This window comes from Microtetraspora niveoalba (assembly GCF_001570405.1).
GTDB classification, from domain to species: domain Bacteria; phylum Actinomycetota; class Actinomycetes; order Streptosporangiales; family Streptosporangiaceae; genus Microtetraspora; species Microtetraspora niveoalba.
The window spans coordinates 55,060-111,037 of record NZ_BBYM01000030.1 but is presented as its reverse complement, the minus strand read 5'-3'; the positions used below and the strand labels follow the sequence as shown (position 1 = coordinate 111,037).

General features: G+C 71.2%; 51 protein-coding genes, 1 tRNA gene and 3 pseudogenes (1 of these 55 cut by a window edge). 29 read left to right on the top strand and 26 right to left on the bottom strand.

The window, feature by feature from the left end:
* Positions 1-79, top strand: partial view of an RNA polymerase sigma factor gene (locus AWQ70_RS27470; protein ID WP_067181900.1) — the end only. The gene continues 1,175 nt to the left of window position 1, outside the view; only the last 79 of its 1,254 coding nucleotides appear in the window; its start codon lies beyond the left edge, outside the window; its stop codon occupies positions 77-79.
* Positions 80-152: 73 nt separating this feature from the next.
* Here AWQ70_RS27470 and AWQ70_RS27465 read toward each other — a convergent pair whose 3' ends face one another.
* Positions 153-722: a dihydrofolate reductase family protein gene (locus tag AWQ70_RS27465; RefSeq protein ID WP_067181896.1), complete on the bottom strand. Its 570-nt coding sequence runs from the start codon at positions 720-722 to the stop codon at positions 153-155.
* A 149-nt stretch (positions 723-871) separates the two neighbouring features.
* Positions 872-1,384: a hypothetical protein gene (locus tag AWQ70_RS27460; RefSeq protein ID WP_157530472.1), complete on the bottom strand. Its 513-nt coding sequence runs from the start codon at positions 1,382-1,384 to the stop codon at positions 872-874.
* 165 nt (positions 1,385-1,549) lie between these two features.
* Here AWQ70_RS27460 and AWQ70_RS27455 point away from each other — a divergent pair, with 165 nt between their 5' ends.
* Genes AWQ70_RS27455 through AWQ70_RS27445 form a run of 3 tightly spaced genes read left to right on the top strand, consistent with a single transcriptional unit; the run spans position 1,550 to position 3,902 of the window.
* Positions 1,550-3,277 carry an MDR family MFS transporter gene (locus AWQ70_RS27455; RefSeq protein ID WP_157530470.1) on the top strand — a complete coding sequence of 576 codons (1,728 nt, stop codon included), beginning with the start codon at positions 1,550-1,552 and terminating at the stop codon, positions 3,275-3,277.
* The gene (locus AWQ70_RS27450) at positions 3,274-3,666 is read left to right on the top strand and encodes a hypothetical protein (RefSeq protein ID WP_067181887.1); all 393 of its coding nucleotides are present in this window, start codon (positions 3,274-3,276) and stop codon (positions 3,664-3,666) included. Before AWQ70_RS27455 ends, AWQ70_RS27450 begins: the two co-directional genes overlap by 4 nt.
* Positions 3,663-3,902, top strand: coding sequence for an SPW repeat domain-containing protein (locus AWQ70_RS27445; RefSeq protein ID WP_067181884.1), 240 nt, complete (start codon positions 3,663-3,665; stop codon positions 3,900-3,902). Before AWQ70_RS27450 ends, AWQ70_RS27445 begins: the two co-directional genes overlap by 4 nt.
* Positions 3,903-4,046: 144 nt before the next feature.
* On the opposite strand, the gene AWQ70_RS27440 is transcribed toward AWQ70_RS27445, so the two are convergent.
* Entirely contained in the window at positions 4,047-6,614 is a 2,568-nt protein-coding gene (locus AWQ70_RS27440; protein WP_084517868.1) for a glycosyl hydrolase family 18 protein, read from the bottom strand.
* A gap of 170 nt (positions 6,615-6,784) precedes the next feature.
* Here AWQ70_RS27440 and AWQ70_RS27435 point away from each other — a divergent pair, with 170 nt between their 5' ends.
* The 4 genes from AWQ70_RS27435 (at position 6,785) to AWQ70_RS27420 (ending at position 9,928) form a co-directional block, all read left to right on the top strand.
* Complete coding sequence (locus AWQ70_RS27435; protein ID WP_067181881.1) at positions 6,785-7,684, top strand: SPFH domain-containing protein; 900 nt, start codon at positions 6,785-6,787, stop codon at positions 7,682-7,684.
* A 12-nt stretch (positions 7,685-7,696) separates the two neighbouring features.
* The gene (locus AWQ70_RS27430) at positions 7,697-7,924 is read left to right on the top strand and encodes a type II toxin-antitoxin system antitoxin (RefSeq protein ID WP_067181878.1); all 228 of its coding nucleotides are present in this window, start codon (positions 7,697-7,699) and stop codon (positions 7,922-7,924) included.
* 66 nt (positions 7,925-7,990) lie between these two features.
* Entirely contained in the window at positions 7,991-8,734 is a 744-nt protein-coding gene (locus tag AWQ70_RS27425; RefSeq protein WP_245647172.1) for an HAD family hydrolase, read from the top strand.
* A gap of 150 nt (positions 8,735-8,884) precedes the next feature.
* Positions 8,885-9,928 (top strand): D-2-hydroxyacid dehydrogenase, encoded by a 1,044-nt coding sequence (locus tag AWQ70_RS27420; protein WP_084517867.1) that lies wholly within the window; start codon positions 8,885-8,887, stop codon positions 9,926-9,928.
* Between the two features lie 115 nt (positions 9,929-10,043).
* Here AWQ70_RS27420 and AWQ70_RS27415 read toward each other — a convergent pair whose 3' ends face one another.
* Both AWQ70_RS27415 and AWQ70_RS27410 read right to left on the bottom strand, forming a co-directional pair.
* Positions 10,044-11,405 carry a sensor histidine kinase gene (locus AWQ70_RS27415; RefSeq protein ID WP_084517866.1) on the bottom strand — a complete coding sequence of 454 codons (1,362 nt, stop codon included), beginning with the start codon at positions 11,403-11,405 and terminating at the stop codon, positions 10,044-10,046.
* A gap of 196 nt (positions 11,406-11,601) precedes the next feature.
* The gene (locus AWQ70_RS27410) at positions 11,602-12,162 is read right to left on the bottom strand and encodes a flagellar basal body-associated FliL family protein (protein WP_067181871.1); all 561 of its coding nucleotides are present in this window, start codon (positions 12,160-12,162) and stop codon (positions 11,602-11,604) included.
* A 225-nt stretch (positions 12,163-12,387) separates the two neighbouring features.
* Here AWQ70_RS27410 and AWQ70_RS27405 point away from each other — a divergent pair, with 225 nt between their 5' ends.
* A complete protein-coding gene (locus AWQ70_RS27405) occupies positions 12,388-13,563 on the top strand; it encodes a cytochrome P450 (RefSeq protein ID WP_067181868.1) in 1,176 nt (391 codons plus the stop codon).
* Positions 13,564-13,597: 34 nt separating this feature from the next.
* Here AWQ70_RS27405 and AWQ70_RS27400 read toward each other — a convergent pair whose 3' ends face one another.
* Positions 13,598-14,089, bottom strand: coding sequence for a hypothetical protein (locus AWQ70_RS27400; protein ID WP_157530468.1), 492 nt, complete (start codon positions 14,087-14,089; stop codon positions 13,598-13,600).
* Positions 14,090-14,350: 261 nt separating this feature from the next.
* On the opposite strand from AWQ70_RS27400, the gene AWQ70_RS27395 reads away from it, so the two are divergent.
* The 3 genes from AWQ70_RS27395 to AWQ70_RS27385 all read left to right on the top strand — a co-directional run bounded on the left by AWQ70_RS27395 (position 14,351) and on the right by AWQ70_RS27385 (position 17,567).
* Positions 14,351-16,027 (top strand): purple acid phosphatase family protein, encoded by a 1,677-nt coding sequence (locus tag AWQ70_RS27395; RefSeq protein WP_067181862.1) that lies wholly within the window; start codon positions 14,351-14,353, stop codon positions 16,025-16,027.
* Positions 16,028-16,116: 89 nt separating this feature from the next.
* The gene (locus AWQ70_RS27390) at positions 16,117-16,788 is read left to right on the top strand and encodes a hypothetical protein (RefSeq protein ID WP_067181859.1); all 672 of its coding nucleotides are present in this window, start codon (positions 16,117-16,119) and stop codon (positions 16,786-16,788) included.
* On the top strand, positions 16,785-17,567 hold the full coding sequence (locus AWQ70_RS27385) for a nickel/cobalt transporter (protein WP_067181856.1): 783 nt from the start codon (positions 16,785-16,787) through the stop codon (positions 17,565-17,567). Before AWQ70_RS27390 ends, AWQ70_RS27385 begins: the two co-directional genes overlap by 4 nt.
* 122 nt (positions 17,568-17,689) lie before the next feature.
* On the opposite strand, the gene AWQ70_RS27380 is transcribed toward AWQ70_RS27385, so the two are convergent.
* From AWQ70_RS27380 to AWQ70_RS27355, 6 genes are all read right to left on the bottom strand, one after another.
* On the bottom strand, positions 17,690-19,381 hold the full coding sequence (locus AWQ70_RS27380) for a fibronectin type III domain-containing protein (RefSeq protein WP_067181853.1): 1,692 nt from the start codon (positions 19,379-19,381) through the stop codon (positions 17,690-17,692).
* A 29-nt stretch (positions 19,382-19,410) separates the two neighbouring features.
* Positions 19,411-21,240 carry a cellulose binding domain-containing protein gene (locus AWQ70_RS39315; RefSeq protein WP_157530466.1) on the bottom strand — a complete coding sequence of 610 codons (1,830 nt, stop codon included), beginning with the start codon at positions 21,238-21,240 and terminating at the stop codon, positions 19,411-19,413.
* Positions 21,241-21,536: 296 nt separating this feature from the next.
* On the bottom strand, positions 21,537-22,217 hold the full coding sequence (locus tag AWQ70_RS27370) for a nitroreductase family protein (RefSeq protein WP_067181850.1): 681 nt from the start codon (positions 22,215-22,217) through the stop codon (positions 21,537-21,539).
* A 294-nt stretch (positions 22,218-22,511) separates the two neighbouring features.
* Positions 22,512-24,788, bottom strand: coding sequence for a hypothetical protein (locus AWQ70_RS27365; protein ID WP_067181847.1), 2,277 nt, complete (start codon positions 24,786-24,788; stop codon positions 22,512-22,514).
* The gene (locus AWQ70_RS27360) at positions 24,785-25,807 is read right to left on the bottom strand and encodes a hypothetical protein (protein ID WP_067181845.1); all 1,023 of its coding nucleotides are present in this window, start codon (positions 25,805-25,807) and stop codon (positions 24,785-24,787) included. The genes AWQ70_RS27365 and AWQ70_RS27360 overlap by 4 nt, the downstream gene beginning before the upstream one ends.
* Before the next feature lie 8 nt (positions 25,808-25,815).
* Positions 25,816-27,249 carry a hypothetical protein gene (locus AWQ70_RS27355; RefSeq protein WP_067181843.1) on the bottom strand — a complete coding sequence of 478 codons (1,434 nt, stop codon included), beginning with the start codon at positions 27,247-27,249 and terminating at the stop codon, positions 25,816-25,818.
* A gap of 235 nt (positions 27,250-27,484) precedes the next feature.
* On the opposite strand from AWQ70_RS27355, the gene AWQ70_RS27350 reads away from it, so the two are divergent.
* Positions 27,485-28,900, top strand: a complete 1,416-nt coding sequence (locus AWQ70_RS27350; RefSeq protein WP_067181840.1) for a DUF4407 domain-containing protein — start codon at positions 27,485-27,487, stop codon at positions 28,898-28,900.
* Positions 28,901-28,910: 10 nt separating this feature from the next.
* On the top strand, positions 28,911-30,506 hold the full coding sequence (locus tag AWQ70_RS42115) for a serine/threonine-protein kinase (protein WP_067181839.1): 1,596 nt from the start codon (positions 28,911-28,913) through the stop codon (positions 30,504-30,506).
* Positions 30,507-30,569: 63 nt separating this feature from the next.
* Here the strand turns inward: AWQ70_RS42115 and AWQ70_RS42465 are convergent.
* Positions 30,570-30,821, bottom strand: a pseudogene (locus tag AWQ70_RS42465) (GNAT family N-acetyltransferase); the annotation flags it as partial.
* A 270-nt stretch (positions 30,822-31,091) separates the two neighbouring features.
* On the opposite strand from AWQ70_RS42465, the gene AWQ70_RS27340 reads away from it, so the two are divergent.
* The 3 genes from AWQ70_RS27340 (at position 31,092) to AWQ70_RS27330 (ending at position 33,507) form a co-directional block, all read left to right on the top strand.
* A complete protein-coding gene (locus AWQ70_RS27340; protein WP_218004680.1) occupies positions 31,092-32,051 on the top strand; it encodes a small ribosomal subunit Rsm22 family protein in 960 nt (319 codons plus the stop codon).
* Between the two features lie 153 nt (positions 32,052-32,204).
* Complete coding sequence (locus AWQ70_RS27335) at positions 32,205-32,699, top strand: histone-like nucleoid-structuring protein Lsr2 (protein ID WP_067181836.1); 495 nt, start codon at positions 32,205-32,207, stop codon at positions 32,697-32,699.
* A 79-nt stretch (positions 32,700-32,778) separates the two neighbouring features.
* A complete protein-coding gene (locus AWQ70_RS27330; RefSeq protein WP_067181835.1) occupies positions 32,779-33,507 on the top strand; it encodes a class I SAM-dependent methyltransferase in 729 nt (242 codons plus the stop codon).
* Here the strand turns inward: AWQ70_RS27330 and AWQ70_RS42460 are convergent.
* Positions 33,429-33,641: a histidine kinase gene (locus AWQ70_RS42460; RefSeq protein WP_067181832.1), complete on the bottom strand. Its 213-nt coding sequence runs from the start codon at positions 33,639-33,641 to the stop codon at positions 33,429-33,431. The genes AWQ70_RS27330 and AWQ70_RS42460 overlap by 79 nt on opposite strands.
* 316 nt (positions 33,642-33,957) lie before the next feature.
* On the opposite strand from AWQ70_RS42460, the gene AWQ70_RS27320 reads away from it, so the two are divergent.
* On the top strand, positions 33,958-34,491 hold the full coding sequence (locus AWQ70_RS27320) for a cytochrome b family protein (protein ID WP_157530464.1): 534 nt from the start codon (positions 33,958-33,960) through the stop codon (positions 34,489-34,491).
* Between the two features lie 53 nt (positions 34,492-34,544).
* Complete coding sequence (locus AWQ70_RS27315; RefSeq protein WP_067181826.1) at positions 34,545-35,396, top strand: hypothetical protein; 852 nt, start codon at positions 34,545-34,547, stop codon at positions 35,394-35,396.
* A gap of 99 nt (positions 35,397-35,495) precedes the next feature.
* Here AWQ70_RS27315 and AWQ70_RS27310 read toward each other — a convergent pair whose 3' ends face one another.
* The 4 genes from AWQ70_RS27310 to AWQ70_RS27295 all read right to left on the bottom strand — a co-directional run bounded on the left by AWQ70_RS27310 (position 35,496) and on the right by AWQ70_RS27295 (position 41,386).
* Complete coding sequence (locus tag AWQ70_RS27310; protein WP_245647171.1) at positions 35,496-37,772, bottom strand: HAD-IC family P-type ATPase; 2,277 nt, start codon at positions 37,770-37,772, stop codon at positions 35,496-35,498.
* A 285-nt stretch (positions 37,773-38,057) separates the two neighbouring features.
* Complete coding sequence (locus AWQ70_RS27305) at positions 38,058-39,878, bottom strand: hypothetical protein (RefSeq protein ID WP_067181820.1); 1,821 nt, start codon at positions 39,876-39,878, stop codon at positions 38,058-38,060.
* A 195-nt stretch (positions 39,879-40,073) separates the two neighbouring features.
* A complete protein-coding gene (locus tag AWQ70_RS27300) occupies positions 40,074-40,619 on the bottom strand; it encodes a dihydrofolate reductase family protein (RefSeq protein ID WP_067181818.1) in 546 nt (181 codons plus the stop codon).
* A 65-nt stretch (positions 40,620-40,684) separates the two neighbouring features.
* A complete protein-coding gene (locus tag AWQ70_RS27295) occupies positions 40,685-41,386 on the bottom strand; it encodes a helix-turn-helix domain-containing protein (RefSeq protein WP_067181815.1) in 702 nt (233 codons plus the stop codon).
* A 274-nt stretch (positions 41,387-41,660) separates the two neighbouring features.
* Here AWQ70_RS27295 and AWQ70_RS27290 point away from each other — a divergent pair, with 274 nt between their 5' ends.
* Complete coding sequence (locus AWQ70_RS27290) at positions 41,661-42,065, top strand: hypothetical protein (protein ID WP_157530463.1); 405 nt, start codon at positions 41,661-41,663, stop codon at positions 42,063-42,065.
* 427 nt (positions 42,066-42,492) lie between these two features.
* Entirely contained in the window at positions 42,493-43,572 is a 1,080-nt protein-coding gene (locus AWQ70_RS27285) for a PP2C family protein-serine/threonine phosphatase (RefSeq protein ID WP_067181811.1), read from the top strand.
* Between the two features lie 134 nt (positions 43,573-43,706).
* On the opposite strand, the pseudogene AWQ70_RS39310 reads toward AWQ70_RS27285, so the two are convergent.
* Positions 43,707-43,850, bottom strand: a pseudogene (locus tag AWQ70_RS39310) (IS5/IS1182 family transposase); the annotation flags it as partial.
* A gap of 108 nt (positions 43,851-43,958) precedes the next feature.
* Here AWQ70_RS39310 and AWQ70_RS27275 point away from each other — a divergent pair.
* The gene (locus tag AWQ70_RS27275) at positions 43,959-44,753 is read left to right on the top strand and encodes an ArsR/SmtB family transcription factor (RefSeq protein WP_067181807.1); all 795 of its coding nucleotides are present in this window, start codon (positions 43,959-43,961) and stop codon (positions 44,751-44,753) included.
* 248 nt (positions 44,754-45,001) lie between these two features.
* Here AWQ70_RS27275 and AWQ70_RS27270 read toward each other — a convergent pair whose 3' ends face one another.
* Both AWQ70_RS27270 and AWQ70_RS27265 read right to left on the bottom strand, forming a co-directional pair.
* A complete protein-coding gene (locus AWQ70_RS27270) occupies positions 45,002-45,661 on the bottom strand; it encodes an HAD family hydrolase (RefSeq protein WP_067181804.1) in 660 nt (219 codons plus the stop codon).
* A 227-nt stretch (positions 45,662-45,888) separates the two neighbouring features.
* Positions 45,889-45,961: transfer RNA gene (locus AWQ70_RS27265), tRNA-Arg, on the bottom strand.
* Between the two features lie 210 nt (positions 45,962-46,171).
* Here AWQ70_RS27265 and AWQ70_RS39305 point away from each other — a divergent pair.
* The 4 genes from AWQ70_RS39305 (at position 46,172) to AWQ70_RS27250 (ending at position 49,525) form a co-directional block, all read left to right on the top strand.
* Positions 46,172-46,579, top strand: a complete 408-nt coding sequence (locus AWQ70_RS39305; RefSeq protein ID WP_169808758.1) for a hypothetical protein — start codon at positions 46,172-46,174, stop codon at positions 46,577-46,579.
* An 89-nt stretch (positions 46,580-46,668) separates the two neighbouring features.
* On the top strand, positions 46,669-47,763 hold the full coding sequence (locus AWQ70_RS27260; protein WP_157530459.1) for a D-alanyl-D-alanine carboxypeptidase family protein: 1,095 nt from the start codon (positions 46,669-46,671) through the stop codon (positions 47,761-47,763).
* Between the two features lie 399 nt (positions 47,764-48,162).
* Positions 48,163-48,702: a DUF2243 domain-containing protein gene (locus tag AWQ70_RS27255; RefSeq protein WP_067181799.1), complete on the top strand. Its 540-nt coding sequence runs from the start codon at positions 48,163-48,165 to the stop codon at positions 48,700-48,702.
* 28 nt (positions 48,703-48,730) lie between these two features.
* Positions 48,731-49,525, top strand: coding sequence for a cytochrome c oxidase assembly protein (locus tag AWQ70_RS27250; RefSeq protein ID WP_067181946.1), 795 nt, complete (start codon positions 48,731-48,733; stop codon positions 49,523-49,525).
* A 40-nt stretch (positions 49,526-49,565) separates the two neighbouring features.
* On the opposite strand, the gene AWQ70_RS27245 is transcribed toward AWQ70_RS27250, so the two are convergent.
* Positions 49,566-50,156 carry an SAF domain-containing protein gene (locus tag AWQ70_RS27245; RefSeq protein ID WP_067181797.1) on the bottom strand — a complete coding sequence of 197 codons (591 nt, stop codon included), beginning with the start codon at positions 50,154-50,156 and terminating at the stop codon, positions 49,566-49,568.
* Positions 50,157-50,160: 4 nt separating this feature from the next.
* Positions 50,161-50,967: an S-methyl-5'-thioadenosine phosphorylase gene (locus tag AWQ70_RS27240; protein WP_067181795.1), complete on the bottom strand. Its 807-nt coding sequence runs from the start codon at positions 50,965-50,967 to the stop codon at positions 50,161-50,163.
* A 129-nt stretch (positions 50,968-51,096) separates the two neighbouring features.
* Here AWQ70_RS27240 and AWQ70_RS42270 point away from each other — a divergent pair, with 129 nt between their 5' ends.
* Positions 51,097-51,267 carry a hypothetical protein gene (locus AWQ70_RS42270; RefSeq protein WP_306303419.1) on the top strand — a complete coding sequence of 57 codons (171 nt, stop codon included), beginning with the start codon at positions 51,097-51,099 and terminating at the stop codon, positions 51,265-51,267.
* A gap of 62 nt (positions 51,268-51,329) precedes the next feature.
* On the opposite strand, the pseudogene AWQ70_RS42265 reads toward AWQ70_RS42270, so the two are convergent.
* The 3 genes and pseudogenes from AWQ70_RS42265 to AWQ70_RS27230 form a co-directional block, all read right to left on the bottom strand.
* A pseudogene (locus AWQ70_RS42265) lies at positions 51,330-51,485 on the bottom strand (FmdB family zinc ribbon protein); the annotation flags it as partial.
* Between the two features lie 205 nt (positions 51,486-51,690).
* A complete protein-coding gene (locus AWQ70_RS27235; RefSeq protein WP_067181792.1) occupies positions 51,691-53,199 on the bottom strand; it encodes a potassium/proton antiporter in 1,509 nt (502 codons plus the stop codon).
* Between the two features lie 32 nt (positions 53,200-53,231).
* Entirely contained in the window at positions 53,232-53,807 is a 576-nt protein-coding gene (locus AWQ70_RS27230; protein WP_084517873.1) for a 5-formyltetrahydrofolate cyclo-ligase, read from the bottom strand.
* 24 nt (positions 53,808-53,831) lie between these two features.
* Here AWQ70_RS27230 and galU point away from each other — a divergent pair, with 24 nt between their 5' ends.
* Positions 53,832-54,737 carry a UTP--glucose-1-phosphate uridylyltransferase GalU gene (gene galU / locus AWQ70_RS27225; protein WP_067181787.1) on the top strand — a complete coding sequence of 302 codons (906 nt, stop codon included), beginning with the start codon at positions 53,832-53,834 and terminating at the stop codon, positions 54,735-54,737.
* Positions 54,738-54,741: 4 nt separating this feature from the next.
* Entirely contained in the window at positions 54,742-55,938 is a 1,197-nt protein-coding gene (glp, locus tag AWQ70_RS27220) for a molybdotransferase-like divisome protein Glp (RefSeq protein WP_067181785.1), read from the top strand.
* Positions 55,939-55,978 lie beyond the last annotated feature (40 nt).

Sequence of the window (55,978 nt, the reverse complement as noted above, 5' to 3'; positions counted from 1 at the left end):
GGCCCGGCGGACCGGCAGCGCCCCCGAGCGGCGCCACCTGACCTCGCGCGCGGCGCGTCTCACCTCGGGCCGCCGCTGATCCGGACCCGTCCCCGCCCTTCCGGCGCCCTCTTCGGGCGCCGGCCGGGGGCGGGCGAGGGTCCGTACCGAGATCACGCCTGCTCGGCGGCCCGCCGGTGCCGGAGCAGCACGACCTGGTCGTCGAACACGCGCGACTCGACGAGTTCGAGGCCGGCCCTGGGGATCCCCTCCTTGAAGACCGGCCTGCCCCCGCCCAGGACCACCGGGTGGACGAAGACCTGGTACTCGTCGATCACGCCGTGCTCGCTGAGGTGGGAGGCCAGTTCGGAGCCGCCGAACAGCAGCAGCGTCGCGCCCGACTCCTTGAGCGCGGTCAGCTCCTTGACCGCGTTCTCGCGGATGATCCGGGTGTTCCACCCGGCTTCCTCCAGCGTGCGGGAGACGACGACCTTGGACGCCTCACGCCAGATCGGGGCGTAGGCCAGGACGTGCTCGTGCGTCGAGTACTGCTCGGCCCGAGGCCAGAAGTTGGACATCATCTCCCAGACCACGCGCCCGTAGAGGAAGGTCTTTCCCCCGCCGGACAGCTCCTGGGAGTAGGCGGACAGTTCCGGTCCCATCAGCGGCCAGTCGAACTCGCCGTTCGGGCCCTCGATGAACCCGTCGAGGGACTGGTGCACGAAGTGGATGAGCTCGCCCATGGCGGTGGCCTCCCGTCTCTGCGGATCTCCCGCGCCCTACGGGCGCGTCGTCACCGTGGAGTCGGAGCGGCCACCGGGTTCTCGACATCCGGCCGGGCGGAATTCGCAAGATTTTTCCGGCGCGCGTGATGGCCGGCCGCGGGATGTGGCTACCGCGGCCAGTTGGCGACGGTCTCGGCCTTGATCGGGTCGATGTAGCAGCTCAGCGTCGTACGGCGGGCCCGGTCGAACACGCAGACCTTCACGTCCACCCGGGTGATCTCACCGTCCGAGGAGAGGCGGAAGGAACTGCGCGGCGCGCAGCTCGTCTTCGGCCAGGCCCATCCGGTGCCGCCGCTCGCGTAGTGGAACCGGGCCCGGATGTACGCGCAGTGGTCGCGGTGCCCGTCGCGGTCGCGCAGCGTGCCCGACACGACGAACCTCTCGGCGCTGAAGTCCGTGATCCAGACGTCGGCCTCGGCGCGGCCGCCGTGCCCGCCCCGGGACAGGACCGGCCCCCAGTGCAGTCTGGCGGCGGCCGCGCTCGCGGTGGTCCCCGTCGGGGCGGCGGCGCCGGCCGGGGTGGCGACAGCGGCGGCGATCGTGAGCGGCGCCGCGAGCAGTGCGGCCAGTCCGGCCCCGCGCACGGCTTTGAGGGCGGTTCGGGTGGTGCTGTTCTTCATGGTCCCTATGAGTAGTGCCGCCGACTTGGAGAAACCTTGCATTCGGCTGGGGCATCACCCGACGGGGTGACCGGAGGGGGAGAGGAATGGTCATTCCGGGTGCGGCGATTATCATCTCTGCGTAATGTCATAGTGACTCATTGTGATCGAAGCGGGGGTTCGTCGTTGTTGACTCGCGCGCAGATCCGGCTCGTCATGGCCGGACTCATGCTCGCCATGCTGCTCGCCGCGCTGGACCAGATGATCGTGGCCACCGCGCTGCCGATGATCGCGCAGGAGCTCGGCGGGCTCGACCAGCTCTCCTGGGTGGTCACGTCGTACCTGCTCGCCTCGACCGCCGGGACCCCGCTGTACGGCAAGCTCTCCGACCTGTACGGCCGCAAGCAGATCTTCCAGAGCGCGATCGTCATCTTCCTGGTCGGCTCCATCCTGTGCGGCGTGGCGCAGAACATGGCCCAGTTGATCGTGTTCCGGGGCGTCCAGGGAGTGGGCGGCGGCGGTCTCATGGCGCTCGCCATGGCCATCATCGCGGACGTCGTCCCGCCCAGGGACCGGGGCCGCTACCAGGGCCTCTTCGGCGGTGTCTTCGGTCTGGCCAGCGTCGCCGGGCCGCTCGTCGGCGGGTTCTTCACCGACCACGCCACCTGGCGGTGGATCTTCTGGATCAACCTCCCGCTGGGAGTGGCCGCGCTCGCCGTGACCGCGGTCGCGCTGCACCTGCCCCGCGCCACGGTGCGGCACCGCATCGACTATCCGGGGGCCGTCCTCCTGGTCGCCGCCGTGTGCTCCATCCTGATGGTCACCGTGTGGGGCGGCCGGACGTACGACTGGGTCTCGCCGCAGATCATCGGGCTCGCGGTGGCGGGCGTCGTCCTGACGGTCGCCTTCGCCGTCCGCCAGCGCAGCGCGGCCGAGCCGATCCTGCCGCCGCGGGTCATCGCCGACCCGGTGGTCGCGGTCAGCGCCGGACTGTCGCTGCTGTCGGGCGCGGCGCTGTTCGGCGCGGTCGTCTACCTGCCCACCTATCTCCAGATCGTGCGCGGACAGTCGGCGACGGAGTCCGGTCTCGCCCTGGTCCCGCTGACCGGCGGCGTGATCCTCGCCTCGGTGCTGAGCGGTGTGATGGTCTCCAGGACCGGCCGTTACAAGGCGATGCCCGTCATCGGCGCCGCGGTCCTGGCGGCCGGGCTCTACCTGCTCAGCCTGGTCGAGGTCGACACGTCGATGGGGCTGCTCCTCGCCTTCACGGTCGTGGTCGGCCTGGGGGTGGGCGCGTTCATGCAGGTCCCGCTGGTGGCGACGCAGAACGCGGTGCGCCCGGGGGACATCGGCACCGCCTCCAGCGCCATCGCGTTCTTCCGCACCCTCGGAGGGTCGCTGGGCACCGCGCTGTTCGGCACGATCCAGATCCGCACCCTGGAGGAGGAGCTGGCGCGGGCGGGCCTGCCGACCGAGGCCGCGCAGCTCGATCCCGCCCTGCTCACGCGGCTGCCCGCCGGACAGCTCCACCATCTGCTCGAAGCGTTCACCACGGCGGTCCAGGCCGTCTATCTGTGGTCGATCCCGTTCGCCGCCGCCAGCCTGCTGCTCGCGCTCTTCCTGAAGGAGGTGCCGCTGCGCGGGGAGGCGTCCGCGCGGCCGAGCGCGGTGACGCTGGCGGTGACCGGCGTCGCGCTCGCCTGGCTCGCCGACCGGCTCGAGCGCGGGCACTCGCCCCGGCTCGTCGCGGCCGCCGCCCGGCTCGTCCCGGACCAGGCGCCGGACGGGGGAGCGGGCGGCGCGGGCGCGGCCGCGGACGACACCACGCGGGCCCGCCTGGCCTCGCGCCGGCTGCTCAGACCGCTGGCCGGCCAGGTGCTGCTCGCGGCATTGACGGAAAAGGAGAGGAAATGACGCGCTATCTGGCCGGCTTGATCACGGCGACCGCCGCTCTCGCCGCCGGTGTCTGGCTGATGCTCGCGCCGTACGGGCTGGACTATCCCTCGGGTGGCACGGCGCTCCAGGTGGACATGTGGACGGGAGCGGGGGTGTGCGCGGTCGCCCTCGCCACCATCGTGGTGTGGGCGCGGGCCTGGCGGGGGCAGCTCCGCGCCGACGGCCTCCTCCCCGAGCGGCCCGCCGCGCAGGCCGTCGAGCAGGCCGAGCCTGAGCAGCCGGCCGCACCCGCGCCGGCCGTGCCGACGACCGAAGACCTGCACAGCCTGCTCAAGCCGCTGGTGGCGGCGCTCGCCGCCGACCAGCTTGAGCGGACCGCCAAGAGGCACACCGAGGAGGACTGGTGAGCAGATGGGGGATCGCCGGCGTCGGCCTGCTCTTCGTGATCGGAGTCTGGCTGGTCGCCGCGCCGTTCGTGACCGGCGAGCAGCCGGACAGCGCGACCTGGACCGCGGCCACGCGCAACGACGTGATCGTCGGGGCGGTGCTGGCGTTGCTCGGCTTCACCGGCTTCTTCACGGTGCTCGCCGGTCACATCGCCGACATGTACGCCAAGGGGCCGCAGCCCCCGGCGCAACGGTGAAGCACGCGCGACCACGTGTCGGACCGCGCGTGCCGAACCATCGGGGCCACCGGGTCCTCCCGGCGGGACGCGCCCGTCGTGCGGGCATGTCCCTCGCCGTCCCCGCCGGGAGGACCGTCGTTTCCTGAAATCTCCCGATAAGGGTTACTTCAGGCCGGCGTCCACGGCGCTGGTCAGCGTGCCGGGGTCACCGGACATCTCCCAGATCATCACGCCGAGCAGCCCCTTGGAGCGGAGCCACGCGGTCTTCTTGCCGATCGACCACGTGTCGTCGAAGGTCCACCACTGGCCCGGCTGGCTCGCGCTGCCGGTGTAGCAGAAGGTGGCCACCGCCTGCTCGTCGTGCCGTACGGTGCAGCCGGGCACGCTCGCCAGCAGGTTGCTGTAGCCGCGGGTGCCCGCCTCCTCCTGGAACTGGCCCGGCGCCGCGCCGGTCGCGGACTGCCACTCGCCGGACTTGCCGCCGTCGGCGACGCCCTGCCAGCCGCGGCCGTAGTACGCGAGCCCGATGGTGAGCTTGCGCGGGTTCACCCCGGCCTGGAGGTACGCGTTGACCGCGTTCTCCACGCTGAAGTGGAACGAGTAGGGGTCGTCGGTGTCGGCGTACAGGTTGCCCTGGTGGCCGGTCCGGTTCGGCTCCCACGAGTTGTCGCTGCCCGCGCCGTGGAAGTCGTAGCCCTGGATGTTGAAGATGTCCAGGGACTTGGCGACCTCCGGCAGGTCCCAGCCGGCGTCGATCTTCGCCGGGTCGGCCGGCGTGAACGCGGTGAGCTGGTAGCGCTTGCCGGTCTCTGCGGTCAGCGCGTCGAGCTGCTTGCGGAACTCGGCGATCAGCGCGGTGTTGTTCGCCTTGTCGTTCGGGCCGATGTGGTTGCCCGCGTGCCCCTCGGCGCCCGGCCACTCCCAGTCCAGGTCGATGCCGTCGAAGATCCCGGCGGCGCTGCCCGGCCCGCCCGCGCTGTTGTACTCGGGCAGGTTGCCCTTGATGTACATGTCGATGCACGAGCTGACGAACTTCTTCCTGGACGCGTCGGTGGCGGCGACGTCCGAGAAGTACTTCGAGTACGTCCAGCCGCCGAGCGAGATCAGGACCTTCAGGTTCGGGTACTTCGCCTTGAGCTTGCGGAGCTGGTTGTAGTTGCCGCGCAGCTTCTCCCAGCCGGTGTCGGCGACGCCGTCCACGGACTGCGCCGCGCTCATCGGCCGGCCGTAGTCGGCGTCGGCGTCGCCCGAGCCGTCACCCTGGTTCGGGTCCTGCGGGTCGGACGAGGTGCCCTTGGTGACGCCGTTGAGGCAGGTCAGCTTGACCGGGTCGATGTTGGCGAAGGCGTAGTTGAGGTGGGTCAGCTTCGCCGCCGCCCCGGTCGTGTCGAGGTTCTTCACGAAGTACTGCCGGCCGTAGATGCCCCACTGGACGAAGTAGCCGACCCGGGCGTACCCGTTCTCGACGATGTCGGCGGTGGTCGCCTTGACGACCGCGCTCGCGGCGGACGTGTTGTCGTACAGGTCGCGGGCCTTCACCGTGAAGGAGTACTCGGTGGACGGGGACAGGCCGGTGACCGTGGCGGTCGTGCCGAGGACGCTGGTGGCCAGGGTCGTGCCGACGTACACGTCGTATCCGGCGACGCCCTTGTTGTCGGTGGACGCGTCCCAGGCGAGGGAGACGCTGGACGAGGTCTTCCCGGTGCTCCGGACGTTCCCGGGAACGGTCGGGGCCTGGGTGTCGTCCGCCGGGTTGTTGGTGGTCGCCTTCAGCGGCGCGCTCGCCGGGGAGAGGGTGCCCTTGCGGTCCTTGGCCTTCACCGTGAACGTGTACTCGGTGTTCGGGGTGAGGCCGGTGACCGTCGCGCTGGTGCCGCTGACGGTCGTGGCGAGCTCGCCGCCCCGGTAGACCTCGTACGCGGTGATGGGCAGGGTGCCGGGGGTCGCCGCGTCCCAGGCGAGGGAGACCGTCTTGGTGGTCTTGACCGGCGAGCGCAGGTTGCCCGGCGCCGACGGCGGGGTGTCGGCAGAGCCGTCACACGGCACGTCGTTGACCCGGCAGCTCGTCGGCTCGACGGGCGAGCTGAGCGTGAACGTCGGGCTGTACGGCTCGGTGGTCGCGTGCGCGTTCACCTTGGTGTTGTAGAAGGCCGGGCTGAGCGTGACCTGGCGCCCGCTCTGGCTCAGCGAGCCGTTCTGGGCGTTGCTCGCGGTGACCCCGGCGGGCAGCTCGAACTGGATGGACCAGCCGTCGAGGGCGGTGTCGCCGTTGTTCTCGACGACGAACTTCCCCTGGTTGCCGCTGAGCGAGAAGCTCGCCACGACCGGCGCGGCCGGAGGCGGCGGGTCGCCGCTGCCGTCGCACTGGGCGTTGTTGATCAGGCAGCTCGTGGGCTGCACGGGGGAGCTGAGGGTGAAGGTCGGGCTGTACGGCTCGGTGTTCCCGTTCGCCCGGACGGTGTTGATGTAGAACGCCGGCGTCAGCTTGACCCGCGTGCCGGTCTGCGTGGTGGTGGCGTTCTGGGCGCTGCTGACGGTGACCCCGGCGGGCAGCTCGAACTGGATGGACCAGCCGGTGACGGGCGAGCTGTCGGGGTTGCTCACCACGAACTTGCCCTGGTTGCCGGTCAGGGTGAAGGCGGCGGTGAGGCGGCCGGCGGCGTGTGCGGGGGCGGCCGCGAACGCGACCAGCATGGCGATCGGGAGCAACAGAACGGCTAATCGGCGCATGTGAGAGCTCTTTCCTTAAGGAAAGTTTCCTAATTAATTAGCCGGATCGTAACTCCGGGCCGGGGCCTCGACAAGGCCCAAAACATCCAGGCGCGGCAAATATCCGACTTGCGCGCTTGAGCTAGCTTTGGGCTATCGTGGTGATATCACTTCAATAGCAAGGAGGAACGATGGAGCGTCGAGCGTTCCGTCTGAACGGCTTCGCCGTGCTGGTCGGGCTGCTGGTTCTCGGTGGCGCGATCGCCGTGATCGCGGTGAACCACTGGTCGGGAGGCGGGATGGACGGTGGATCCTTCGGCGACGACCCCGGCGACTTCGGGCTCCCGGGCCTGGCCGTGATCGCGTGGATCGTGGTCTTCTTCGTCGCGGCCAGCGGCTTCACCGTGATCAACCCCAACGAGGCCAAGGTCGTGCAGTTCCTCGGCCGGTACGTCGGCTCCGTGAGCGAGGCCGGCTTCCAGTGGGTGCTCCCGCTGACCACCAAGCAGCGTGTGAGCCGGCGTGTGCGCAACTTCGAGACCGCCAAGCTCAAGGTCAACGACGCCGACGGCAACCCGGTCGAGATCGCCGCCGTCGTCGTCTACAAGGTCGTCGACACCGGCCGGGCCGCGTTCGCGGTGGACGACTACGAGGAGTACGTGGCCATCCAGTCCGAGGCCGCGGTGCGCCACCTGGCCACCAGCCACCCGTACGACTCGCACGTCGAGGGCCGGACCAGCCTGCGGGACGGCGCCGAGGTGGCCGAGGAGCTCACGGCCGAGCTGCGCGAGCGCACCGGCCTCGCGGGGATCGAGGTGCTGGAGGCCCGCATCACCCACCTGGCGTACGCCCCCGAGATCGCCCAGGCCATGCTGGTCCGGCAGCAGGCCGCTCAGGTGGTCGCCGCGCGTGCCCACATCGTCGAGGGCGCGGTCGGTATGGTGGGTCTCGCCCTGGACCGGCTGGCCGCGCAGGGCGTGGTCGAACTCGACGAGGAGCGCAAGGCCCAGATGGTGTCCAACCTCCTGGTCGTCCTCTGCGGCGACCGGGCGACCCAGCCGGTGGTCAACGCCGGAAGCCTCTATGCCTGATCCGTCCTGATCATGGTCGAACGCAAGAAGCTGCTGCTCCGGCTCGACCCCGCCGTCTACGAGGCGGTCGCCAAATGGGCCGCCGACGACCTGCGCAGCGTCAACGCCCAGATCGAGTACGCGCTGCGCCTGGCGCTCAGGCACGCGGGCCGCGACACCCGGCGTGACGGACGGGGCGACGGCCGGAGCGAACGGAACGACGACGGCCGGAACGACGACGGGCGGGACGAGGACGGATAGCCGCCGGGCGCCGCGGGGCCCGGCGGCGCCGTCCGCGGCGGGCGCCGGGTGTGCTATGGAGGTGTCGTGACGAATCCCCAGGCCATCCCCGAGGCCGTCTCCCCGACCGATCTCCCGTCCAGTGCCCCGGCCGGTGTCCCCTCCGGTGCGGACGTCGCCTCCGGAGACGGCCCCCGGGCCGTGGACGCCAGGCCCTTCGACGCCGTCCTGTGCGACCTCGACGGCGTGATCCGCTTCTATGACATGACCGACTTGACCCGGATGGAACGTGCCGCCGGGATCGCGGAGGGCACGACCGCCGCGATCGCGCTCGCGCCGGAGAACGACCTGCCGGTGCTCCGCGGCGAGCAGACCGTCGAGCAGTGGACCGACGCCATCGCCTCCGCGCTCACCGGGCACGTTCCGGCCGAGTCGGCCCGCGAGCTGGCCACCGCGTTCGCCCGGACCTCGTTCCGCGCCGACGAGGACGTGGTGGAGCTGCTCCGCCGCGCCCAGGCGCACGTGCCCGTCGTGCTGGTGACCAACGCGACCCTTGAGGTGGAGGACGACCTCGCCCGGCTCGGGCTCGCGTACTTCGCGGACGACGTCGTGAACAGCGCCAGGGTCGGCGTGGCCAAGCCGGACCGGGCGATCTACGAGATCGCCGCCGAGCGGGCCGGCGTCCCGATGGAACGGTGCCTGTTCGTGGACGACCGGACGGAGAACGTCGAGGCCGCCGTGGCGCTCGGCATGACCGGCGTGGTGTACGGCGGCATCGCGGACCTGGAGGCGGCGCTGGCCCCGCTGCTGGACGCGGCCCCGCGGTACTGACGGGCGTCCGGGGAAAACCCCGTTCCAGGCAAACGAACCCGGAGGTTACGTCGGCGACCGGCCGGGAAGTACGCGAGCACCGGCGTGGAGGGCTCGTCCCGTCGCCGCGCTCCCCCCTCGCCGCCATATCAGCGAAGGAGCGCCGTACCGATGCGGCAACGTCCGCCTGTCACGAAGCCATCCGAGCCCGGCCCGGTCTCCGCGACCGGGACGCCGGGTCACGGCGGGAGCCGGGTGGTCCTCACCGTGCTCCACGCCGACGATCCGCCGCCGTCGCGGGATCTGCTGCGTGAGCTGGCCGGTGAGGTGAGATACGCCCGAGCGCAGGACCTGGGCGACGCCCTGCCGGGCAGTGACGCGCTGCTGCTGTGGGACGCGTTCTCGCCCGCGCTGCGTCCGGTCTGGCATCGGGCCGACGCCCTGCGCTGGATCCATGTGGCGGCGGCGGGCGTGGACCGGTTGATGTTCGACGAGCTGCGCGCGTCCGACGTGGTCGTCACGAACTCGCGCGGTGTCTTCGACCGGCCCATCGCCGAGTACGTCCTGGCCTGCGTCCTGGCCTTCGCCAAGGACCTGCCGGGATCGTGGCGGCTGCAGCGGGCGCGCCGCTGGGAACACCGCGTGACCGAGCGGATCGACGGCCGGACCGCCATGATCGTCGGAACCGGCGCCATCGGGCGGGAGATCGCGCGGATGCTCCGAGCGGTCGGCCTCACGATCCTCGGCGCGGGGCGCACCACGCGGGAGGGCGACGCCGACTTCGACGCGGTGTACGACTCGTCGCGGCTGGCGGCGGTGGTCGGGGACGTCGACTACCTGGTGAACGTGGCGCCGCTGACCCCCGAGACCCGCGGGCTCATCGGCGCCGACGTGTTCGCGGCGCTCCGGCCGTCCGCTCGGCTGATCAACGTCGGCAGGGGGGAGACGGTCGACACCGGCGCCCTCGTCGAGGCGCTGCGTTCGGGACGACTCGCCGGGGCGGCGCTCGACGTCTTCGAGGAGGAGCCGCTGCCCGCCGGGCATCCGCTGTGGTCGTTCCCGCAGGTGCTGATCTCCCCGCACATGAGCGGCGACGCGGCGGGCTGGCGGGGCGCTCTCGCGGACGTGTTCCTGGACAACCTGCGCCGGTACGCCACGGGCGCGCCGCTGGCCAACGTGGTGGACAAGCGGCTCGGGTTCGTCCCCTCGCACTGACGACCCTGCCCGTACCGCACGGCACAGCACAGCACAGCACGGCCACGCACAGCACGGCACGGCACGGCACGGCGATGGCAGGCGCGGGACGGGACGGGTGAACAGGCGCCCGCGCTCATTCGCGCAGCGGGAGGCGGAGCACGAACCTCGCGCCGCGCGGGCAGTCGGCGATCCTGAGCGTGCCGCCGTGGTTCTCGGCGATCTGCCGGGCGATCGGCAGGCCGAGCCCGGTGCCCCCGGCGTCCTTCTTCCGCGAGGAGTCGAGGCGTACGAACCGCTGGAAGACGGCCTCCCGCTGCTCGGGAGGGATGCCGTCGCCGTCGTCGAGGACTTCGAGCACTCCGGTCCCGCCCTCCCGGATGACCGTGACCGTCACGGTGCTCTCGGCGTGGCGCTCCGCGTTGTCGAGGAGGTTGCCGAGCAGGCGGGCCAGATGGAGCCGGTCGCCGCTGACCGTCACGCCGGGCGTGAGCCGTTCGGCGATCGCGACGCCGCGCGGGCGCAGCGCCAGTTCGGAGGTCACCAGCTCGGCCAGATCGACGGGGTCGCGCCGGGCGGGGGCGCCCGCGTCCAGCCGGGCGACCTGGAGGAGGGAGGTGACGAGGGACTGCAGCCGTTCCACGCTGTCCAGCAGGGTCTGCGCGGTGTTCTCCCAGTCGGTGTCCTCGGGGTGGAGGAGGGCCTCCTCGATCTCGGTGTGGATGGCGGTCAGCGGGCTGCGCAGGTCGTGGGAGGCGTCGGAGGCGAAGCGGCGCTGCCGTTCGACCGCCGTCTCGGCCCGGTCGAGCGTCTGGTTCGCGCGTTCGGCGAGCCGCCGCAGCTCGTCGTGGAACCAGGGGACGGGGACGCGCTGGCTCAGGTCGCCGACCGTGATCTCGGCCAGCTTGGACGTCATGGCGTCGACCGGGGCGAGGGTCCTGCTCACGATGCGGTAGGCGGCCAGGGCGGTCGCTCCCACGAGGAGGATCCAGCCGGCGAGGAGTGCTCCCAGCAGCCTGAGGTTGACGTACCAGGGGACGTCGGGCACCACCATGTGGAGCCGCCACATCCCGTCGGTCATGTGGAAGGGGAAGTAGATGCCGATCTTGCACTCGCCGGGGAAAGCGCGCAGGTCGCAGATGTTCCTGGTGGCGTAGACGGTGGCCCGGGAGACCAGCCTGTTCATCGGCGGGGCGTGCGCCACGTTGGGGGTGGCGGCGACGAGCACGCCGGACGGGTTGAACACCTGGATCGCGCTGCCGGGGCTGTCGGGCAGCGGCGGGACGTGCCCGTTCTCGCGGACCTGCTGGCTGATCTCCACGGCCCGGCCGACCAGGTTCTTCGCGCGGTACTCCCTGACGTTCTGCCGGATGGCGATCACGGCGAGGACGACGATGACAGTGCAGATCAGCGCCATGACAGCGCTCGTGATCACTGTCAGGCGGGTTCTTATCGAGCAGCGCTGCCACATGCTCACGGGGGCTCTGCCGTCGCCCACGTGATCACACTAGGCCAAAACTTTCCGACAAAAGGAAGATTGCGCACCAAAACTGGTCAAGATGGCAAGAATGTCGCATCGGGGATCGGGTCCGGTCCGGTTCCCGAAATCCGGACCCGGCCCCGATCCGACATCGGCCTGACACGGCGAGACGCCCGGCCCGAGCCGAATGCCGGGGGGCGCCGATCGGCACGGGTCAGGACTTGCCGCACCACGCCTTCACCGCGACGATCACCTTGAAGGCCTGTACCCGGGTGATCGCCGTGTCGCCCTTGGACAGCTCCGCGACCGTGTACTGGGGGAGGCTCATGCCGCCCTCGTCGGGCTTGAGGATGCGCTGGCAGACCAGGCCGCCCTGCCGGATCGCCCGGTCCTCGTTCGCGGCGAGTTCGGGCGAGATCGCCCGGAGGGACTCCAGGTAGACCGCGCGTTCTCCGGCGTTCGGGGTGGGGAGGGTCTCGGCCGTACGGGCGGCCGCGCTCTTGGCCGGCTTGGCCTCCGGGGCGGTGTCGTCGCCCCCGGTCAGGAAGAAGACGGCGGCGCCGATCGCGGCGAGGACCACGATCGCGATGACGATGAACAGCGGAGCCTTGCTGCCGGGCTTGCGGCGCGAGGGCGGCGGCGTCGGCGCGGGAGGCGTGGGGTGCGTGGGGGGCGTGAAGGTGGGGGGCTGCGGCTGCGGCGGCGGTTGCTGCTGCCATTGCGGCTGCGGCGGGTGGTCGTACGGCTGCTGCTGATAGCCAGGCGTTTGGTGCATGATTTGGAACGTAGAGCCCCCGGCTCCGACTTGTCCCGGCCAAACGTCTAAATGTCCACTTTTGGTCGGCGCTAATCCTGTTTTTGATCTTTTAAACGCGACATAAAGCGCGATCGGCCGCCCAAAGGTGAAAAAGCGTCAAAGGGTGATTTAGGGCGGCTTGTTCGCTCGGGGAGCGGAGAGACCCGAGGAAGGCCCCACGTGTCTCGCGAAGGGAGACCCCTCATGTCCGGACTCCCTCGGCTGCCGTTCCCGCGGAACGACGTCCTGGAGATCTCCCCCGAGTTCGGGCAGCTCAGAGCCACCGAGCCGATCAGCAGGGTACGCACCGAGATCGGCGACGAAGCCTGGCTGGTGAGCGGCTGGGAGGAGATCAGGCGGATCTTCGCCGACGACCGGTTCGGCCGGTCGCACCCCGCCCCCGAGTCGGCGCCCCGGCTCTCCCACAGCGCGTTCGCCGGAGGCCCGACCGGCGACCACGCCACCGAACACGAGGTCCACGACTCCATGCGGCGGTTGCTCGCCCCCGCGTTCTCGGCGCGGCGGATGCGGCGCCTCTCCGCCCACGTCGAGCACCTCGTGGACCAGCTGCTCGACCGGATGGCCGGACAGGGGCCGCCCGCGGACCTGCACGCGTGCCTGTCCGTCCCGCTCCCGATCCAGGTGATCTGCGAGCTGCTGGGCGTGCCGTACGCGGACAGGGAACGGTTCCGGGCGATCGCGGAGGAGATGACGGACCTGTCCGATCCGAAACGGTCCGCCGCCGCCCAGGCGGAGATGAACGCGTACAGCTACGCGATCGTGCGGGCCAAGCGGGAGCGGCCCGGCGAGGACGTGTACACCGACCTCGCCACCGCGGAGCTGCCCGAGCAGGAGATCGCCAGGATCGCGGGCGGCCTCCTGTTCGCCGGGCACGAGACGACCGTCAACCAGATCGACCACGGCGTGCTGCTCCTCCTACGCGACCCGGCGCAGCGGGACGCCCTGGCCCGCGACCCCGGGCGGGCCGGCGCGGCGGTGGAGGAGATCCTGCGGATGGCCGCGCCCAGCCAGCACGGGCTGGTCCGGTACGCGCACGAGGACGTCGAGATCGGCGGCGTCACGATCCGGGCCGGTGAGCTGGTGGTGCTGGCGACCTTCGCCGCGAACCGGGACGAGCGCGCCTACCCCGACCCCGACCGGTTCGACATCGGGCGCGAGAGCGAGAACCCGCACGTCGGCTTCGGCTACGCGGGCCGCTACTGCCTGGGGGCGAGTCTCGCCAGGGTGGAGCTGCGGGCCGTCTTCCAGGCGCTCTTCCCGCGCTTCCCCGCGCTGCGCCTGGCCGTGCCGCGGGAGCGCCTGGAGGCGCGCGCCCACCGCCTCACCGGAGGGTTCGCCGCGCTCCCCGTCACCTGGTGACGCCCCCCAGCCGGTCGCGCCGCTCACGGAGCGCTCAGGCCAGGGGCAGCATCGAGCCGGGCAGCCGCCCGCCGCGGGCGTAGACGGCGCACATCACGTCCCGGTCGCCGTCGGCCCACGTCTCCTCCGTGGGCATGATCGGATAGAAGTCCAGCCCGGAGGCCGCCCCACCCGGCCAGTTCCGGTCGAACATCGCCGCGCACCTGCGCCACGAGAACGACGCGAGCGCCGCGCGGTCCCAGGGGCCGTCCTGCGCCTCGGCGAAGCCGTACGACTGGTTGTCCGCCCCTTCGGCGCACGGTGTGTACACCACCACCGGCTCTCCGGCGGACCGCGAGTAGGTCGGGTCGGTGAAGCACTCGCCGCCCTCGATGGTGAGGATGCCGGTGGTCCGCGCCGTGACGAAGGAGTCGTCCTTCACGACGGCCGGCGCGGGCGGCACGACGAAGAGCAGGCCGAGCGCGGCGGCGCCCGGAAGCAGTGTCCAGCGCCGGGCGGCGGTCCGCCGGGCGGCACGGATGGGCATCGCCGTCACCTGTCCGTCGTGTCGTTCGGGGATCGTTCCGGTCAAGCCGGGTGTTTTCGGTCGCGTCGCTTCGCCGCGATCGTAGACGGCCCCCGGTGAACGCCGGGCCAACGGCGCATGACGCCAAAACGGGGGATCATCAGTTCATCTCCCGGCCAGCCGGAAGACGATCAGCGGTCAGCCGCTCCTGGATGAATTTCGGACGTCCGCCCGCAGCCGACGGGCGGGCACAGCCCCCTCATCCAATGGAGTGAAGCGAACGTGAGTGACGTCAGGAGACCGTGGCCGCTCGGGTCCCGGCCGGGCAAGCTGGCGACGGCCGGAGCCGGCGCGCTGCTCGTCGCCGGACTGTCCGTCGGCCCCATGGCCTTCGGCGCGGCGACTCCGCCCGTCCATCCCGCCTCCGAGGTGCACAAGCCGTCCCCCGTCCCGGACCGGATCATCCTCACCCCGACCACCACACCGTCCAGCAGCCAGAAGGTGACCTGGCGCGCCGAGGCGACCGCCGAGAACGCCCAGGCGCAGATCCTGGAGGCGCCGCGCGCGCTCGGCCAGGTCCTCCCGGCCGCGGGCGCGGTGAAGACCGTCATGGCCGGCTCCACCACACCGGTGAACACGACCCTGGGATACGCCTCGACCTACCACACCGTCGAGTTCACCGGCCTGAAGCCGAACACCCGGTACACGTACCGGGTGGGCGACGGCGCCAACTGGAGCGCGTGGACGGACTTCACCACGGCGGCCGCCGGGTTCGAGCCGTTCTCGTTCGTCTACTACGGCGACGCGCAGAACTACCTCGACTCCGCGGTGCCGCGTGTCTTCCGCCAGGCGTTCGCCGACCGGCCGCAGGCCAGGGCGATCGTCAACGCCGGCGACCTCATCGACTCCGCGAACAGCGAGGAGCAGTGGGGTCAGTGGTTCCGGGCCGGCGGGTTCATCGACAGCCAGGTCAACAACATCTCGATCCCCGGCAACCACGAGTACAGCAACGGGTTGTCGGCCTTCTGGCGGCCGCAGTTCCCGTATCCCGACAACGGGCCGGGCAACGCCGAACTGAAGCAGACCGCGTACACCGTCGACTACCAGGGCGTGCGCTTCATCGGCCTCGACTCCAACTACCAGAGCAACGCCACGCTGATGGCGGACCAGACGCGCTGGCTGGAGGGCCTGCTCAAGGACAACCCCAACAAGTGGACCGTCGTCACGTTCCACCACCCCGTCTACTCGACCACCGGCACCCGGAACAACGCGCAGGTCCGCGACCAGTGGGGGCCGCTGTTCGAGAAGTACGGCGTGGACCTGGTCCTGCAGGGCCACGACCACTCGTACGGCCGGGGCAACGTCCAGACCGCGCGGAAGACCGCCGCCGTCCACAACGGCGTCGTCTACGTCGTGTCCGTGTCCGGGGGCAAGATGTACGCCCTCAACAAGGGCGAGAACTGGACCGGCAACGGCGCCGAGGTCGTGAGCACCAGCGAGAACACGCAGCTCTACCAGCTCATCGACGTCGAGGCGGACAGCATCCGGTTCGAGTCGCGGTACGCCAACGGCGAGCACCACGACGGCTTCCTCGTCCGCAAGAACGACAAGGGCGAGCGCACGGTCAACGAGATCCGCACCGCGGAGAACACGGCCGGCGAGCAGGTGGCGGTCGACAGGACCACGGTCGAGAAGAAGGGCTCCCTCCAGGTCACGGCGTACGGCTACGACCCGGGCGAGCAGGTGACCGTCCGGCTGCGCGCGGCCGCCGCCGAGGACAGGGGCAGGGGCGAGGGCCACGGCGACGTCGAGATCGGCCGGGCGCAGGCCGACGAGCTGGGCCGGCTGACCTACGACCTCCGCCTCCCGGCCAACGTCAAGGACGGAACGTACGTGGTCGCCCTGGACAGCCAGAACCAGCGGATCACCAGCCCCGTCGTCACCGTCACCAAGAAGTGACCGCGACCGTGCCGGGGGCCGGATCCCGCCGGGTTTCCCGGGTTCTCTCCGGGGCCCGGCCCCTGGCACGGCTCCGTCCGGGAGAACACATGCCCCTGCCCCTCCTGCGGGCGCTCCTCTGCCCGCTCCTCGCCGCCGTCGTCGTCGGGGGTCTCGCCCCGGCGGCGGCCGCCCACCCCTTCGGCCCGCCCTCGACCGCCAGGGTCAGCGTGGAAGGCGCGACCGTGGCCGTCGCCTGGCACGCCGCCGAGGACGACTGGGTCGCCCTCGGCCAGTCGCTCGGCGCCTTCGAGGACCCGTCCGCCGGCGCGGTCTCCGTGGAGCTGACGGGGGAGCAGAAGCTCCAGCGCTCCACGGCCGTACGCGACTACCTGCTCGCCCGCGTGGCGGTCGCGCGGGACGGCCGGCGTTGCCCCGGACGGCTGGAGCCCCTGGAGCGGCTGCTCGCCGACGGCGCGCGGTTCACGTTCGAGTGCCCGGGACCGGTGGTCGACGCCGACGTCACGGTCGAGGCGCTCACCGACCTCAACGCGTCCTATCGCACGGTGATCGTCGCGGACACGCCCGCCACGCCGGATCGTGCGCTCCTCACCGCCGCGCACCCCACCGAGCGGCTGCGCTTCACATCCTCGGCGGAGGGGGCCGGCGCCCTGCCCGGCGGCCTGGCCGGCGGGTTGGCGGGCGGTCTGGCCGCGGCCGGCGCGGCCGTGCTCGGCGCGCTCCTGTGGCGGCGCCGCCGGGCCGGGGGTGTCCGGGCATGACGGCCGGCACGCAGTCGGAGAACTATCTGATCGGCCTCTTCGACGGCGCCGGTGCGGCGTGGCTGGTCCTGGCCGTGGCGTTCGGCGTGGGGGCGCTGCACGCGGTCGCGCCCGGGCACGGCAAGAGTGTGACGGCCGCCTACCTCGTCGGCACGCGGGGCCGTTACCGGCACGCGGTCCGGTTGGGGGTGATCGTGGCGCTGATGCACACGTTCTCGGTGCTGGTCCTCGCGCTGGCCTGGGTCGGCCTGTCGAGCGCCGCCTTCGACACCAAGACGGTCACCGCGTGGCTGCAGGTGCCCGCCGGGCTGGTCGTGATCGCCGTCGGCGTCCACCTCGTCCGCCGGCACCTGGCCGCCCGATCCCAGGAGCGGCAGCACGGCCACGGGCACGGGCACGGGCACGGGCATGGACACGGGCACGGGCACGGCGGGGAGGGGCCGGTCGATCCGTGGTCGCGGCGCGGGCTCACCGCGCTGGCGGTCTCCGGCGGGCTGGTCCCCTCGCCGTCGGCGTTCATCGTCCTGGTGAGCGGGCTGCTCACGGGGCGCGCGCTCGTCGCCGTCCTCGTCGTCGTCGCGTTCGGCGTGGGGATGGCGGTCACGCTGACCGCCGTCGGCGTCCTGACGATCAGGGGGTCGGCGCTGCTCGCGGGCCGTACGAGAGGGGCGCGGCTCGCCCTCGCCGTGTCCTCGTGGAGTCCCGCGCTCGCGGGGGTCGCCGTCTCGGCCAGCGGCTGCCTCTACGTCGCCACCGCCATCGGCGCGCTCACGTCCTGAACCGCCCGGTCACGTGACCGCCCGGCGGGCTCGCGTCCGCGGGTGCGGGCGCTGACGCGAGCCGTACCGGCCGGAGGCGGACCGTGGACCCGCGAGGCGACGCGGGTCCACGGAGACCGCCGTCAGAAACCGGCCGTGATCTTGGTGAACTCCCAGTTGTCCTGCGCGATGCCGCTGCAGTTCTCGGACACGCCGCCGCCCGGGCACGGACGGTCGCGGTTGGCGGACCAGAAGGCGAGGCGGGTCAGGCCCTTGGACAGCGCCCAGTCACGGATCTGGGTCCAGGTCGCCGGGCTGGTCAGCTCCTGCTGGTCGGACAGGCCGTTCATGCCCGAGATGCCCATGTGCGCGTACGCCTGCGCGTCGGTCCAGCCGTTGGCGGACTTGAGCGCGTTCTTCAGGCCCTCGGCCGCGTTGACCGTGTTCTGGTACATGTTGGCGCCGCCGCCGAAGTCGAACGGCATGATCGTGTAGTTGTCGATCGGGACCGCCAGCGCCTTGGCCTGGTTGATCAGGCGGACGCCGTGCGAGTTCGGGCCCGTGGTGGTGGTGCCGAAGGTGACCACGATCTTGACGTTCGGGTTGTTCTGCTTGACGATCTTCAGCGCGTTCAGGATGCGGTCCTGCACGGTGTAGTTCTCGAACTCGTCGGTGTTCTCGATGTCGAAGTCGACCACCGCCGGGCCCACCGCGTCGATGACCTGCTGCACCGCGCCCGCGAACGCGGCCGGGGTGGAGCAGTTCGGGCCGAGCTTGTTGCCCTGCCAGCCGCCGAAGGAGATCTGGACGCTGCCGCCCTTGGACTTGATCGTCGAGATCGCCTGGGCGTCGGTGCCGCCGGAGAGCGGGCGCTGCCCGTCCCACGCCGGGGTGCAGCCGCCGCTGGACAGGATGAACGCCATGGTGAAGGACTTGATCCCGGTCGCGTCCATGACCGTCGCCGGGCTCGGCGGGTTGCCCCAGCCCATGTAGAGGTACGGCGCGCCCGGAAGGCGGCCGCCGGTCTGGCAGCCGGTGGTGCTGCCGCTGACCGAGCCGCTCGCCGCCGACTCGCCGTTCGCGTTGTACGCCTTGACGGTGTAGGTGTGCGACGAGCAGGCGCCCAGATTGGAGACCGTGGCGGTGGTCCCGGTCACCTGGGCGACCTGGGTGCCGCCCTCGTAGACGCGGTAGCCCGTCACGGTGCCGCTCGACGCCGACCAGGACAACGAGATCGACGAGTTGGTGCTCCCGGTGACCGTGGGCGTGCCCGGGACCCCCGGCGCTCCGTTGCCGGCCTGGGTGCTGGCGGTCAGCGTGTTGCTCGGGTCGGAGAGGTTGCCCGCCGCGTCCGTGGCGCGGACCGTGTAGCTGTACGAGGTGCCCGCGGCCAGGCCGCCGTCGGTGTACGTCGTGCCGGTGACGGTCGTCACCAGGCTGCCGCCCCGGTAGATCTGGTAGCCGGTGACGCCGACGTTGTCGGTGGAGGCGTTCCAGGCCAGCGAGATGCTGCTGGTCGTGCTGCCCGTGCTGCGCAGGTTCCCCGGGACGGTGGGCGGCGTGGGGTCGCCGGTCCCGCCGCCGGCCACCTTCCACAGGGCCGGCACGTTCGACGGCTCCCAGCCGGGAAGGGAGGTGTGCGCCTGGATGCACTCGTAGTCGACGCCGTTGTACGTCACCCGGGCGCCGACGCTGTACGCGGTCCACGCCTGCCAGGCCGGGTACGCGGCGACCGTGGCGGAGGCTCCGTACGTCACCGAGGTGGTGACGGTGGCGCCGACGGTGGCCATCGCGAGGGCGGCGAGCGCCGCCGTCGCCGTGCGACGTAATCTCATCCGCGTTCTCATTCGCGCTCCTTGGGGGGTTAGGGGAGGGTGGCGAGGTGAGGCTTGACGGTCTTGGAGAAGTTCCAGTTGTTGCCGGCGTCCCAGTTGATGGACCAGGTCATCGCGCCCCTGATCTCGGGATAGGCGCGCGGCGGGACGAAGGTGCCGCAGTTGGTGCGGGTCGCCAGGCAGGTGAGGGCCTGGTTGACGAGGGACGGTGACACGACGCCGCCTCCGGCCGCGCCGGGACCGGCGGGCAGGCCGAGGGCGACCTGGTCGGGGCGCAGCCCGTTCTCCAACTGGATGCAGGCGAGCGCGGTCATGAAGTTGACCGTCCCCTGCGAGTAGGCGGCCGCCTGGTCGCAGCCGAGCATGGAGCCCGAGTTGTAGTACTGCGTGTGGACGACGGTGAGGATGTCCTTGATGCTCAGCGCGAGCTTGAAGTACTCCATCCCGGTCGACTGCATGTCGATGGTCTGCGGCGCCATCGTGATGATCAGTCCGGCGCCGACCTTGGCGCGCAGGGAGCGCAGCGCCTGGGCCATGTAGGTGGCGTTGAGGCCGTTCTCCAGGTCGATGTCCACCCCGTCGAAGCCGTAGCTCTGGATCAGGGCGTACATGGAGTCGGCGAACTTCGTCGCGGCGGCGGCGCTGCCCACCTGGACCCGCCCGGCCTCGCCGCCGACCGAGAGGATGACCTTCTTGCCGCGCGCGTGCAGGGTCTGCAGGTCGGCCTTGAACTCCGCGTCCGTGTATCCCCCGAGCGAGCGGGACAGGCCGGGGTCGACGGCGAAGGAGACCTCGCCGGGCGTCGAGGTGGCCTCGCCGAACGCGACGGCGACCAGGTCGTACTCGTTCGGCACGGCCGACAGCTTCAGCTCGACGGTCGGGTTGTCGAAGTTGTGCCAGTACCCGGTGAGGAAGTGCTTGGGCAGCGGCCCGATCGGGCAGCCGGTCGTGGTGACGGACACCGGGTCGCTCGCCGGGCCCTCGCCGACGGAGTTGTACGCGGTGACCGTGTAGGAGTAGGCCGTGCAGGCGGTCAGGCCGGTGATCGGGTGGGAGGTGCCGGTGACGGTGGCCACGAGCGTGCCGCCGGAGCGGATCCGATAGCCGGTGACCGTCCCGGTGGCCGCCGGCCAGTTCAGGGTGAGGCCCGTGTCGCCGACCTGCCCGGCGGTGACCGTCCCCACCTTGCCGGGCACGCCGCTGGAGCAGCCGGTGGTCGAGCCCGAGACGGAGTCGCTCGCCGCCGACTCGCCCGCCGCGTTGTACGCCTTGACGGTGAAGGTGTGCGACGAGCAGGTGGCGAGGCCGGTGACCGTGGCGGTGGTGCCGGTCACGGAGGCCCGCTGGGTGGATCCCTCGTAGACGCGGTAGCCGGTCACGGTGCCGGTGGCCGCGCCCCAGCTCAGGGAGATCGAGCCGTCGGTGGCCCCGGTGACGCTCGGGGCGCCGGGCTTGCCGGGGACCTGGACGTCCGAGCCGCCGCAGGCGCCGCCGTTCACGGTGCAGTTGGAGATGCCGGAGAAGTTGCCGGGCGTGCCGTTGAAGCCGAAGCTCTGGCTGGCCCCGGCGGCGAGCGCCCCGGCCCAGGAGGGCGGGGTGAAGGTGTAGTGCTGGCCGCTGCGGGCCATGGTCGCGTCCCAGGCGGACGGGATGGAGAACCCGGCCGGCAGGTCGAACTGGACGGACCAGTTCACGGGGGAGGACGTGCCGTTGGTCACGGTCACCCGGCCCTCGAACCCGGAGCCCCAGTCCTGGGTCTTGGTGAAGGTGGCGGTGACCGACGCGGCGGCCTGGGCGGGCAGCGCGACGAGGCTCAGGAACAGGGTCGCCAGGGCGACCAGGGTGGCGCGTAACTTCATGTTCACCTCGGGTCGGGGGTGGGGGGTGCCGTACGGCCCGCGCCCGAGGAGGCGGCGGACGCGAGCCGTACGGGGAGGACCGCGACGGGAGAGCGCGTCGCGGCCGGGGGCCGGCCTGCGGGTGGCGGCTCCGCCCGTCTCGCGTCGCTGGAGAGAGCGGGCGGAGCCGCGAATCTTTTAAGAAAGTTTCCTAAGAGTTGTGGCGATCGTAGCTTTGACACCGCGTCGTTACAAGGCCCAAAACTCCTGCCGCGCCACCGCTGCCGCCCGGGGCGGGTCGCCCGCGGCGGTCCCCGTCACCTGGGCGCGAAATCCACCAGGGCGTCGGGCTTGCGCGCCAGGTCGGGCACCTCCGCGTCCGCCGCCGCGTACCCCACCGGGAACAGGATGTACGGCCGCTCGTTGGCCGGCCGCTCACAGATCTCGCCGAGGAACGCCATCGGATTCGGCGTGTGGGTGAGCGTGGACAGGCCCATCTCGTGCAGCGCCGCGATGAACAGGCCGCAGGCGATGCCGACGCTCTCGTTGACGTAGTAGTGCTTGACCCGGGTGCCGTCGGGCCGCAGGCCGTACTTCTCGGCGAAGCAGACCACCAGCCAGGGCGCCACCTCCAGATAACCCTTGTCCGAGGTGGTCTCCAGCGGGGCGAGCGCCGCGCGCCACTCGGGGGTGAGCCGGCCGCCCTCGTAGTTCTGCCGCTCCTCGGCCTCGGCGGCCTCCCTGATCCGCCGCTTGGTCGCGGCGTCGCCGACCAGGACGAACTTCCACGGCTGCTGGTGCGCCCCCGACGGCGCGGTGTTCGCCGCCCGCACCGCGAGCTCCAGGCACTCGCGCGGCACCGGCTCGTCGCTGAAGAAGCGCACGCTCCTGCGCCGGTCGAGGTGCTCGTAGAACGCCCGTCCCCGGGCGATCATCTCCTGCTCGCCGTACCGCGCCGGACGGTACGGGACGAACGGGTGGGAATGCTCACGTGACATCACAACCTCCGCTGCTGTCAGATACGCAGGCGTAGTTTGGTTTGTCGTGTCAGACCGGGCAACAGGCGCCCCGATTCACTGCCAGATCGGCAGTTTCCGGGCCGGCTCGCGTCGCGGAGGTGGGCAGATTGGCGAGAGCCGAGCGCGACAGGCCGCTCCGGGACCCACCCGGATGGGGCGCGGCGGCCGGGCCGGTGCGCTGTCCGCCGGACGTTCACCGGGACCGAGGGAACGGAGCGAGGACCGCGGGCTCCTTCCGGCGAAGCGAGCGACCCGGCCGAGGTCCGCGGACGCCTAGGTGCGCGGCTCGAACCGGGAGGGAACCCATATCGCCACCAGGAGGGCCAGGAAGCCGAAGACGGCCCCGCCGGCGATCAGGGCGAGGGCCTGCCAGAACGAGCCCCGCCCCTGGTCGCTCTCCTGCTCACCGGCCTTCGAGACGGCGGGCGGACGGCTCGGCGGCAGGACCGCGCCGACCACGCGGGCGGCCGCCTCCTTGGGCGAGTCGAAGTCGGCCGACGCCAGAACGCCCGGATCGACGGAAGCGGCCACCCTGCCCAGGTCGTCGTGGAGCACGTCGAGGGCGGCCACGTTGCAGAAAACGAAGAGTGTACGGCTCGGCAGCCCGTCGGGCCCGTCCAACCGCGCGTAGCCGTCGTCGCCGGCGGCGGAGCGGGGCACGACGGCGGCCTGCACCGTCTTGTCCCGGAGGGCGCGCAGCGGGTCCTGTCCCGGGGCGGGCTCCAGCCGCAGGGAGGGGTAGCGCCGCTTCAGGGTCTCCGCCAGCTCCCTCGGGGCGGTGTCCGGCAGCGAGACGCGGACCTCCTTGTCCTGTCCCTGGAAGGCCGCGCGCAACTTCTCCGGCGTGATCAGCCCGATGTCGTAGACCAGGACGTCCGGGTTCGGCACCGGGATCGAGCCGACCTGGACGAACCCCGGCGCCGCCGTCGGGGCTCCCGCGAGCGCGGAGTCCGGGCCTTCGGCGAGGATCACGGCCGGCTTCTCGGCGGGCGCGCCGACGGCGGGGGTGTCGCTCCGCCGGATGTCGTCCCGATGGCCCGCGCGCCGGACGACCTCCGCCACCACGTTCGTCGCGAACGCATCCTCCGGCCGTTTCGGCGCCTGGATGACGACGGTGCCCGGCTCCGCCCCGGCGACGTCCGGGCCGGTGGGGGGATCCCCGCCGGGGGAGCGCACCAACACCAGCACGCCGATGCAGATCAAGGTGATGCCCGCCGTCGCGAAGGCCACCGTCAGCATGACCTTGGCGTGCGGGCCCCGGCCGGACCGGGCCCGCTTCCCGTGGTCGGCCTGTTCCAGCCCGCCGAGCGCGGCCCGCATCGACAGCGGCACGGCGCTCGGGCCCTCGTCCGCGGCCCGCCGGTAGGGCGTGGTGGGCGCGGCCGTGCCCCCGGTCGTCGCGCCGGGCGCGGGCTCTCTGCCGTGGCCGCGGCCCAGCCGGTTCAACACGCTCCGGACGGGCAGGGTCAGCCGCCGCGCGTTCCGGGCGGGCGGGGGCGTTCCGGCCGGCCCGAGGACGCCGCCGGTCCGCTCCGGACCCGGCTCGTGTGCCGGGCGGGCGGGCGCGCCGGAGGCGGGCGCCACCGCTCCGCGCTCCGTCGCGGGGCCCGGTTCCCCGCTGTCCGACGGCTCCTCCGGTCCGAGAGGAACCGGCTCCCGCTCCGGCTCCGCTTCGTTCCCGGAGCCGGACAGCAACTCGGGATAGCCGGAGTGTTCGAGCAGCCGTACGGCCACCGGCCGGTCGGCGGGGCCGAACGACAGCGGCTCGGTCTGCCCGGCCAGCCCCCGGAGCATGTCCGCGAGCCGGACCTCGGACCGGGTCAGCAGGTCCAGGCACACGTGGGCCGGGCTGTCCCGCCGGGTGATCTCCGCGCCGTACCCCCACCGCACCTCGTGGGCGTCCTCCGGCGCGTGCCGCGCGAACGACAGCCTGATCTTGTGCCGGGCCGTGCTGCTGGTCCAGGTCGCCGCGGTCAGCCGCGACCGCATGCCGTACGGCAGGAGCGCGGCGACGGTGTCGAGGAACCGCAGCCGCTCGATCATGGGGGCGGCGTCGGCGCCCACCACGCAGACGGGCCGCCCGGTCAGCAGCAGCGCGGCGGCGGACAACGCGTCCGGCCCGGGGACGACGGCCGCGGGGTCGAACCCCGGCACGCGTACGGCCAGCGGAGGGGACGGGGTCGCCGGCAGGCCGGCGAGGGCGTGGTAGAGCGCCTCGTAGGACACCCGGTGGGCGGCCAGCTCGTCGTACGGGACGTAGAACCAGCGGGTGTAGGCGATCTTGCGGTTGGTCGCGTCGCGGTGCCCGGACCACTCCTGGATCGCGAGCACGACGTGGCGGGTCACCCGCTCGTTCTCCCTGGTCGCCGCGACCGCGATCGTCACCTGGGGCAGATCCGCCGAGATGCCGGTGGCGTACCTGCTCCTGATCTCCTCGAAGACCTCGGGGCCGAGCCGCGCGTCGCTCCAGGAGAGCAGCTCGTAGTCGTCGTGGCCGCCGGGCCGTTTCCCCTCCAGCGCCCACTCGAACCCGATCTCACCGATCGTCACGACACCTCCGTCGCCGGTCTGATCGCGGCGAGCCGCTGCCCCAGCCAGAGCATGGGCTCGACCACGTTGATCGGATGGAGCTGCCCCCTGATGCGCGAGTCCTCGTCCGCCTCACCGGGGAGCATGTTCTGGAAGTCGTCCCAGTCGAACATCTTGGTGCGCCGGTCGATGTAGAAGCCGATCGAGGACGTGGCGAAGAACCGGATCCGGTCCGCGTGGAAGAACTGGTCGAGCGCGTTGAGCACCATGTCGGCGTTGCCGCTGGCCGACACCTGGCACAGCTCGCGGAACAGCTCCTTGGCGTCCTCGCTGGTCACCCGCGGCACCCCGTGCGGGTCGTCGATGTCCGTGGTGAGCAGCCGCCGCTTCTCGGCCGTCTCCAGCACCCGGGGGTCGTCGAACTTGGTGACGCACACCGCGATGTGGTGCGGCAGCTTCCCGTCGAGGAACTCGCCGGCGGCGAGCATGCGTTCGGCGAGCCGGGTGAGCGGAGCGTGCATGTGGTCGAAGGCGTCGCCGAGGGTGAACTCCCTGATCGGGTCGAAGAGGAAGACGATGCCCCGGCTCTGTTCGAGGTTGTCCAGCAGTTCCTGCCTGCGCGGGTCTCCCGCGCCGTCCGCGGCGGCCGCGACGCCCGAGGGCGCGCCCGCCGGACGCCGTCCCGTGCCGAACAACCCTCCGGGCGCGTCGATCATGCTGATGCCGATCCGGGTCGGCGGGCCCGGCTTGGCCTTCCTGCCCCAGAACCCGGACCGCCGGGGCGCCGGGCCGATCAGCGTCCAGTGGTAGCGCTCCAGGGTCATGCTCGCCTCGGGGAACACCTTGCCCCGCGACAGCGCGTTGGTCTTCTCGATCAGATAGTCCGACGAGGCCGGATCGGAGCCGATGATCTTCCAGTCGTCGTTCCTCCGGGCCAGGGCGATGAACAACGCCGCGAGCAGCGTCGTCTTGCCGCTGCCGGGTGCGCCCCACATGGAGATGTTGTGACCGGGACGGCCCCGGGCCGGTTCGGGCTGCATGCGCTCTGTCACTCCGTCTCGTCGAGCAGGGGGAACGGGAGGTGGCCGGGGGAGGGGGCGACGAGGCCGAGATCGGCGGCCAGCCCGTGCACGTCCACCGCCTCCAGGTGGGCCAGGGCCGCCGCGCCGAGCCGGTGCCACGCCGGGTGCGCCCGGTCGCCCGCCTGGTCGCAGATCGCGCCCAGCACCGTGCCCGGCCGCTGCTCCAGGGCGGCGAGCGGCCTGCGCCAGTCGTGCCGGTGCGGGCAGGGCAGGACCCCGGACAGGTCGGTGCGGGGCGGATGGGGCGACCGGCCGCCGACGGTGAGGAGGACGACCGGCGTCGGATCGTCCCAGTCCAGCCGTCGGACGACCAGGGCGAGCATGTCCTCGAGCTGCGCCGCGTGCGGGTGGTACGGGTATCCCCTCGCGATCGCGCCCTGCTCCTCCAGCTCGCCGAGCGCGTCCAGGGCCTCCCCGGCGTCCGCCTGCCAGGTCATGGCCCGTACGGGGAACTCCCGGGCCGACCCGTCGTACGAGTGGGCCGCGTAGGCGACGAGGGAGACCCGGAGCGGCCCGCCCAGCTCGCCCGCCGAGCGGTTGATCACCTGGCGCGCCCGGCTCAGCCGTTCCGCGACCAGGTCGTCCGTTCCGCAGACCTCGACCGCGCAGACGAGGTGGGCCGGGCCGGTCCCGCCTGGCAGCCGGTCCGGGAGGGCGGCGACGAGCCGGTCCCAGTCGCGCGGGTCGGGCGACAGCTCGGGCAGGCCGGTGAACCGCACCCGGCCGGGGCGTACCAGCTCGGCGGTCACCTCGTACCGGCCGGGCGGGATCGGGGCGGACTGGACGGACAGCAGCCGCGGCTCCGGCCCCTGCCAGGTGACCACGGCGAACGCGGTGCCGTACGCGCCGCCGGGCTCGCAGCGGACGGCGACGCGGGTGCGGGCTCCGGGGCGGGCGCCGATGGGGAAGAGCCGCCTGCTGGTCAGCCGCAGCCGGTCGGTGCCGGGGTCGGCGAGCATGACGACCAGCTCGTACGACCTGGTGAGCGGGTCGTCCACCATGACCTCGCGGACGAGCGCGGCGATCGGGGCCCCGGCCCGCAGCACCTGCGCGCCGGGATGCGCGGCGCGCAACCAGTCGAGGGCCTGCTCGGCCCTGGGACCGCCGGGGGACGCGGCCGCGAGGATCACCTCGGCGGTGGGCGGGGAGACGCGGGCCGCGCGCAGCACGGCCTCCCGGATCCCGTCCGGGTCGGCGTCCCATCCGCGCTCTCCGGCGAGGTCCGTCCAGGTCGCCGACCAGCTCCGGCCGCGCGGGCATCCGTTGGCGTCCCGATGGATCCGGAACGCGGTGACACCGTCGGCGGCGACCTCCACCAGGGAGAGGTGGCCGGTGTCGCCGAGGCTCGCCAGAGCCTGCGCGACGGCCTTCCTGTTCAGATCCCCGTCGGGCTCCGGCACGAGGAGTCCTCCATAGGTTTGTCGTGTTCGTTGCGCTACGTCCCCGATATCCAGATTAGTTAGCACATATAACGTTAAGATGAGTTATCTGGGTGGGGTGTTGTCGCGCTTGCGCGGCGAAATCCTATTGGCGGTCCGGAAATGCGGCATTGGGCGCCTATGATAACCGGTCCGGGGGGACCGGCGGCGTTCCAATCGTCACCGAGCGGTGGGACTCCCATTCCCGAGGAGGAGCATGAGACGTTTCCTGTCCGCGCTGTCCGCGGTTTTGATCGCGCTGTCGGGAGCCCGCCCCGAGGTTCTGCGGACGTGCCCGACCGAGCGCGGCAAGTTCGAGGGGATCGGGGGCGCCGTCCTCACCACGAGCGTGCTCGCCGTGGTCTCCATGACGTTCGCCCTCAGCAGCGCGCTCGGGGTCAACGTCGTCCTCTCCGTCGCCGCCGCGCTGCTGTGGGGCCTGGCGATCCTCAGCCTGGACCGGTGGCTCGTCTCCACCATCAGGGCGGACGCGCCGAACCGCTGGGCGCTGGCCATCCCCCGGATCGTCATCGCCGTCGTGCTCGGTCTGGTGATCTCCACTCCTCTGGTGCTCCAGGTCTTCAAGGCCGAGATCGACACCCAGATCGTCGAGATGAAGCAGCGGCGCGCCGACGCGTTCGCCGTGCAGCAGGAGCAGGGCGCGGTGGGGAAGGGCGTCGACGAGCTCCGCAAGGAGGTGGCCGACCTGCGGCAGGTGATTTCCTCCGGCGGCGACGTTCCTCTTGACATCGAACAGGACGCGAAGATAAAGGCCCTGACAGGGCAGCGGTCCGATGAGCAGAAGCAGGCCGACAAACACTACAAAGAGTGGCAGTGCCAGCTCTACGGTGGAGCGAACTGCCCTAAAAAGGGCAATGGCCCGCTCGCTCAGGAGAGCCAGCGGGCGTACGAAAAGGACAAGGAGCGCATCGAGCTGCTCACCCGGCAGATAGAGGCCCGGAAGCGGGAACTCAACGCGTCCGGTGAACAGGCCAAGGAGACGCGGCTGGCCGCCGCGAAGGAGGCCCTGCCGAAGGCCCAGCGGCAGCTCGACAACGCCCTTGAGCAGCAGGCCCGGATGCAGCGGTCCTTCGACGACGACAACATGGCGACCGACGGCCTGCTCACCCGCCTGCGCGCGCTCAACGAGCTGACCGGCAAGGACCTCACGCTCAGCATGGCCCGGCTGCTGCTGTTCGCGCTGTTCCTGCTCATCGAATGCCTGCCGGTCGCGGTCAAGCTCATGCAGCGGCCGGGCATCTACGAGAAGGCGCTCGCGCTCGCCGAGCGCCGGGATCTGGACGGCGTCCGCGAGGAGTTCGGCGTCCGCGCCGCGCCCCGGTCCCGCTCGACGGAGCCCGGAGGCTCGGGGAGCGTGTGGCGCATCTGGTCGCCGCAGGAGGACGAGCCGCGCCGGCGCGCCGCCCCCTTTGACGAGGAGGCGCGGTCCTCGCGCGGGCCGAACGGCACCCGCGTCGAGCGGGCCGACCGCGACCCCGGCCCCGGGTACGACGAGTACGGGTCGCTGGAGGACGAGGCTCTGCGCGGCATGACGGACACCCGCACCCTCCGCATGCCGGGGCCGGGCGCGGAGCGGTCGGGCGGGGTCGAACTGCTCCCCGACGAGGACTGAGGTCGCCGGGGTGACGGCGCGGATCGTCCAGGGGCGGTACGAGCTGATGTCCCGGCTCGGCAGGGGCGGCATGGGGACGGTGTGGCTCGCCTGGGACAGGACGCTGCGGCGGTCCGTCGCCCTCAAGGAGGTCGTGCTGTCGCCGTACGGCGAGGACGTGGCGGTCCGGCGGGAGCGCGCGCTGCGAGAGGCGCGGGCCGCCGCCCGGATCAGGCACCCGGCGGTCGTCGACATCCACGACGCCTTCCTCGACGACGGCTCGCCGTGGATCGTCATGGCGTACATCGACGGAGCGTCCCTGGACCGCCGCATCGGGAGGCAGGCCCTCTCCGAGCGGGAGATCGCCCGGGTGGGGCGCGACGTGCTGAGCGGGCTGGTCGCCGTACACGGCGCGGGGGTGCTGCATCGGGACGTCAAACCGGCCAACATCGTCGTCGACCCCGACGACCGGGTCTTCCTGGTCGATTTCGGCATCGCCCGGATCTCCGGCGAGAGCGGCCTCACCTCGCAGAACATGCTGCTCGGAACCATCGAGTTCATGGCGCCCGAACGCGTCGACGGGCACACGACCGGCCCGGCGTCCGACCTGTGGTCGCTCGGGGTGACCCTGTTCTACGCGCTGGAGGGCTACTCGCCCTTCCTGCGGGACGGCCCGCTCGAAACCGCGCGAGCGGTCACGGCGGGACGTCTCCCGCGTTTCCGGCGAACCGGTCCGCTCGCCGACGCCATAGCGGGCCTGCTCGTCACCGATCCCGCCAGGCGGATGGGTGCGGCCGAGTTCGGGCGGCGACTGGACGGCGTCCTCGCCCCCGTGTCCCGCCCCCCGGTCGTACGCGGCCCGGACCGTCGCCCTCCGGGGGGACACGTTCCCGGTGGCCCCGGCGCGGGGGGACGGGGCGGGGGCGGCCCGGAGAGACGCGGCGCCGGTGGTCACGGTTCCGGTGGTCATGGTGCCGGTGGTCATGTCGCGGGTGGTCATGTCGCGGGTGGTCATGTCGCGGGTGGTCACGGTGCGGGTGGTCACGGTGCGGGCGGTCCGGGTTCCCGACCGGGTGCGGCCGGTTCGGGGGCGGGCCGGAAGGACGACCGGGACGGCGTTCGGAAGGACGGCCGGGAGGGGGAGCGTCCTCTGCTCGAACGGCCCAGGCAGGAGGCCGCCGAGCTGCTCGCCTCGACGGACCCGAGGGCGGCGGGACGACTCATGGACGGCATGGCCGGCGACCCGCCCGCGGCGGCCGAGGTGCTGGCGCTGCTGCCGGCCTGGCGGGCCGGACGGATCGCCGACCACATGGCCCCGGACCTGGTGGCCGGGCTGGTGCGCGTGATGTCGCCAAGCCGGAGCGCGAGCATGCTGGCCCACACGGACGACCGGGTCGCGGCCGCCGTCCTCGGCGCGCTCGGCGTCGTCCCCGCCGCGGTCCGCCTGGTGGAGGCGATGACGCTGCGCCGTGCCTGCCGGGTGCTCGAATACGTGCCGCCCGCCGTCGTGGCCGGGCTGCTGTCCGCGACCTCGGACGGTCGCGCCGACCGGCTCCTCGGCGGGCTCAGCCGCGCCGTACGCGACGAGATCGTCCGCCTGACCGAGCCCGGTCCTCACCTCCGGTAGTGAACCTCGGACAGCGTGACACCGGACATCTCGCTCGTCTGCGTCAGCCCGGCCGGCCCTCTCGTAGAAATGGCGCGCCCGCGCGTTGGCCTCGAACACCCAGAGCCCGACCTCGTCGTGCCCCAGCTCCGTCAACCGGGCCAGCGAGAACGCCATGAGCGCCCGCCCGAGCCCGGTCGACCAGCACCCCTTCAGCGTGTAGATCGCGTAGATCTCCCCGCCGGGAACCCCGTCCTCGGCCGGGCCGTACGCGCTGAGCCCGACGATCCGGCCCCCGGCCTCGCCGACGGCGACGCCGCGCGCGGGATCGGCCATCATCCGCCGCCAGTGCCCGGCCGCCCGGGGAGTGACGCCCAGCCCGTCGAGATGGTCGTCCGGCACCAGCCCCCGGTACGCCTCCCGCCACGAGGCGTTCTTGACCCGCAGCACTTCCTCGGCCTCACCGGGCTCGCCCCGCCGTACGGAGAAATCCATGCGGCGATTATCGGGTTCCGCGGCGTGGCGCGGGGCGGGCCCCTTCGACACCGGGATCGGGCGGCGGGCATCATTGTGCCCGTGGCCGGCCCTCCCCAAGATCTCCGAGACGTGCTGGAAGAGGCACTCGGACGCTTCGCCGTACCGGATCTGACGCGATCCGTGCAGAGCCTCATCCAGCAGTACCGGGAGGGCTTCGACCGGGCCGCCCCCGTGCTGGGGTCCGAGGTCGCGGTCGCCGCGTACGCCGCGTACCGGATGCCGGCGACGTACGCGGCCGTGCACACGGCGCTGCGCCACGTCGCCGCGCTGGCGCCCGGGTTCGAGCCGAGGACGCACGCGGACGTGGGCGGTGGCACCGGCAGCGCGGTGTGGGCCGCGAGCGCCGTCTGGCCGACGCTCCGGGAGGTCACCGTGCTGGAGCAGTCGCCGTCGGCCATCGCCTTCGGCAGGCGGCTGGCGCGGCGGTCGGGCGCGGCCGCCGTGCGGGAGGCGCGCTGGCAGCAGGTCGTCGTCGACCGGACCGTTCCCAAGCCCCCGGCCGACCTGGTCACCATGTCGTACGCGCTCGGGGAGCTGTCGCCCGCCGCCCAGGAGGACGTGGTCCGCTCGCTGGCCCGCGACGCCCGGGTCCTCGTGCTCGTCGAGCCCGGAACCCCGGCCGGTCACGCCCGGATCGTCGCGGCCCGGGAGCTGCTGGTCGGGCTGGGGTTGCACGTGTTGGCACCGTGCCCGCACGACTCGGCGTGCTCGATCCGCGCGAAGCAGGATTGGTGCCACTTCTCGGTGCGACTCAACCGCGGCGCGCTGCATCGGCAGATCAAGGACGGCACGCTGAGCTTCGAGGACGAGAAGTTCTCCTACATCGCGGTGTCGGCCGAGCGGTGGCCGCGGGCGGAGAGCCGGGTCCTGCGCCACCCGCAGAAGCGCAAGGGGCTGGTGATGCTCCGCCTCTGCACGGAGGAGGGGGAGATCGCCGACCTGACCGTCTCCAAGCGGCAGGGGGAGACGTACCGCGACGCGCGGGAGATCGTGTGGGGCGACGAGTGGCCCCCGCGCGAGCCGCGATGAGGCGGCCGCGATCCCGGACGCGTCCCGGGCACGGCCCCGTCGGGGAGGCGAGCCGACACCCTGCGGCGAGCCGATAACATGATCGTTCCAGTGGGGCACCAGTAGGATGCCACGGTCCAGACAGACGGAGATCGAACCCGGAAAGGGCTGCACGTGGCGCAGAAGGTGATACTGGTTGACGACCTCGACCACTCCGAGGGCGAAGATGTGGCACGACGGGAGTTCCCGCTGCTGAACCGGACCTTCGCCATCGACCTGTCCGACGCCAACCAGCAGCGGCTCGACGAGGCTCTCGCGTTCATCGAAACGGTCCTGGAGAACTCCCGCGAGGTGAAGCAGGCGTCGCGGTCGAAGAAGGCGGCGGCGGATGTCTCCCCCCGGCTGCGCGGCTACACCGCCACCGACGTCCGTGAATGGGCCCGCGAGCAGGGGCTGGAGGTCCCCGTACGGGGCAAGGTGCCCGACGAGGTCGTGGAACGGTTCATCGTGGCCCACCCCGACGCCGACGCAAGGGAGCCCGCGGCCGAGGCCGGGACCGGAGCGGCGGACGGCGCGGCGGAAAGCGTGCCGGAAAGCGTGCCGGAAAGCGTGTCGGACGGCGCGGAGCAGGGCGACGCGGAGCCGAAGCCGGAGCAGCCGGCCGCCTGAGCCCGGTCCCCCAGGAAAGGCCGGGAAGACGCCAAGAGCGGTCTATACACAGCGGGTCTGACAACGGTAAGAACCAACCGTGGCGGATCTCCGTGCGAACTATGGTGTGGACGCTCCAGGGGTGCTGGCCGGGCTGACGGCGGGCGGGATCGCGGAGCCGGCCGTCGCCGCCGTGCTCTTCGGGGTCGGCTGGCCGATCCCCGCGGTGGTGCTGCTGATCGGCGGCGTCATGCTGGCGGCCGGTGCGGCGCTGTTCGCGCACACCACGCTCCGGGGGAAGTTCCGGGTCTGGGACGCGGAGCTGGACCGGCTCGATCTCAGGGGTGACGAGCAGGTCCTCGACGTCGGCTGCGGTCGCGGGCTGGTCCTTCTCAAGGCGGCGGCGAGGGTGCCCCGGGGCAGGGCCGTCGGCCTCGACTTGTGGACCCGGGACCAGTCGGGCAACAGCCAGGAGGCCGCGTCGGCCAACGCCCGCGCCGAGAAGGTGGCCGACCGGGTCGAGCTGGTCACCGACGACATGCGCGCCCTGCCGTTCGAGGATGGGACGTTCGACCTGGTGGTGTCCAGCCTGGCCGTCCACAACATCCCCGACGCGGACGGGCGCGCGGCGGCGGTCCGCGAGGCGTTCCGGGTGCTCGGGCCCGGGGGCAGGCTCCGGCTGGCGGACTTCCGGAACGTCCGCGACTACGCCGCCGTGCTGCGCGAGTGCGGGGCCGCCGACGTCCAGGTCTACGACCTGGGCTGGCGGTTCTGGTACGGCGGCCCCCACGCGCGGACGTCGATGGTCGCCGCCGCCCGGCGCCCCTGACCGGCCGCGAGGGCGACCAGGTCGCGGCCGACGAGGTCGTGCAGGTCGCGGGACAGCCGTTCGCGTTCGCGCTCGGTCGCCGGCCGTTCGGAGTCCCTCCGCGTCTCCCACTGGGTCACCGCGAAGTCCACCATCGTGGACGCCGCTCAGCGTGAGAGTGAAGACGCCGAGCTGTACGGCGAGCACGCCGACCCCGGGCGCGGGGATCCCCCGGGCGGACCCGAGGCCCGCCATCATGAGCACGAACCCGGCCCCGGACAACAATCCGGCGTACGGCCTCTGCGCGATGACAATGCAGGTCAGGACGTAAACGGCAGACGCGAGGCGGTGCTCGCCGCGAGAAGGTCGCCGCCCATGAAGCCCGATCCGCAGGGAAAGGGCTGTAAGCCAAAGTGATCGAAAGCCCGAGCGGCGTCCGCGCCTTGTGGTGAAATATGCCGAATGGAGCGGGTGAGGCAGCTAGTCGGCGAGATGCTGCTCCTGTGTTTTCTGGCCGTCCTGCTCTCCGGCGGTGTGCTGGCGTTCTTCTACACCCCGAGCGGTGAGGTGGTCGCCTACGACGGCGCCTACGAGCCACTCCGGGGCACCCCGATGAGCGCCGCCTACGCCTCGATCCTGAAGATCGGCTTCGACGTTCGCGGCGGCCTGTTCATGCGGCAGCTTCACCACGGCCTCTCCGTCATGCTCGTCATGGGGACCGTCGTCTGGGCGCTGCTCGGCCGGTTCCGGTACGCGGTCGCGGTGCTCGGCCTGGGCGCGCTGGGCATGCTCGCCGGCTACGGAGCCGTCGACGACCTGCTGTCCGGGACCGCCCTGGCGAAGGTGCCCGTTCCCTGGTGGTACGGCCTGCACCTGCTGGCCGCCGTGGCCGTGGGCGTCCTGCTGGTGATCTCCTCGCGGCGGGAGGCCGCCAGGAACCCCAGAAGCCTTCGTTTCGTGATGCTGAGCGTCGGCCTCACCGTTCTGGCGTTCTTCTGTCTTTGACCCGCTATGCCGCAGTCCTCCAGAAAGACCACAAGAACAAGGACGAATGCCCTATGAGACGATGGGTAGCTCTGGCGGCCGCCGTACTGGCCGTGTCCGTGCCGGTCGCCGCGAGTCCCGCCGCCGCGCAGGCGGGTCCGCCCGACCCGGCGAACGCGATCAAGCGGCAGCTCCGGAACGAGCACGGCGTCCGTACGGCTGAGACCGTGCGGCTGATCTCCGGCAAGAAGTCCGAGGACGCGTTCCGGATCAGAGCCGCCGTGCGACTCGGCCCGTCGGGGGCGGCGGCCACCGATTTCACCTGGCGCGACGTCCCTAAGGGGGGAGCCGGGAAGCCGGAGTCCCACCGGGTGATCCGCGTCGGCAAGGACGTGTACTTCGACCGTGGCCAGTATCGCGGGCCGGTTCCCGACGGAAAGACGTGGATCCGGAGAACCAGCTCGGGAGGATTCATCCGGTACATCGCCCCGACCGGCAGCCTCCAGCCGATCAACGTGTACGACCAGTCCGTGATGAAGGCCGTGCTGAAGCGGTCGACGACCGAACGCGTCTCCGGCGGGTTCCTTTACCGGGGCACCATCAGCTACCGGGAGCTGAGCAAGGCCTCCAGGAGCCCGCACATCGACCGGTTCTCGGGCAGGACCACGGATGAGAAGAGCAAGGGGAAGATCTCCTGGCGGCTCTGGGCCGACCGCGCCGGTCTGCCCACGCGCCTGATCACCACCGACGCCATGGGCGAAGGGAAGTCGGCGATGGTCATGTGGATCGACACGCGCTACACCGACTGGGGAACCCCCCTGGTCATCGACGCCCCGCCCGCCGACGAGGTCATCGACGAGAACGACCTGCCGACGGAGCTCCCCGAGCCGCCGACCGTGACCCCGGCCCTGGCGCCCGTACGTTGACACCCGCGTTCCTCTGGCGCGGCCGGTCACCCGCGGCCGGTGCCCTGATCGCCGCAACCGGCTGTTCGCCGTCGAACTCGCTCTGGGCGGAGGAACCGGTCATCGCCTGCTGAGATCGGCGTGCCCCCGATGCCCCGCGAGTTTGACGGCGAGGCTGATGACCGCGGCCCCGACGGCGGCGATGCCCACGGCGATCAGGTTGTCGTAGAGGTCGCCGGGGTCGAAGGCGAAGAAGACCTGGACGAGGGGGAGGGCGAGCGCGAGCACGAAAAGCCCCGCCATGGCCGCGACGAGCCCGATCCGCCAGGCGGTCACGGGACGTACGACCAGCACGAGCACCCACCAGGTGACCAGGAACAGGGTGATGACGGCGGAGGTGCGGTCCTGCTCCAGGGTGGAGTCGGGGATGTGCGCGGCCCAGAAGGACAGGAGCACCGCGGCCGCGCACGCGACCCCGGCCGGTACGGCGAAACGCAGCACCCTGGGCACGAACCCCGGCTCGGCCCGCTGAAGGGTGGGCGCCAGCGCGAGGAAGAAGGCGGGGACGCCGATGGTGAGCGCGTTGACCAGGGTGGAGTGCCGCGGCGCGAAGGGGAAGGCCAGCCCGATCACACCGGTGAGCAGCGACAGCGTGATCGCGTAGAAGGTCTTGGTGAGGAAGAGGTTGGAGACGCGCTCGATGTTGGCCAGGACTCTGCGCCCTTCGCCCACCAGATAGGGGAGTGTGGCGAAGCGGTTCTCCAGGAGGACCACCTGGGCGACCGCCTTGGTCGCCGGGCTGCCCGCGCCCATCGCGATGCCGAGGTCGGCGTCCTTGAGCGCGAGCACGTCGTTGACGCCGTCGCCGGTCATCGCCACCACGTGGCCGCGCGACTGGAGCGCGCCGACGAACATCCGCTTCTGGTGCGGGGTGACCCGCCCGAAGACGGTGTTGGCGTCGAGGATCTCGGCGATCTTGTCTGGATCGTCCTCCGGGAGGGTGCGTGAGTCGACGGCCTTGTCACCCCCGGGGATGCCGAGGGACGTGGCGATGGCGGAGACGGCACGCGGGTTGTCGCCGGAGATGACCTTGACGGTGACACCCTGCTTGGCGAAGTACGCCAGGGTCTCCCGGGCGTCGGGGCGCAGACGCTGCAAGAGCGTGACGAGCGCGACGGGCTCCCCTGCCTGCCCGTCGAGGCCGGGGGCGCGACAGAGCGCGAGCACACGGGCGCCGGTGGAGGCGAGGGCGCTCGCCTCGGCGTACGCGGGGCTGCCCGGGTCGATGAGGACGTCCGGAGCGCCGAGCATCCACGCCCCGTGGTGGTCGAAGTCCGCGCCGCTCCACTTGCGGGCGGAGGAGAACGGCACCCGCCGCCCGGCCGTCCAGCCGGGCGGTGCGGACGGGTAGCGGGCCCGGATGGCCTGAGCCGTGGGGTTGGGGCGCGGGTCGGCGTTGGCCAGGGCGGCGAGGGCGTCCTCGACCGGCTCGCCCTCGCGCAGCGGCAGCACCTCGCCGAGGTCCATCCCGCCCGCCGTGAGGGTGCCGGTCTTGTCCAGGCACAGGACATCCACCCTGGCCAGGCCCTCGATCGCGGGGAGCTCCTGCACCAGGCACTTGCGACGTCCCAGGCGTACGACGCCGACCGCGAAGGCGATGCTGGTCATCAGCACCAGGCCTTCGGGGATCATGGTGACGATGCCGGCCACGGCGCCGGTGATGGCGGTGCCGAAGTCCGCGTGCCGGCCGACCTGGCTGTAGATCAGCAACGCGCCGATCGGGACGACCAGCCAGGTGATGTACTTGATGAAGCGCGCGACGCCGTCGCGCAACTCGGAGCGGGCCAGGGCGAACTTGCTCGCCGCGGCGGTCAGGCGCGCGGCGTAGGCGTCCTCGCCGACCTTCGTGGCGGTGAACGCGCCCGAGCCCGCGACGACGAAGCTGCCCGAAAGCACCGTGTCGCCCGGCTCCTTGTGAACGGGATCGGCCTCGCCGTTCAGCAGCGACTCGTCGACCTCCAGCCCCTCGGAGGCCACGACCTCGCCGTCGACCAGCATCCGGTCACCGGAGCCGACGAGGATGAGATCGCCGAGCACGACGTCGCGTGGCGCGATCTCCTGCTCCACGCCGTCCCTGCGCACTCTGACGGAAGCCTCGTTGACCACGGCCAGGCGGTCGAGGGTGCGTTTGGCGCGCAGTTCCTGCACGATCCCGATCAGCGAGTTGGCCACGATGACCAGGCCGAACAGCCCGTCCTGCCACTCGCCGAAGATCATGATGAGCAGCCACAGGACGGCGATCACCAGGTTGAACAGCGTGAGGACGTTGGCTCTGACGATCGCGCCGAAAGACCTGCTCGACCTGCGCGGTACGTCGTTGCGTTTGGACACGGCCACTTGCGCTGACGTCAGCCCGTCCACTCAACCCCCAGATCCCCCGAACTCAGCGGATCTTCAGACTAAACGGTCGGCGTCCCGAGCTTTCGGGGATTGTGCATAGCACCTGATTGCGGCGGCCCGGGAGCACCGGAAGAGACGCGTCAGCACCTTATCTGTCAACCGCGGTGTTACGGGGGCCGCGGGTTCCGGAGCGCCGGCGAGAACTGACCGTCACCGTCGCGACGCCCGTCCGGCGGCCCCGGTTCGTCCGTGGAAGCCGGACCGGGCCCGCCGGACCGCTGGTCAGTGTTTCCAGGGGAAGCCGAGGCGGTCGGCATGGTCTTGGCAGCCGCCGACGACCTCGGCATGGGTCTTGGGATCGACGCGGCGGAGCTGATCGGCCAGCCGCCCGGCCTGGTCACCGGGATCGGTGTCGTCGACCGCGATGACCCATTCGAACTGGAGCCACGGATCGTCGTGTCCCAGGCTGGAAGGACGGCCCGGATGCCAGAAGGTCATCCTGACCGTGTCCCGCTCATCGGCCCGCGCGAACACCCCACCGATTTCGCACTGCCAGGTGGTGAGCAGGCCGGGATCCTCCAGCAGGATCCTGTTGAGCTCGCGCGCCAGGCTGCGGGCGGTCCACTCCCATCTGTGGTCGTGTATGGCCTGGGCGACCGTTTCGTCGTACTCCTCCGCCTGGAAGTGGAAGGGCTGCGGCGTGGTGTCATCCCTGGAGCCGCGCCAGTCGCGCCAGGCGACGGTGTCCCCGTCTCGGGCGATCGTGACATAGAGAGCTCCGCAGCAGAATTCGGTGCAGTACGCCTCGGCCAGCCGCACTTCACGCGGCTCGTCCGTGGCTCGCAGAGCACCGAGCAGGTGCTCCGGCCCGAACGGCGCCCCTTTGCGGAAGGCCTCGGCGATGACGGGCCGCCCGTCCACCAGCAGCCGGGTCTCGACCCGCTCGTCCAGGACGGGGTCGGGGACGACGACCCGGACGGTGAGCCGGTTGAGCCCTCCTGTGCCCGGCCGTACAGGGGCGGGGGGCACGTCGCGCATGGCCTTCGCCGCCCAGCCCGCCCGCCACCGGGTCGTCTGGTCGGGTGAGGACGACGCTTCCACAAGAGACCGCGCCCAGCGCGGGGAGGCGACCAGCCGTTCCAGCCGCTCAAGCGTGGCCGCGCGTTCGCCGGGTGGCCAGGGGAGACAGGCGGCGTGGCCGGTACGCAGATCCTCGGCCAGGGTGATGGCCGCGGCCAGCAGGTCCAGCGCCGGGCTCGCGTTCTCGGCCCGTACGGCGAAGCCGGCGACGGCTCGGCAACAGTCGGCGTACTCGTGCAGTTGGACGGAATAGCCACGGGAGGAGAGCAGCGCCCGCAGGAGCCTGCCCGTGTGGACGATGATCTCGTCGTCGGGGTCGCCGCTTTCGAGCGTGTCCGCCAGGGACACGGTCTCGGCGACCCGGCGGGCGTAGCCGCCGGTCATGCCGCGATCGTCGATGGCTCTACGGAGCAGCCAGGGGAAGGTCGCGGGGTCGCCCAGCCGGCACATGGCGGCGACGGCCTGGCTACGGGGGCGGCCCGTCGACCGCTCCGCCAGCCATATCAGCGTGCCTGCCGCGCCAGGGATCGTCTCCAGCACGTTCATGGCCGTGGAGCCGAAGCAGTGCAGCAGGCCGAGGGTTCGGATGAGCGGGATGTCCTCCGGGCGGGCTCTCCCTGCCAGCAGGCACAGGCCGACCATCGCCGGCAGACGGTCGGTGGCGTGACGCGCCAGCCAGAGGCCCGTCTCGCGGGCCGGATCCGGATGGAGCCACGGCAGGTCGTCCAGCGCCTTCGGCCTGATCGCCCAAAAGGGCATCCGTAGTGCGCTGATGCGGTCGTGCAGTGCTCGGACGGACCGATCGGGGGCGGAGAAGAACGCTTCCAGCGCGGCGAGCAGCGCAGTTCTGTTCTCGCCCAGAGGGGCGGTGTCACCCCGCCGAACGTGGTCGGCGACCTCGTCGGGGTAGGGACGGCCGCCGTCGGGAAGCGGGTGGTCAGGCGTCAGCTCTTGGAGACGGGACGCGTGGTCGAACAGGGAGGGGCGGTGGTCGAGCGCCCAGCGCTCGTCGGCCACGTTCACCGCTGGATGGGGGACTCGATTCTCTCGATCATGGCCGACACCATCCCATTTCAGGTGATCGGTCCGCAAGGGCGTTGATCTGGATCGCTGGATGGCGACCCGATCGGTGCGGTGGCGGCCATGGCACAGCACCGGGCGGACAGCAGGGCGATGCGGCGCCGCGCTCCTGTCATCCGCCCACTTCGGCCGAGCGAGTCAGGCCACGTCCGGCACGTAGCCCAGGTTGAGCACGCCGGTCTGGTACGTCTCGGACCTGACCAGCTTCAGCGGGTGGGTCGGGGTGTCCTCGAACAGCCGCTGACCACGACCGACGACGATCGGGTGGACGAGCAGGTTCAGCTCGTCGAGCAGTCCGTTGGCGAGGAGCCACCGCACGGTCGTCGCTGAGCCGCTCATCTGGATGTCGCCGTCGATCTCCTTCTTCAGTGCGCGCAGCCCCGCCGCGACGTCACCGGAGATCACGGTGGTGTTGTCCCAGTCCGCCTTCTCCAGCGTGCTCGAGACGACGTACTTCCGGGCATTGTTGAGGGCCATGGCCGCGTCCTGGTCGTTGTCCGTCGTCGTCCAGTACGCGGACCACTCCTCGTACAGCTTGCGGCCCATCAGGAACGCGCCGGCGCTCTGCATGCCCGCCCCGACGAAAGCGCCCATCTCGTCGTTCCAGTACGGGAAGTGCCACTTGTCCGGCGACTCGACCACGCCGTCGAGCGAGATGAAGAAGCTCGAGATAATCTTGGCCACCGCTGTGCTCCTGAATCGTCTGGGTTCCGGTTTCCGCGACTGCGAGGTTAGGCGGGGCCCGGCGCTCAGGTCTTGTACAGAAGCGACAGCGGCTCCGGCCGATCCCGATCCGCCAGCTGCGTGGCGGTTCGCCCGATGTACCGGGACAACGACCGCGCCAGGTGCGGCTGGTCGAAATATCCGAGCCTGTGGATCACGTCGTGCGTCGGCACACCCTCCTGGATCAGGGCCGCCGCCTGCCTGGCACGATCGATCTGCCGGACCGCGCCCCGGGTGAGTCCGGTCGCCGCCAGGAAGCGCCGCTGAACAGTGCGTTCTGACACGTCCGGCCGCGCCCCGCCGAGCACCGCGTCCACGATCGGGTCGCGGACCAGAACATCCTCACGCACCATCCGCCGTACGAACGCCTCGGCGTTGTCGTAGTCGGGAAGCCGCCACGCGGAGCCCTTCAGCCAGAACGACCTGCGTGTCGCGTCGGGAATCTCCGCGGAACCGTCGACGAGCTGATTGACCGGAAGATGAGGCATCGACGTGCCGAGGGAGAAGACGATCCCGAAGAACGTGGCGCCATCGGGAACGTGCGCCTGGCTCGCCCTCGACTCCGGTCCCTGAACAGCCACGTTCACCCGGCCGCGATGCTCCCAGAAGACCAGATCCCAGTGGGCCATCGCGATCGACGTCATCTGCGCGACGCCGGAGCTGCTGCTCCGCCACACCCGTTCGACGTACGGCGAGTCGGACGGGCGGCTCTCGATCTCCAAGCCCATCAGAGTGGCTCCGTTCGCCTTTCGACGCCCTTCCGCGGATATACCCGGGACGATCTTCCACGTCCACCGATATCAGCCAGACGCCCACTCCTGCGATGAAAAACCGTGTGACAGGGCCGGGTCGGCCGCGCGCCCGATAACGCCGCGGCCGAGGCGTTCACAGCATGTTCCCTGGCAGCACCCTGGAACCTTACAGGTTCTCAAGATCCCAGCCAGGCGGTGATCATCACCTAGGTCCCGCACACCCGCGGTCCATCTGAGAAAGGTTCCACGAATGATCACTCGTCGTCGAATCAGTGCCATTGCGATCGCGGCAGTGTGCGCCGCGGTGCCGCTGACCACCTTCTCCGCGTCCGCGGCCCAGGCCGGCGCAGCCGGTTTCGGCCCGACGAAGTGCAGCTATCTCACGAACGGTGACCTGTGCGCGACCGGCATTTCCGGCTCTCCCGCCGGTTACGACGCGGCCTACGCCAAGCACTCGGGTTCCACGATCACCGTGCGGTTCCGCCTGATGTGCATCAATGGTTTCCAGAAAGACGATAACGGCGCCTTCTCCATCTCGGCAGGTCAGAGAAGAAGTTTCGTCTTCTCGGTCGGCAACCAGGGGTCTTGCCGGGTGCGAATGAGCGACCTGACCAATGGGGGGTACTTCTACAGCCCTTACGTGGTGATCCCCTGACGCCGGTCAATGGTGGGCCAGGCCGAGACGGCGATCGGTGTGCGCCCTGGCCGGGGCCGCCCTCGCCGCCCCGGCCGGCCGCAACGGCGGGGCCTCTCGCTCTGGCCGAATGCGGGAGTTCCGGCGCCCGAGGTCGCCAAGTGCGCCGGTCTCAGCGTTGATGTCCTGCTCCGCGTCTACGCCGAGTGCATCGACGGGCAGCGGGATCACATCAACGGAAAGATCGACAGAGCGCCGGTGGATGCGGCTGAGAGCCAACCGCGCGACTTTGCCTCACCCGGCCACTGCCCGCCCGCCGACGCCTTGCCGCAGCCGACCCGGACAGCCGAATTCGATCACGTAGGGTAAGGCATGGTCACCCTACGATGTTTAGGTGAACCATTCCAGTCGATTGTGGCATCGTGCGGACATTCTCTGGAAGGAGCCGGTGCTCCTGGCGCCCCTGGCGCTGACCGCCGTCGTCACCGTGGTGTCCGTTCTGACTCCGAGCCACCTCTACTTCAGCCGCTTTCTCGTGGTCGCCCCCGCTTTCGCCGCCTCGATGTGGCCGGTGCTCGAAACGGTGGCCCTCGGCCTGCTGGCCCTGGCCATCGACGCCCTGATCGCCGTAACCATCGGCAATCCGTCGGAGTCACGCACCCACCTGTTCACCATCGCGGTGATCGCGGGTGTGACCGCCGCGGCAGCCTACGCCAGCCATGTGCGCCAGCAGCGGGAGGAGACCCTCGCCCAGGTCCGCTCTGTCGCCGAGACGACACAGAAGGTCCTGCTGCGCCCTATGCCCCACCGCCTCGGCCGGTTGGACATCGACGCGCTCTACCTCGCCGCCGCGGCCCAGGCCCGTGTCGGCGGTGACTTCTACGAAGCGCTGGAGACGCCCCACGGCGTCCGCCTGATCATTGGAGACGTTCGCGGCAAGGGACTCCCGGCGGTCGGCGTGGCCTCGGCGATCGTCGGAAGCTTCCGGGAGGCCGCGTACGACGAGCCGGACCTGGCGCGGCTGGCCCGCCGACTGGACGTGAGCATGAACCGCTACACGATGCTGTTGTCCGGCGACGACCTGGAGTACTTCGCCACGGTCCTGCTCGCCGAGTTCCCCGACGACGGATCGGTGGTCGAAATCGTCAACTGCGGCCACCCCTCGCCGCTGCTGCTCCGCGCGGGAGCGGTCCGCGAGGTCACTCCCACGGCTCCCTCGCCGCCCATCAACATGGGTGCCCTGCTCGGGCAGGAGTATCACATCGACCCCCTCCCCTTCGCCGCCGGCGATCAACTGCTGCTGTACACCGACGGCGTCACCGAGACCCGCGACCACACTGGCGCGTTCTTCCCGCTGGCGCAGCGCGCGGGCCAGTGGGACGCGCACTCCCCTTCCCGGTTGCTCGAGCAGCTGCACAGGGACCTGGTCCACTACAGCCACGGCCGACTCGACGACGACATCGCGGCCGTCGCCGTCCGCGCGACGGACGACCGGCCGGGCGGCCCGTCCTCGCCGGGCCGCCCGTGACGGTCGCCCTCGGCGACGGCCGCCTTATTGCCGGACGCGCGTAGGCCGATCAGCCCATCGAAGAGCCTGTAGGCCGTCAGACGGAACACGCCTAATAGGGGCGCGCAGGCAGGCGGTTGGTCAGCGTCGGCAGGGGGGCGAGTATCCCAGCGGTAGGGAGTCCAGGCCCTGCGGATGAGGCTGCGCACGGAGTTGATCGTGCCGGCGAGGTCGAAGAACGCTTCGATGACGGTTATGCGGCGCTCGTAGCAGCGGGCGAGCCGATGGAAGGCGTCCCGCATCCGCCCATCGGAGCCGCGCGGTTGACAGGCAGCCATTCGGCTGCCTAAATTAAGGTAGCCGAATGGCTGCATATCGACAGGCGGCGACCGGGTACGAGGGCGGGCATGGACAAGGTGTTCAAGGCGTTGGCCGATCCGAGCCGGCGCGCGCTGCTCGACTCGCTCAACGCCCGCAACGGGCAGACGTTGCGCGAGCTGTGCGCCGGACTCGACATGGCCAGGCAGTCCGTCAGCAAGCACCTCGCGGTGTTGGAGGAGGCCGGGCTCGTCGCCACCGTGCGGCGGGGCCGGGAGAAGCTGCACTACCTCAACGCCGCGCCCGTGCACGAGATCGCCCACCGGTGGATCAGCCGCTACGACCGGGCCAGGGTCCAAGCCCTGGCGGACCTGAAACTCGCCCTGGAGGAGACCCCGATGGACACGCCGACCTTCGTCTACACCACCTACATCCGCACCACTCCAGAGAAGCTCTGGCAGGCGCTGACCGAGCCCGCCTTCACCCGCCGCTACTGGGCCACGGAGTTCACTACGGACTGGTCCGTCGGCTCGCCGATGACCTGGGACAACCACGGCGTGCTGATCAGCGACCCCGAGCAGGTCGTGCTGGAGGCCGAACCCTACAGTCGGCTCTCCTACACCTGGCACGCCATCACCCCGGAGCTCGCCAAGCGCTTCGAGTGGGACGAGGAGTTGCTCGCCCGGCTGTCCGGCGAGGCCCGCTCGAAGGTCACCTTCACGATTGAGGAGGCCGCCGCGCAGGTCGTGAAGCTCACCGTCGTGCACGACGGCTTCGAGCCCGGATCGACCCTGGCCGAGATGGTCAGCCACGGCTGGCCGAACGTGGTGGCGAGCCTGAAGTCGCTGCTGGAGACCGGCGAACCGCTGCCGGACGACGCGTGACCTCCCGGGTCAGGGCTCGACGACGTCGCGAGGTGCCGCCCGCCCAGGCGACCGCCCAGAGGAAGGCGAGCAGCCCGAAGAGCGCCGCGGTCCCGCCGGGCACCATCCGGAAGCCGCCGTGCCTGCGGTGGGCGCGCACGGAGTTGTGCCCGTGCGCCTCCTCGCGGCCGCGCGCCGCCCGGGCCATATGTGGTGCACCCGGTGCCTGCGAGTGAACCACCACGGACGAGGAACGAGCGAGACCGCGCCTACGGTCTCCCGCTGTGTTCGTGGAGCAGAGCGATGGCCTGCATGATGCCGGAGACCACGTGGTCGGCCCGGTGCTCCTTTCCGGGCCGTACCGCCTGGTCGATCCACACGGTGCGCAGGCCGGCCGCGCGGCCTCCTTCGATGTCGGCGACGAGGTCGTCGCCGATCATCCACCCGCCCTCGCCCGGCGTCATCCCGCACCGCTGTGCGGCGATCTCGAACAGCCCGGCATCGGGCTTGCGGATGCCCTCGATGCCCGACACCGCGTAGCCGTCGACTGCTTCCGCCAGTCCGGTCCGTTGGAGCTTGCCGAGTTGGTTGTCCGCTGTGCCGTTCGTGATGATCCCCACGCGCCATCCGGCCGCCCGTAGCTCCGCGAGTCCGGTCATCACCTCGGGGCGGCACTCGACGAGATGCGGCATCCGCCGGCGGTAGGCGGCCCACAGGTTCACCGCGGGAGTGGACAGCGTGAACCGCTCTCGGACCTTGGCGAAGAACAGCTCGCGATGTGGGATGCCGTTGCGATTCAGCTTGATCAGGTGGTCGACGCCTTTGCGGCCGAGCCGGTGCTGTTCGGCGAACTCCTCCGCCCACAACGCGAACGCGGCATCAAGGTCGATGAGCGTCTTATCAAGGTCGAAGAGGGCAAGGCGCTGCACGACGCCACTTTAGAAGTGATCGTCTTGGCCGTACATCAGGTGGGAGCGCTTGGCGGTGCGGTATCGAGAACCGGCCCGCGTAGTGCAGAACCGGCACCACGATCGGTTCGCGTATGGTTCGCGATCATTGGCCTACGGCCGCCTGGCGCTGCTTTCGGCTACCTCTGCCCTGTCGTCTGGTCCTGTCGACAAGCGCAGGTCGGACGGTGAATCACAGGTCAAAGAAGTGCCCCCGGCAGGATTCGAACCTGCGGCACCCGCTTTAGGAGAGCGGTGCTCTATCCCCTGAGCTACGGAGGCGGGACGTGCCCTGTAAGCCTAGCGAAAGGTTGGCACCACGTGCGCCGCCGGGGCGGATAAGTCGTCGGAGTTCATGGTCAGCACTGAGCTGACGGGCGGTAAAGCCATGGCAAGCGCGCAGGCCACGGCCAGCCTACCCGATTACCGTCACGCTTCGTGACGACACGGCGACGCGGACGGAATTCCGGCATTCGCTTGTTCCTCGCGGCGATGCTCGCTCCGGCGATCCTCGCCCTCGGCCTGCTCGCGGGCGAACTCGCCGGGTACGGGGATCCGGTTCCCGGCTCACGCGCCGTCGCGGCGGGACGGCGACCGCCACCGCAGCCGCACACCACTCGCCGTACGCCTCCCGCCTTGCTCTATCAGGCGCTCGTGCCGCTCTATCAGGGGCTCGTGCCGCGCCCGCTGGTCCAGCGTGGACCGCGCCGTCCACTCTCGCCCGAGGCACCCTCGGTACGGCAGAGAGCGCGCTCGTCGAAGAAAGTGCCGCCACGCGTACGGATCCGTCCGCCCGCCAGAACCGGCGAGCGGAAGTCGGGAGAGCTCTCCTGCGAGCGGGAATGGCAGGACACCTGGCTGTGGGAGCTGTGCCAGGAACGGGCGCAACGGTCCGCCTGACCGCTCGACTCCGCGACCCCGGGCATCCATCTCGCTGTAGTAACGTGCGTCCCTGACCCGGGTCATGAATTCGCAATGGAGGAGTCATCGTGCCATCTCCTCGATCGGCGGGCCTGATCGCGGTTGTCACGGCGATGACGTCCCTCGTCGGCGGGACCGCCGCCGGCCCCGCGCACGCGACCGATGCCACGCCCGCCGCCGCGGCCGTCGTTCCACTCAAGGAGCCGACCAACCTCACCGAGCTGCGGCGTGAGGCACAGAAGGCGTTCAAAGGCATCGAGGACGCCAACAGGACGCTCAAAGCCCGGCAGAAGCAGTTCGACACGCTGCAGAAACAAGTCGTCGGCAAGCTGGCCCAACTCCAGGTCGCCGACCAGGAACTGGCCAAGGTCCGGGGCCCCCTGTCCGAGATCGTCGAGTACATCTACCAGGACCCCTCGGTCAACAGCATGGGGTCGTTCTTCCCGAGTGGAGACGGCACGCCCACCCTCCGTGCGCTCAGCGACGTGAACCACATGGTCGCGGAACAGAACAACGTCGTCTCCGACGCGGCCAAACTCCTCCAGGACCGCGAACGGCTGGCCACGGAGGCCCAGGAGCTGCGCGCGGAGAACCTCCTCCAGGAGGCCCAGCTCGACGCCGAGATCGACGCCCTGCGCAAACGATCGGCCAGCCTCGTCAAATCGCTCACCCGGGCGCTGGTCAAACTGGGCGTGAAGGTCAACGCCAACAATCGCGGCACGGGGGCCTGTGACCCGACGCGGGTCGACCTCGCGGCGCAGTACCCCAACGGCCTGCTCCCGAGGGGGTTTCTCTGCCCGCTTCCGCAGAAGGGGGAGGAACTGCGCGCCGACGCCGCGATCGCCTTCGCCGACCTCAACGTCGCGTACCAGAAGCGGTTCGGTACGCCCATGTGCATCTCTGACAGCTATCGCAGCCTCGGGGAGCAGCAGGCCGTCTACTACCAGCGCCCCGGGCTGGCCGCGACGCCGGGCAAGAGCAACCACGGTCTCGGCATGGCCGTCGATCTCTGCGGCGGTGTGCAGATCTTCCGCTCCGCGCAGTTCAACTGGCTTGAGGCCAATTCGAAGCGGTTCGGTTTCATCCACCCCGACTGGGCGTATCACAGCCCCTTCGAGCCATGGCACTGGGAGTACGACCCCAAGGTGGGTTCCCTTCTCTGACCGGCCTCCTCTGACCGGCCTTCTCTGACCGGCCTCCTCTGACCGGCCTTCCGCCGTCTCGGCGATCCGCCGGATCGCCGCCGTCTTCGGGCGCCCGCGCCACGCCGATCGCGTACGGCTGCGCCCGCGTCGACAGGCCGCCGTACGCGCCGGTCCGTCGACGCCCGACCGGGCCCGGAGCGGGACCGACGGCGTTTCCTACGCTCTGATCTGCGGTTTCCCGGCTTAGCATCGGATCTCGTCCGGGTGGCGTCCCGATCCTGCGGCGGTCGAGCCGTCGTCCAGGTCCCTCTCTCGCTCAGTGCGCTGGACGGTGGGCCGGACGCCCGCGAGGGCACGAGGCCCGGACCCGGCGCCCTTTCGGGACGGGCACCGATGTGACCGCGGGGAGAGGGGACGATGGCGACCAGAGCGACCGGACCGGTCGATACGACGCCGGACATCGCGCTGCCCGGGGTGATCCTCGGCGTGGGGCTCGGCGGATTCGTCGACGGCATCATGCTCCATCAGGTCCTGCAGTGGCACCACATGCTGAGCGGCACCGACAGCGACAACATCGGGGTGCGCTACTACCCGGTGGACACCGTGCCCGGTCTGCAGATGAACACCATGTGGGACGGGTTCTTCCACGTGTTCACCTGGACGGCGGTGCTCGTGGGCCTGGCCATGCTGTACGCGCGGATGTCCCACCGCCGCAGGAGCATCTGGACGTCGCGCGCGCTGTGGGGCTGGCTCCTGGTCGGCTGGGGCCTGTTCAACCTCGTCGAAGGCATCGTCGACCACCACATCCTGTCCATCCACCACGTCCGCGGCGGGCCGTACCAGATGTGGTGGGACATCGGCTTCCTCGTGCTGGGCGCGCTGCTGATCGCCGGAGGATGGCTCCTGCAACGGGGCGCCCGCCGCATTCACACCGCGCCGGCCCGCTCCGCGGCCTGACCGCGCATGAGGGCACGGCGGGGTGAACATGTCCGGGCATGAGGGCCACGGCGGTACGAGTGTGGGCTTCCTGTCGCCGGCGGTCGTCGCGCTCGTGCTCGCCGGGTACCTGGTGCTCGCGCTGGGCCGTCGACGCGAGCCGCGGGGGTGGAGCCGCCGGCGCGTGGCGAGTGTCGTCGCCGGCGCGGGGCTGCTGATCGTCGCGATGCTCCCGCCTGTCGCGACCTTCGCCGAGCGTGATTTCCGCGGCCACATGCTGCAACATCTCCTCGTCGGGATGGTGGCGCCGACGGCGCTCGTGCTGGGCGCTCCGCTGACCCTTCTGCTGCGGTCGCTCCCCACGACCGGCCGTCGTCGCGTCGCGCGGCTGCTCCACAGCCGCCCGGCACGGGTGCTCGCCGATCCATGGCTCGCCCTGGTGCTCAACGTCGGCGGCATGGCAGCGTTGTACTTCACCCCGCTGTACGGGCTGGTGGCGTCCGGGCGGGTGCCGCATCACCTTGTGCACCTCCACTTCGTGCTGGCCGGTTACCTGTTCGCCTGGGCCATCGCGGGGCCGGACCCGGCGCCCCGGCGGCCGTCCGTGCGGACCAGGCTGGTGGTCCTGGGCGTGGCGATCACCGCCCACGCCGCGATGGCCCAGCTCATGTACGCCGGGTTCCTGGTCGGCGTACGGGTGCCCGCGGCGGAACTGCGCGGCGCGGCCGAGATCATGTATTACGGCGGCGACATAGCGGAACTCCTGCTGGCCCTGGCCCTGCTCTCGACCTGGCGCCCCGCTCCCCGAACGGCGAGGCGCCGGACGGCGCCCGCCGCCACATAGCCGTCCGATCCCGACCACCACAGGAACGTTCGGGAGGGAGCTATCGCGCGTGGATGGTCACCGAGAGGCGGCTGGCCGACTGGGCCCGGGCGAGGGCGAGCGCCTGCTCGCCGGTGGTGGCGAGCACCAGCAGCGCGCCCTCGACGGCCCCCGTCGCCGGTCGCGTCACGACGGTGACGTCCCGGGCGACGGTGATCGCCTGGGCGGTCTCCTGCCCGAAGGCGGCGAGGACGTCGACCACGTCTCCCGGTGAGAGCAGCGTCGCCGCGTCCGGGTCCGCGATCCGCACCGGGGTGGCCACCAGGCCGGCCCCCAGGGCCGAGAGGAACCCGCGCCCGAGCAGCCGGACGTCGGTGAGGAGCTCTCCCCGGCGCACCGGCCCGGACAGGACGCCGCCGACGACCGAGGCCCGGTCGCTGAACGCGCCGTCGGGCACCGCCTCCGGCGGCAGCCGTACGACGGTGACGTCGGGCGCGGACACCCGCCCGCCGGGAAGGTCGCGGGCGGCGGCGAGTACGGCCACGCCCGGCGGCTGCCGCACGGAGAGCAGCGCGCACGCCACGCAGACGGCGGCGAGCACCGCGGCGACGAGACGGCGATGCCGGGCGAGCCGGCGGCTCAGGGCGCGCATGAGATCACGGGAGGGTGATCGGAAGCGGGACGCCGTCCAGGACGCTGCCGCACGGGCAGTCACGCTCATCGGGCAGGGCGGTCACGACCTGCCCGATGAGCGTCCGCATCCGCTCGACGTTGGCGGCGAAGACGGCGAGGACCTCCTCATGGGTGACGCCCTCGCCCGCCATCACCCCGGCGTCGTGGTCGGTCACCAGCGAGATCGAGGTGTAGCAGAGGGCGAGCTCCCGGGCGAGCACGGCCTCGGGCATCGCCGTCATGCCGATGATCGACCAGCCCGCTCCCGCGTACCACTGGGACTCGGCCCTGGTGGAGAAGCGCGGGCCCTCGATCACGACGAGGGCGCCGCCGTCGACCGTGGGCCAGCCGCTCTCGCGGGCCGCGTCGACGGCGAGCGCGCGGCCGGTGGGGCAGTAGGGATCGGCGAACGACACGTGGACGGCGGCGCCGGACTCGTAGTACGTCCGCTCGCGGCTGATCGTCCGGTCCACGAGCTGGTCGGGGACCACCAGGGTGCCCGGACCGTACTCGGCGCGAAGGGAGCCGACGGCGGACGGCGCGATGACCTGGCGGACGCCGAGGGAGCGCAGCGCCCACATGTTGGCGCGATAAGGGATGCGGTGGGGCGGGTGCACGTGCCCGCGGCCGTGTCGAGGGAGGAACGCCACGGAGCGCCCGCCGATGCGACCGAGCGTGATCGTGTCGCTGGGCGGCCCGTACGGCGTGGCGACCTGGATCTCTTCGGCGTCGTCGAGCAGCGAGTAGAGCCCCGAACCGCCGATGACGCCGATGTCTGCGCGAGTGACCATGGGCCGACCCTAGGCGAAAGAGCGGAGGGAGCGGATCCGGGCTGTGGATAACCGCCGCCCTCGCCCGCCGCCTGGAGCCGGTACGGCCTGGCCGATGATCGCCCGTGGTGAGACGCGGCGAACCGGCCGATGAGGGCTCAGGCCGCGGAGGTGCTCGACGCGGGCGCGGCGGCGGGCGCCGAGGCGGCGGAGTCGGTCTTCGCGGCGGAGGCGGACTCCGGCTTCGACGAGTCGCCGGACGTCGAGGTCGTCGACGTCGTGGACTTCGACGAGCTGGAGGACCGGTTGTCGGTGCGGTAGAAACCGGAACCCTTGAACACGATGCCGACTGCGGAGAACACCTTGCGCAGCTGGCCGGCGCATTGCGGACAGTCGGTGAGCGGGGCGTCAGAGAACTTCTGGACGGCCTCCAGCTGCTCACCGCAAGCGGTACAGGCGTACTGGTAGGTGGGCACGCGCTCCTCCTGAAACTGGCACTCAACCGGTGCGACTGCTAATGGTACGCAGCCGAGAAGCATAAACGCCACTCAGGCCCTGTTTATTGCCTGCCCGCCGCCGGGACGGCCTTCCGACCTGCCGGAACGCCCGCACCGCTTGGCCGGACGTCCCGTTCCGGCCCGCTCGTACGGCGTCCGCCGCGTCGGGAGGGCCGCTGCGCGAGAGGCCGAGCGCCACATCCCGGAACGCTCCCAGTCCAGCATCTGGGACGGTCGCGCCGAACGGTCAGGTGGCGCCGCGTTCGCCGTACCAGCCGGCCAGCTTGCCCTTGCGGCTCACGGCGCGCAGGCGCTGCTCGACGACCTGCCGCTGCGCGGCCGTGGTCACGACGAGGAGCTGGTCCCCGGACTCCAGTTGGGTGGTGGCCGACGGGACGAAGGAGCGCCCGTCGCGCACGATCATCGTCACCGCCGCGTTCGCCGGAAGCCGCAGCTCGAAGATCTCCACGCCGTGCATCATCGAGCCGGGAGGTATCCGCACCTGGAGCAGGTCGGCCTTCAGCTCCTCCAGCGGCGCGGCCTCGACGTCGATGTCCCGCGCCTCCCCCTCGGCGGTGATGCCGAGGATCTTGGCCAGGAACGGCAGTGTGGGGCCCTGCACCAGCGTGAACACGATCACGATGATGAAGACCTCGTTGAACACTCCCTTCGCCCCGAGCATGCCGTCGGCCCACGGGATCGTGGCCAGGACGATCGGGACGGCCCCCCGCAGACCGGCCCAGGAGAGGAAGACCTGGTCGCGCCAGGAGATCCGGTCGATCCGCGCGAGCCGTACGAGAAGCGAGCAGGCGACGACGGACAGCGGGCGGGCGAGCAGCACGAGGACCACGCCGGCCAGCAGGCCGGGGACGATCGTGCTCGGCAGCTCGGCCGGGCTGGCGAGCATGCCGAGCATGACGAAGAGCCCGATCTGCGCCAGCCACGCCGCGCCTTCCGCGAACCCTCTCGTGGCCGAGCGGTGCGGCAGCCGGCTGTTCCCGATGATCAGGGTCGCGAGATAGACGGCGAGGAAGCCGCTCGCGTGGAGCTGCACGGCCCCCGCGTACGCGAGGAACGCGGCGGCCATGACGGCGATCGGATAGAGGCCGGAGGCGGGCAGCGCCACCCTGCGCAGCAGGTACGCCGACAGGGGGCCGATCGCCAGCCCGACCGCGGCCCCCACCGCCAGCTCGTACGCCGCGTTGACCAGGATGTCCCACCCGGACGGCATGGGCGCGGAGGGCAGGCTGAGCATCGTCACGACGATCACGGTCGGCGCGTCGTTGAAACCGGACTCCGCCTCAAGGACGCCGGCGAGCCGCGGCGGCAGCGGAAGCCGCCGCAGCACGGAGAACACGGCCGCCGCGTCGGTCGAGGCGAGCACGGCGCCGAGCAGCAGCGACAACCGCCAGCTCATGTCGAGCAGGCTGTGTACGGCCACCGCGAACACGGCGATGCTGACGGTGACGCCGAGCGTGGCCAGGACCAGCGCCGATGGCACGGCGCGCCGCACGTTCTGCCAGTTGGTGGTGAGACCGCCTTCGGCCAGGATGACGGCGAGCGCCACGAGACCGAGCTGCTGGGCGAGCCCGGCGTTCTCGAAGTGGATGTGCGCGAACCCCGCCTCACCCAGCAGCAGCCCGAGGCCGAGGTAGATCAGCAGGCTGGGAAGGCCGGTGCGGTGGGCGATGCGGACGGAGACGATTGCCGTGATGACGACGATGGCGGACAGGAGCAGCCATACGTTCAGCCCCACCTGCCCCCCTTTCGCATCTCACGCCACTGTCGTCACACTCCGCGCAAACGGATAATACCGGTCGGTAAAGCGCCAAACATGACGCTCTGATCGTGCGGTTCGGCGGGAATCCCCTCGATCAGCTCGCCTTCGTGCAGCAGCGCCACGGTCGGGACGTTGGGTCCCACTCTGGCCAGTGCGCGGTCGTAGGACCCGCCGCCACGCCCGAGACGCACGCCCGTCACGGGATCCACCGCGAGCGCGGGGACGAGGACCAGCGCGGCCGTCCTGATCGCGTCCACGCCGCGGCGCGTGTCCACCGGCTCCATGATCCCGTACGGCCCCGGGGCGAGGGAGTCGGGACCGTCGTACACCGCCCAGTCGAGATCGTGGTCCGGCCGCAGCACCGGCAGCATGACCGTCGCGCCGTGTTTCCAGAGGGCGAAGACCAGGCCGTGCGTCGACGGCTCGGACCCGATCGACCAGTAACAGGCGACCAGCCCAGCCATCTGGACCCACGGCTCCTGGAGCAGATGCTCCCTGATCGCTCCGGACGACTCGCGCAGGACCCGCTCGTCCAGTCCTGACCGTGTGTTAAGAATCCGTCGCCGCAGGTTCATCTTGTCCATAGCCTGCTCCATTAGTGTTCCACCATGGCTGACTTTGAGAACGTGACCAAAGCCGTTGTGCCGGCGGCGGGCCTCGGCACCCGATTCCTGCCTGCGACGAAGGCGACGCCCAAGGAGATGCTGCCGATTGTCGACAAGCCGGCCATTCAGTATGTCGTCGAAGAGGCGGTCTCCGCTGGCCTGCTCGACGTTCTGATGGTGACCGGACGTAACAAGCGCTCGATCGAGGACCACTTCGACGTCGCGTACGAGCTCGAGGACGCGCTGCGGGCCAAGGGCGACGAGGAGCGCCTCTCCCAGGTCCAGGAGCCGGTCGACCTCGCCACCATGCACTATGTCCGTCAGGGTGAGCCCAAGGGCCTCGGCCACGCCGTGCTGTGCGCCAAGCAGCACGTCGGCGACGAGCCGTTCGCCTGCCTCCTGGGTGACGACCTGATCGACCCCCGCGACCCCTTGCTCAAGCGCATGATCGAAGTGCGGGCCACCTACGGCGGCAGCGTCATCGCCCTCATGGAGGTGCCGCGCGAGCAGGTCTCCCTGTACGGCTGCGCCGCCATCGAGGCGACCGACCAGGACGACGTCGTACGCGTGACCGACCTGGTGGAGAAGCCCCCGGCCGACGAGGCCCCGTCCAACTGGGCGGTCATCGGCCGTTACGTGATCGACCCGGCCGTCTTCGAGGTGCTGGAGAACACCCCGCCCGGCCGCGGCGGCGAGATCCAGCTCACCGACGCCCTGCGCACGCTGGCCTCCCGCGGCCCCGACGAGGGCGGGCCGGTCCACGGCGTGCTGTTCCGCGGCCGCCGCTACGACACCGGCAACAAGCTCGACTACCTGCGCACGGTCGTCCAGTTCGCGGCCGACCGCGAGGACCTCGCGCCGGAGTTCATCCCGTGGCTGCGCGAGTTCCTCGACCAGGCGGGATCCTAGAGGCATGAAATCCGTCGATCGGCACCTCGCCGACATCCTCGCGACCATCCGGCCGCTGGCCCCGCTCGAGATCGATCTCGAACGGGCGCACGGCACCGTGCTCGCCGAGGACGTCGCGTCGCCCGTGGCTCTTCCCCCTTTCGACAACTCGGCCATGGACGGCTACGCCGTACGCGCCGAGGACGTGGCCGGCGCGCCGGTCGTGCTCCCGGTGATCGAGGATGTGGCGGCGGGGGACACCGAGCTGCGCGCGATGGGGCCCGGCATGGTCACGCGCATCATGACCGGCGCGCCCGTGCCCGCGGGTGCCGACGCCGTCGTCCCCGTCGAGTGGACCGACGGCGGCACGGCCCGCGTCACCGTCCACCGGGCGGTGCCCGCGGGCAACGCCATCCGCCGCTCCGGCGAGGACGTGCGCGCGGGGGAGATCGTGCTGCGTGAAGGCAGCGTGATCGGCCCCGCGCAGCTCGGCATCCTCGCCGGGGCCGGCCGGCGCCGGGTCCTCGTACGGCCCCGGCCCCGCGTCGTCGTGATCTCCACCGGGGCGGAGCTGGCCGAGCCGGGCACGCCGCTCGGGCACGGCCAGATCTGGGAGTCCAACAGCTTCATGCTCGCGGCCGCCGTACAGGAGGCGGGGGGAGAGGTCTTCCGCGCCGGCGCCGTCGGCGACGACCCGCAGCGCTTCCTCCGCTCGCTGGAGGCCCAGCTCGTCCGGGCCGACGTCGTGATCACCAGCGGCGGCGTCTCCATGGGGGCGTACGAGCCGGTCAAGGAGGCCCTGGCGCCGCTGGGCAAGGTCGTCTTCGAGAAGGTCGCCATGCAGCCGGGGATGCCCCAGGGGTTCGGCGTGGTGGGCGACGACGACGTGCCGATCTTCACGCTGCCCGGCAACCCGGTCTCGTCCTTCGTGTCGTTCGTGCTCTTCGTCGAGCCGGCCCTGCGCAAGATGCGCGGCCTGCCCGAGGGGCCGGCCGCGACCGTCAGGGCGACCACCACGGCCTACCTGCGCTCGCCCGCCCGCAAGCGGTCCTACCTGCGGGCGGTGCTGTCGCCGGACGCCGCAGGGAACACCGTGGCCCCGGTCGTCGGGCAGGGCTCGCACCAGCTCGCGGCGCTCGCGTCCGCCAACGCCCTCGTCGTCGTGCCGGAGGACGTGACCGAGCTGCCCGAGGGAGCCGAAGTGGACGTGATCCCGCTGTGAGCGAGCACGGCCTGATCCGCGTACGCGACGCCGTACCACT

Excerpts from the sequence above, each read along its gene's own strand:
- AWQ70_RS27465 (WP_067181896.1), bottom strand. The coding sequence starts at position 722 with ATGGGCGAGCTCATCCACTTCGTGCACCAGTCCCTCGACGGGTTCATC.
- AWQ70_RS27460 (WP_157530472.1), bottom strand. The coding sequence starts at position 1,384 with ATGAAGAACAGCACCACCCGAACCGCCCTCAAAGCCGTGCGCGGGGCC.
- AWQ70_RS27450 (WP_067181887.1), top strand. The coding sequence starts at position 3,274 with ATGACGCGCTATCTGGCCGGCTTGATCACGGCGACCGCCGCTCTCGCC.
- AWQ70_RS27440 (WP_084517868.1), bottom strand. The coding sequence starts at position 6,614 with ATGCGCCGATTAGCCGTTCTGTTGCTCCCGATCGCCATGCTGGTCGCG.
- AWQ70_RS27435 (WP_067181881.1), top strand. The coding sequence starts at position 6,785 with ATGGAGCGTCGAGCGTTCCGTCTGAACGGCTTCGCCGTGCTGGTCGGG.
- AWQ70_RS27430 (WP_067181878.1), top strand. The coding sequence starts at position 7,697 with ATGGTCGAACGCAAGAAGCTGCTGCTCCGGCTCGACCCCGCCGTCTAC.
- AWQ70_RS27420 (WP_084517867.1), top strand. The coding sequence starts at position 8,885 with ATGCGGCAACGTCCGCCTGTCACGAAGCCATCCGAGCCCGGCCCGGTC.
- AWQ70_RS27410 (WP_067181871.1), bottom strand. The coding sequence starts at position 12,162 with ATGCACCAAACGCCTGGCTATCAGCAGCAGCCGTACGACCACCCGCCG.
- AWQ70_RS27405 (WP_067181868.1), top strand. The coding sequence starts at position 12,388 with ATGTCCGGACTCCCTCGGCTGCCGTTCCCGCGGAACGACGTCCTGGAG.
- AWQ70_RS27400 (WP_157530468.1), bottom strand. The coding sequence starts at position 14,089 with ATGCCCATCCGTGCCGCCCGGCGGACCGCCGCCCGGCGCTGGACACTG.
- AWQ70_RS27390 (WP_067181859.1), top strand. The coding sequence starts at position 16,117 with ATGCCCCTGCCCCTCCTGCGGGCGCTCCTCTGCCCGCTCCTCGCCGCC.
- AWQ70_RS27385 (WP_067181856.1), top strand. The coding sequence starts at position 16,785 with ATGACGGCCGGCACGCAGTCGGAGAACTATCTGATCGGCCTCTTCGAC.
- AWQ70_RS27380 (WP_067181853.1), bottom strand. The coding sequence starts at position 19,381 with ATGAGATTACGTCGCACGGCGACGGCGGCGCTCGCCGCCCTCGCGATG.
- AWQ70_RS39315 (WP_157530466.1), bottom strand. The coding sequence starts at position 21,240 with ATGAAGTTACGCGCCACCCTGGTCGCCCTGGCGACCCTGTTCCTGAGC.
- AWQ70_RS27370 (WP_067181850.1), bottom strand. The coding sequence starts at position 22,217 with ATGTCACGTGAGCATTCCCACCCGTTCGTCCCGTACCGTCCGGCGCGG.
- AWQ70_RS27360 (WP_067181845.1), bottom strand. The coding sequence starts at position 25,807 with ATGCAGCCCGAACCGGCCCGGGGCCGTCCCGGTCACAACATCTCCATG.
- AWQ70_RS27350 (WP_067181840.1), top strand. The coding sequence starts at position 27,485 with ATGAGACGTTTCCTGTCCGCGCTGTCCGCGGTTTTGATCGCGCTGTCG.
- AWQ70_RS42460 (WP_067181832.1), bottom strand. The coding sequence starts at position 33,641 with ATGGTGGACTTCGCGGTGACCCAGTGGGAGACGCGGAGGGACTCCGAA.
- AWQ70_RS27315 (WP_067181826.1), top strand. The coding sequence starts at position 34,545 with ATGAGACGATGGGTAGCTCTGGCGGCCGCCGTACTGGCCGTGTCCGTG.
- AWQ70_RS27295 (WP_067181815.1), bottom strand. The coding sequence starts at position 41,386 with ATGGGCTTGGAGATCGAGAGCCGCCCGTCCGACTCGCCGTACGTCGAA.
- AWQ70_RS27290 (WP_157530463.1), top strand. The coding sequence starts at position 41,661 with ATGATCACTCGTCGTCGAATCAGTGCCATTGCGATCGCGGCAGTGTGC.
- AWQ70_RS27275 (WP_067181807.1), top strand. The coding sequence starts at position 43,959 with ATGGACAAGGTGTTCAAGGCGTTGGCCGATCCGAGCCGGCGCGCGCTG.
- AWQ70_RS39305 (WP_169808758.1), top strand. The coding sequence starts at position 46,172 with ATGCTCGCTCCGGCGATCCTCGCCCTCGGCCTGCTCGCGGGCGAACTC.
- AWQ70_RS27255 (WP_067181799.1), top strand. The coding sequence starts at position 48,163 with ATGGCGACCAGAGCGACCGGACCGGTCGATACGACGCCGGACATCGCG.
- AWQ70_RS27250 (WP_067181946.1), top strand. The coding sequence starts at position 48,731 with ATGTCCGGGCATGAGGGCCACGGCGGTACGAGTGTGGGCTTCCTGTCG.
- AWQ70_RS27245 (WP_067181797.1), bottom strand. The coding sequence starts at position 50,156 with ATGCGCGCCCTGAGCCGCCGGCTCGCCCGGCATCGCCGTCTCGTCGCC.
- AWQ70_RS27240 (WP_067181795.1), bottom strand. The coding sequence starts at position 50,967 with ATGGTCACTCGCGCAGACATCGGCGTCATCGGCGGTTCGGGGCTCTAC.
- AWQ70_RS42270 (WP_306303419.1), top strand. The coding sequence starts at position 51,097 with ATGAGGGCTCAGGCCGCGGAGGTGCTCGACGCGGGCGCGGCGGCGGGC.
- AWQ70_RS27230 (WP_084517873.1), bottom strand. The coding sequence starts at position 53,807 with ATGGACAAGATGAACCTGCGGCGACGGATTCTTAACACACGGTCAGGA.
- galU (WP_067181787.1), top strand. The coding sequence starts at position 53,832 with ATGGCTGACTTTGAGAACGTGACCAAAGCCGTTGTGCCGGCGGCGGGC.
- glp (WP_067181785.1), top strand. The coding sequence starts at position 54,742 with ATGAAATCCGTCGATCGGCACCTCGCCGACATCCTCGCGACCATCCGG.